50 protein-coding genes (2 of these 50 cut by a window edge) are annotated in these 57,671 nt (G+C 49.7%); 27 read left to right on the forward strand and 23 right to left on the reverse strand.

The genetic code is table 11. From position 1 onward, the window contains the following. Positions 1-798 carry the beginning of a TRAP transporter permease gene (locus AB8881_05865; GenBank protein XDZ64406.1) on the reverse strand. 1,089 nt of this gene lie to the left of the window's left edge, so only the first 798 of its 1,887 coding nucleotides appear in the window; it begins with the start codon at positions 796-798; the stop codon falls past the left edge of the window. A 2-nt stretch (positions 799-800) separates the two neighbouring features. After that, the gene (locus AB8881_05870; protein ID XDZ64407.1) at positions 801-2,045 is read right to left on the reverse strand and encodes an ROK family protein; all 1,245 of its coding nucleotides are present in this window, start codon (positions 2,043-2,045) and stop codon (positions 801-803) included. Between the two features lie 82 nt (positions 2,046-2,127). Between AB8881_05870 and AB8881_05875 the strand changes: the two genes are divergently transcribed. Further along, entirely contained in the window at positions 2,128-3,627 is a 1,500-nt protein-coding gene (locus AB8881_05875) for a sulfatase (GenBank protein XDZ64408.1), read from the forward strand. A gap of 22 nt (positions 3,628-3,649) precedes the next feature. Then, positions 3,650-5,209, forward strand: a complete 1,560-nt coding sequence (gene betC / locus AB8881_05880; GenBank protein XDZ64409.1) for a choline-sulfatase — start codon at positions 3,650-3,652, stop codon at positions 5,207-5,209. A gap of 346 nt (positions 5,210-5,555) precedes the next feature. Here betC (AB8881_05880) and AB8881_05885 read toward each other — a convergent pair whose 3' ends face one another. Then, positions 5,556-6,404 (reverse strand): TauD/TfdA dioxygenase family protein, encoded by an 849-nt coding sequence (locus AB8881_05885; GenBank protein ID XDZ64410.1) that lies wholly within the window; start codon positions 6,402-6,404, stop codon positions 5,556-5,558. A gap of 98 nt (positions 6,405-6,502) precedes the next feature. Further along, the gene (betC, locus tag AB8881_05890) at positions 6,503-8,125 is read right to left on the reverse strand and encodes a choline-sulfatase (protein ID XDZ64411.1); all 1,623 of its coding nucleotides are present in this window, start codon (positions 8,123-8,125) and stop codon (positions 6,503-6,505) included. Between the two features lie 129 nt (positions 8,126-8,254). On the opposite strand from betC (AB8881_05890), the gene AB8881_05895 reads away from it, so the two are divergent. From AB8881_05895 to AB8881_05955, 13 genes are all read left to right on the forward strand, one after another. Beyond that, a complete protein-coding gene (locus AB8881_05895; protein ID XDZ64412.1) occupies positions 8,255-9,193 on the forward strand; it encodes an NAD(P)H-dependent flavin oxidoreductase in 939 nt (312 codons plus the stop codon). Between the two features lie 10 nt (positions 9,194-9,203). Then, the gene (locus tag AB8881_05900) at positions 9,204-10,412 is read left to right on the forward strand and encodes an acetyl-CoA C-acyltransferase (GenBank protein XDZ64413.1); all 1,209 of its coding nucleotides are present in this window, start codon (positions 9,204-9,206) and stop codon (positions 10,410-10,412) included. Further along, complete coding sequence (locus tag AB8881_05905) at positions 10,409-12,532, forward strand: acetate--CoA ligase family protein (protein ID XDZ64414.1); 2,124 nt, start codon at positions 10,409-10,411, stop codon at positions 12,530-12,532. Before AB8881_05900 ends, AB8881_05905 begins: the two co-directional genes overlap by 4 nt. Beyond that, positions 12,533-13,615 carry an NAD(P)H-dependent flavin oxidoreductase gene (locus tag AB8881_05910; protein XDZ64415.1) on the forward strand — a complete coding sequence of 361 codons (1,083 nt, stop codon included), beginning with the start codon at positions 12,533-12,535 and terminating at the stop codon, positions 13,613-13,615. Positions 13,616-13,634: 19 nt separating this feature from the next. Continuing rightward, positions 13,635-14,825, forward strand: coding sequence for an acyl-CoA dehydrogenase family protein (locus tag AB8881_05915; protein ID XDZ64416.1), 1,191 nt, complete (start codon positions 13,635-13,637; stop codon positions 14,823-14,825). 9 nt (positions 14,826-14,834) lie between these two features. Then, entirely contained in the window at positions 14,835-15,959 is a 1,125-nt protein-coding gene (locus tag AB8881_05920) for an acyl-CoA dehydrogenase family protein (GenBank protein ID XDZ64417.1), read from the forward strand. After that, the gene (locus tag AB8881_05925; protein ID XDZ64418.1) at positions 15,956-16,747 is read left to right on the forward strand and encodes an enoyl-CoA hydratase/isomerase family protein; all 792 of its coding nucleotides are present in this window, start codon (positions 15,956-15,958) and stop codon (positions 16,745-16,747) included. The genes AB8881_05920 and AB8881_05925 overlap by 4 nt, the downstream gene beginning before the upstream one ends. Continuing rightward, the gene (locus AB8881_05930; GenBank protein XDZ64419.1) at positions 16,747-18,819 is read left to right on the forward strand and encodes a 3-hydroxyacyl-CoA dehydrogenase NAD-binding domain-containing protein; all 2,073 of its coding nucleotides are present in this window, start codon (positions 16,747-16,749) and stop codon (positions 18,817-18,819) included. The genes AB8881_05925 and AB8881_05930 overlap by 1 nt, the downstream gene beginning before the upstream one ends. A 74-nt stretch (positions 18,820-18,893) precedes the next feature. Beyond that, on the forward strand, positions 18,894-19,937 hold the full coding sequence (locus AB8881_05935; GenBank protein ID XDZ64420.1) for a TAXI family TRAP transporter solute-binding subunit: 1,044 nt from the start codon (positions 18,894-18,896) through the stop codon (positions 19,935-19,937). Positions 19,938-19,974: 37 nt separating this feature from the next. Beyond that, positions 19,975-21,903 (forward strand): TRAP transporter permease, encoded by a 1,929-nt coding sequence (locus AB8881_05940; GenBank protein XDZ64421.1) that lies wholly within the window; start codon positions 19,975-19,977, stop codon positions 21,901-21,903. Further along, positions 21,900-23,150 (forward strand): acyl-CoA dehydrogenase family protein, encoded by a 1,251-nt coding sequence (locus AB8881_05945; GenBank protein ID XDZ64422.1) that lies wholly within the window; start codon positions 21,900-21,902, stop codon positions 23,148-23,150. The genes AB8881_05940 and AB8881_05945 overlap by 4 nt, the downstream gene beginning before the upstream one ends. Before the next feature lie 49 nt (positions 23,151-23,199). After that, a complete protein-coding gene (locus AB8881_05950) occupies positions 23,200-23,958 on the forward strand; it encodes a GntR family transcriptional regulator (GenBank protein XDZ64423.1) in 759 nt (252 codons plus the stop codon). Between the two features lie 380 nt (positions 23,959-24,338). Beyond that, positions 24,339-25,514 carry an acyl-CoA dehydrogenase family protein gene (locus tag AB8881_05955; GenBank protein ID XDZ64424.1) on the forward strand — a complete coding sequence of 392 codons (1,176 nt, stop codon included), beginning with the start codon at positions 24,339-24,341 and terminating at the stop codon, positions 25,512-25,514. Positions 25,515-25,772: 258 nt separating this feature from the next. Here the strand turns inward: AB8881_05955 and AB8881_05960 are convergent, their stop codons facing one another. Continuing rightward, on the reverse strand, positions 25,773-26,159 hold the full coding sequence (locus AB8881_05960; protein ID XDZ64425.1) for a nitroreductase family protein: 387 nt from the start codon (positions 26,157-26,159) through the stop codon (positions 25,773-25,775). 147 nt (positions 26,160-26,306) lie between these two features. On the opposite strand from AB8881_05960, the gene AB8881_05965 reads away from it, so the two are divergent. From AB8881_05965 to AB8881_05995, 7 genes are all read left to right on the forward strand, one after another. Further along, positions 26,307-27,287 carry an oxaloacetate decarboxylase gene (locus tag AB8881_05965; GenBank protein ID XDZ64426.1) on the forward strand — a complete coding sequence of 327 codons (981 nt, stop codon included), beginning with the start codon at positions 26,307-26,309 and terminating at the stop codon, positions 27,285-27,287. Positions 27,288-27,344: 57 nt separating this feature from the next. Next, entirely contained in the window at positions 27,345-28,340 is a 996-nt protein-coding gene (locus AB8881_05970; protein ID XDZ64427.1) for a Bug family tripartite tricarboxylate transporter substrate binding protein, read from the forward strand. A gap of 58 nt (positions 28,341-28,398) precedes the next feature. Further along, entirely contained in the window at positions 28,399-28,866 is a 468-nt protein-coding gene (locus AB8881_05975) for a tripartite tricarboxylate transporter TctB family protein (GenBank protein XDZ64428.1), read from the forward strand. A 3-nt stretch (positions 28,867-28,869) separates the two neighbouring features. Then, positions 28,870-30,369 carry a tripartite tricarboxylate transporter permease gene (locus AB8881_05980; protein XDZ64429.1) on the forward strand — a complete coding sequence of 500 codons (1,500 nt, stop codon included), beginning with the start codon at positions 28,870-28,872 and terminating at the stop codon, positions 30,367-30,369. Between the two features lie 22 nt (positions 30,370-30,391). Further along, positions 30,392-31,789, forward strand: coding sequence for a 3-isopropylmalate dehydratase large subunit (leuC, locus tag AB8881_05985; protein XDZ64430.1), 1,398 nt, complete (start codon positions 30,392-30,394; stop codon positions 31,787-31,789). Positions 31,790-31,807: 18 nt separating this feature from the next. After that, entirely contained in the window at positions 31,808-32,419 is a 612-nt protein-coding gene (gene leuD / locus AB8881_05990) for a 3-isopropylmalate dehydratase small subunit (protein XDZ64431.1), read from the forward strand. Positions 32,420-32,522: 103 nt separating this feature from the next. After that, positions 32,523-33,569: a TauD/TfdA family dioxygenase gene (locus AB8881_05995; GenBank protein XDZ64522.1), complete on the forward strand. Its 1,047-nt coding sequence runs from the start codon at positions 32,523-32,525 to the stop codon at positions 33,567-33,569. 439 nt (positions 33,570-34,008) lie between these two features. Here the strand turns inward: AB8881_05995 and AB8881_06000 are convergent, their stop codons facing one another. The 8 genes from AB8881_06000 to AB8881_06035 all read right to left on the reverse strand — a co-directional run bounded on the left by AB8881_06000 (position 34,009) and on the right by AB8881_06035 (position 39,618). Continuing rightward, positions 34,009-34,365 carry a hypothetical protein gene (locus AB8881_06000; GenBank protein ID XDZ64432.1) on the reverse strand — a complete coding sequence of 119 codons (357 nt, stop codon included), beginning with the start codon at positions 34,363-34,365 and terminating at the stop codon, positions 34,009-34,011. Beyond that, positions 34,358-34,501, reverse strand: a complete 144-nt coding sequence (locus AB8881_06005) for a hypothetical protein (protein XDZ64433.1) — start codon at positions 34,499-34,501, stop codon at positions 34,358-34,360. The genes AB8881_06000 and AB8881_06005 overlap by 8 nt, the downstream gene beginning before the upstream one ends. A 131-nt stretch (positions 34,502-34,632) precedes the next feature. Beyond that, positions 34,633-34,824, reverse strand: a complete 192-nt coding sequence (locus tag AB8881_06010) for a hypothetical protein (protein ID XDZ64434.1) — start codon at positions 34,822-34,824, stop codon at positions 34,633-34,635. A gap of 31 nt (positions 34,825-34,855) precedes the next feature. After that, positions 34,856-36,127: an FGGY-family carbohydrate kinase gene (locus AB8881_06015; protein ID XDZ64435.1), complete on the reverse strand. Its 1,272-nt coding sequence runs from the start codon at positions 36,125-36,127 to the stop codon at positions 34,856-34,858. Between the two features lie 3 nt (positions 36,128-36,130). Further along, complete coding sequence (locus AB8881_06020; GenBank protein XDZ64436.1) at positions 36,131-37,096, reverse strand: class II aldolase/adducin family protein; 966 nt, start codon at positions 37,094-37,096, stop codon at positions 36,131-36,133. Beyond that, positions 37,096-37,941 carry a TIGR01459 family HAD-type hydrolase gene (locus tag AB8881_06025; GenBank protein XDZ64437.1) on the reverse strand — a complete coding sequence of 282 codons (846 nt, stop codon included), beginning with the start codon at positions 37,939-37,941 and terminating at the stop codon, positions 37,096-37,098. The genes AB8881_06020 and AB8881_06025 overlap by 1 nt, the downstream gene beginning before the upstream one ends. Positions 37,942-37,946: 5 nt before the next feature. Continuing rightward, the gene (locus tag AB8881_06030; GenBank protein ID XDZ64438.1) at positions 37,947-38,963 is read right to left on the reverse strand and encodes an N-acyl homoserine lactonase family protein; all 1,017 of its coding nucleotides are present in this window, start codon (positions 38,961-38,963) and stop codon (positions 37,947-37,949) included. A gap of 1 nt (position 38,964) precedes the next feature. Then, positions 38,965-39,618, reverse strand: coding sequence for a GntR family transcriptional regulator (locus AB8881_06035; GenBank protein XDZ64439.1), 654 nt, complete (start codon positions 39,616-39,618; stop codon positions 38,965-38,967). Positions 39,619-39,653: 35 nt separating this feature from the next. Between AB8881_06035 and AB8881_06040 the strand changes: the two genes are divergently transcribed. After that, complete coding sequence (locus AB8881_06040) at positions 39,654-40,868, forward strand: Tm-1-like ATP-binding domain-containing protein (GenBank protein ID XDZ64440.1); 1,215 nt, start codon at positions 39,654-39,656, stop codon at positions 40,866-40,868. A gap of 14 nt (positions 40,869-40,882) precedes the next feature. Continuing rightward, complete coding sequence (locus tag AB8881_06045) at positions 40,883-41,557, forward strand: class II aldolase/adducin family protein (protein XDZ64441.1); 675 nt, start codon at positions 40,883-40,885, stop codon at positions 41,555-41,557. A 68-nt stretch (positions 41,558-41,625) separates the two neighbouring features. On the opposite strand, the gene AB8881_06050 is transcribed toward AB8881_06045, so the two are convergent. The 6 genes from AB8881_06050 to AB8881_06075 all read right to left on the reverse strand — a co-directional run bounded on the left by AB8881_06050 (position 41,626) and on the right by AB8881_06075 (position 49,195). Further along, positions 41,626-43,113: a sulfatase-like hydrolase/transferase gene (locus AB8881_06050; GenBank protein ID XDZ64442.1), complete on the reverse strand. Its 1,488-nt coding sequence runs from the start codon at positions 43,111-43,113 to the stop codon at positions 41,626-41,628. Positions 43,114-43,191: 78 nt separating this feature from the next. Next, on the reverse strand, positions 43,192-44,646 hold the full coding sequence (locus AB8881_06055) for a sulfatase-like hydrolase/transferase (GenBank protein XDZ64443.1): 1,455 nt from the start codon (positions 44,644-44,646) through the stop codon (positions 43,192-43,194). After that, complete coding sequence (locus tag AB8881_06060) at positions 44,643-46,145, reverse strand: sulfatase (GenBank protein XDZ64444.1); 1,503 nt, start codon at positions 46,143-46,145, stop codon at positions 44,643-44,645. The genes AB8881_06055 and AB8881_06060 overlap by 4 nt, the downstream gene beginning before the upstream one ends. A 6-nt stretch (positions 46,146-46,151) precedes the next feature. After that, positions 46,152-47,648, reverse strand: a complete 1,497-nt coding sequence (locus AB8881_06065; GenBank protein XDZ64445.1) for a tripartite tricarboxylate transporter permease — start codon at positions 47,646-47,648, stop codon at positions 46,152-46,154. A gap of 4 nt (positions 47,649-47,652) precedes the next feature. Continuing rightward, positions 47,653-48,120 (reverse strand): tripartite tricarboxylate transporter TctB family protein, encoded by a 468-nt coding sequence (locus AB8881_06070; protein ID XDZ64446.1) that lies wholly within the window; start codon positions 48,118-48,120, stop codon positions 47,653-47,655. 124 nt (positions 48,121-48,244) lie between these two features. Further along, the gene (locus AB8881_06075) at positions 48,245-49,195 is read right to left on the reverse strand and encodes a Bug family tripartite tricarboxylate transporter substrate binding protein (GenBank protein XDZ64447.1); all 951 of its coding nucleotides are present in this window, start codon (positions 49,193-49,195) and stop codon (positions 48,245-48,247) included. Positions 49,196-49,417: 222 nt separating this feature from the next. On the opposite strand from AB8881_06075, the gene AB8881_06080 reads away from it, so the two are divergent. Continuing rightward, positions 49,418-50,143 carry a GntR family transcriptional regulator gene (locus AB8881_06080; protein XDZ64448.1) on the forward strand — a complete coding sequence of 242 codons (726 nt, stop codon included), beginning with the start codon at positions 49,418-49,420 and terminating at the stop codon, positions 50,141-50,143. 424 nt (positions 50,144-50,567) lie between these two features. Further along, a complete protein-coding gene (locus tag AB8881_06085) occupies positions 50,568-52,760 on the forward strand; it encodes an esterase-like activity of phytase family protein (protein ID XDZ64449.1) in 2,193 nt (730 codons plus the stop codon). A gap of 160 nt (positions 52,761-52,920) precedes the next feature. On the opposite strand, the gene nrtS is transcribed toward AB8881_06085, so the two are convergent. Next, positions 52,921-53,160, reverse strand: coding sequence for a nitrate/nitrite transporter NrtS (gene nrtS / locus AB8881_06090; GenBank protein XDZ64450.1), 240 nt, complete (start codon positions 53,158-53,160; stop codon positions 52,921-52,923). 29 nt (positions 53,161-53,189) lie between these two features. On the opposite strand from nrtS, the gene AB8881_06095 reads away from it, so the two are divergent. Continuing rightward, positions 53,190-53,486 (forward strand): transcriptional regulator, encoded by a 297-nt coding sequence (locus AB8881_06095; GenBank protein XDZ64451.1) that lies wholly within the window; start codon positions 53,190-53,192, stop codon positions 53,484-53,486. Positions 53,487-53,831: 345 nt separating this feature from the next. Here the strand turns inward: AB8881_06095 and AB8881_06100 are convergent, their stop codons facing one another. The 3 genes in view from AB8881_06100 to AB8881_06110 are tightly spaced (at most 11 nt apart) and all read right to left on the reverse strand, a layout consistent with a single transcriptional unit that may run on beyond the window. After that, a complete protein-coding gene (locus tag AB8881_06100; protein XDZ64452.1) occupies positions 53,832-55,553 on the reverse strand; it encodes a thiamine pyrophosphate-binding protein in 1,722 nt (573 codons plus the stop codon). A gap of 11 nt (positions 55,554-55,564) precedes the next feature. Then, complete coding sequence (locus tag AB8881_06105; GenBank protein ID XDZ64453.1) at positions 55,565-57,127, reverse strand: class I adenylate-forming enzyme family protein; 1,563 nt, start codon at positions 57,125-57,127, stop codon at positions 55,565-55,567. Next, positions 57,124-57,671, reverse strand: the 3' portion of a protein-coding gene (locus tag AB8881_06110; protein ID XDZ64454.1) for a GntR family transcriptional regulator. 235 nt of this gene lie beyond the right edge of the window; the window shows 548 of its 783 coding nt (coding positions 236-783); the start codon falls outside the window, past its right edge — the gene reads right to left on this strand; the stop codon is at positions 57,124-57,126. Before AB8881_06110 ends, AB8881_06105 begins: the two co-directional genes overlap by 4 nt.

Below are 57,671 nucleotides of genomic sequence, written 5' to 3' on the forward strand. Positions count from 1 at the left end.
AGCCCCAGCGACTTCGGGCTTATATCCGTTACGTTTCATCAAGGGAATTGAAATTGTTCCAGTTGTTAGAACATTCGCCACAGCGGTACCTGAAATCATGCCCATCAGACTGCTGCCTACAACAGCAGCCTTTGCTGGGCCACCACGCGATTTGCCAGTGGCGCTGGTTGCGATATCCATCAGCACGTTACCCGCGCCTGAACGCTCAAGCATCGCGCCAAAAATAACTATCATAATGACAAAGGTCGCGCTGACGCCAAGCGGCGTTCCGAAAATACCGCCACCACCTAAATAAAGATGCCCAACGACACGCTCAAGTGAATAGCCACGATGAAAAAACAAACCGGGAAGCATTGGCCCAATAAAGGCATAAAACAGAAACACCAAAGCCAGTATCACGATTGGCCAACCGATAGATCGCCGTGTCGCCTCTAGCAAGGTGATAACACATAAGATGCCAAGCCATAATTCTAAATCGGTCAATTCGCCCCATCGCGATGCAACAGCGTCAAAAAACACCACGTGATAGATCAACACACCAAACCCGACAAACATCAGCGCGCTGTCTACAACCAGTTTTTTCCAATCCGATTTTCGCCAATCAACCATGCTGGCGCTAAAGATCAGCAACACAACCAGCGCCAGATGGAACCCGCGTTGCAGCATGTCCGAAAACACACCGAAAAAGGCTGAATAAATGCTGAATAACGCCAGGATAATTGCCACCACATTGCGGATTGAACCAACCAAATTGGGCGCACCCAAACGAAAACCCTCAAGAACCGAACCTACAGTCATTTTCAGCGCCTCGCTGCTATTGAGTGATTAAGTGATTCATCCATTAATGCATCGACATTCAAACTTGCTGAGAACACCAGATTGGACATTGCCAACCCAACAGATGCAGCTGCGGGCGATAGCACATTTGTATCCTCGCTACAGACAACTTTCCCCTGGTAACCAACCTCGATAAGCTGGCTTCGAAACGCCTCTACATAAATTCGATTTCGGCCTAGTGGCCCGGTTAGAACGCAAAATTCTGTGTCTAAGACTTGCAGCACATTGACCAAATGCGTGCCGAGCAACGCACCCGCATTACGCACCAAATCAGCCGTTTGTGAATCTTCGTCATTACAGTCATTGATTATGTCGCGCAGTAACTTGTCATGCGAACGAAATTGCTTGATGTTCTCATAGCCAGAATCCCCCATGCCCAGCTTGTGGATAATAGACCATCCAGACGCCACAGTATTCAAACATCCGCGTTTGCCGCATGAACACAAAACACCATCGCGCTCGGCAAGAAGATGACCAAGGTCGCCAGCCAAATGCCGATTGCCAGTCAAAAGCTGGCCATCACTGATAATCGCACCACCGATACCCAACGCCGCCCGCACAAGAACCAAATTTTTTGCGCCAATAAAACTGCCTATACGGGTTTCGGCAATGGCAATACAGCGCGTAACATTTTCGATCACCAAAGGACACTTAAAGCGAAGCTGAAACTCCTCACGCAAATCAAATTTAGGCCAACCAAGATAGGGTGCGCTTTGCAAGGATTGTGATGTTTTGTTCAAAAATCCGGCAATCGCGAATCCAACGCCAAGCAACCGCGATCGCTTAACCTTATGCAGCTTGCAAAGCTTCGCAGCATAATATGCGACTTCATCTAGTGTGTTAAATGGGTCAGCTGGCAATTTCGGGTAGAAAGAAACCTCATCAATCACCGTGCCCAATAGATTGGAAAGGGTGACGCTGGCATGGGTTGCCAGCACAGTGACACCAAGAACATAGCCGCCATGTTTATTAATCCACAAGCCAACACGCTTGCGGCCACGATTGACGGAAATAACCGACGACGGACCCTCTTCAACAAGGCGCGAGCGAATCAGCTCATTCACAATATTAGTAATGGCAGCATTGGTAATGCCAATCAAACCCGCGATTTCAGTTCGATCAATACCCGGGCTTTCATGGATCAAGGTTAACACCTTACCACGGTTGATTTGCCGGACGCCCTCAAAGCTCGGGGGGGGTATATACATTCAGAACTCAATTACTCTTTATTTAATTTACATATCGTGATTAAATTATTTAACTTAAAAAAAAATAAGTCAAGGACTGACAATGAGCCCAAAAATAGACCATCAAAAGCCTAATATTGTTCTAATTATGACTGACCAGCAGCGCGCTGACACAATTGCCGAGCTTGGGCATCCTTGGATGCAAACACCAAATCTGGACAGGCTAGTCAAACAGGGCACGTCCTTTACCAATTGTTTTGTGACCTCGCCGGTCTGTGTTTCATCACGGGCCAGTGTTTTCCTTGGTGCTTATCCGCATACCACCAATGTCTATACAAATTTTGAAACATGGCAGCCGAACTGGGTTAGCTGGCTTGCACAGGCAGGCTATCACTGTGTCAATATTGGCAAGATGCACATCAACCCCTACGATGCCAAAGGCGGTTTTCACCAACGGTTTTTTGTTGAAAACAAGGATCGGCCGCTATTTCTGGAAGACCATGAACGCGCGCTTTACGACGAATGGGATAAGGCGTTGAAGGCGCATGGGCTGGAAAAACCATCCCGTTATACGCGGGTAAGAGACGATCGCGATGCTTTTTTGCAGAATCTTGGCTGTTTTACCTGGGAAACTGATGATGATATGCATCCAGATAATTTTGTTGGCGACACGGCGATCTGGTGGCTCGAAGATCGCAAGGCTGACAGCCCGTTCTTTTTGCAAATCGGCTTTCCTGGCCCACACCCACCATATGACCCGACAGATGATTTTCTGGCGCTATATAAGGATACCAAGTTTCCCCATCGCGCCGCATCTCAGCAGGAGGTAGCCGAGCAGCCAAAGATGCACCAGCAGCTTCGTCAGAGTATGGTTGATTTCAACATAGACAGTGTTGCGTGGCGTGAAAATCTGACGGATGAGGATATCCAGCGGCTACACCGATATTATTCGGCGAACGTATCGATGATTGATCAGAAGGTCGGGCAGATCATGGACAGTCTCGACAAGCAGGGATATTTAGATAACACCATCATTATTTTCTGCTCTGACCATGCCGATGCTTTAGGCGAACATGGGCATATTCAGAAATGGACAATGTATGATTGCGTGACCCGGGTACCGCTGGTTTTTTGGGCCCCTAACTGGATTAAACAGCAGCAGCAATGCGGCGATCTCGTTCAGCTAATGGATATCGCGCCAACAATCTTAAATTTCGCTGGTATTAAAACGCCTGAAAATTGGGAAGCGCTTGCCCTAAATAAAATCCTAACTGATGGTGTTTGGGACGACACAGATCCAGAAACAACATTGCGCCAATATGTCTATGCAGAGCTTGGTCGTGATCACATACAATCTGGAGCAGAGTATGTTATTATGAGACGAGACAAACACTGGAAATATGTGATTTATCCAGGTTCTGAGGAGGGTGAGTTATATAACTTAACTGAAGACCCTCAGGAATTAAAAAACTTGTGGAATGAACCAGATCTTCGCGAGCGGCGTAAAGACGCAGCAATTGAAATATTGTCATGGTCCAGCTTGGGAAATTTCCGTGGACACCGCCCTCCACCAAAAAAACCTCAAGCGCCTATGAAAATATAGCATCAAGTAGGGACTAAAAAAGATGGTTAAAAAGCCCAATATTCTTGTTGTGCAGGCGGATCAACTTACAGCGTTATGTCTGAACGCTTATGGCAAGCCTTTAGCAAAGACGCCCAACATAGACAAAATAGCCGCACACGGCACTGTTTTCCTAAACACCTATTGTAATAGCCCTGTTTGTGGACCCTCTCGGGCAGGTATGATGACAGGGCGAATTCCATCAGAGGTTGGTGTTTATGACAACGCTGGAGAATTTCTCTCATCCGAACCGACATTTGCGCATTATTTAAGAGCGCTTGGTTATCAAACAACTCTATGCGGCAAGATGCACTTTGTTGGCCCCGATCAACTTCATGGTTTTGAGCGGCGCCTAACGACGGATATTTATCCATCAGATTACGGCTGGACAGCTGATTGGTCACAAATAGAAGAGGAGTATTCTCCATCAAGGATGAGCCTTCACAGTGTCGTGGAGGCGGGTATCTGCGAGCGCAGCCTTCAAATTGATTACGATGAACATGTTTTTAATGCGGCTCGTCAGGAAATTTTTGATCTCGCCAGGTCACCTGATGATCGGCCTTTTATGCTGCATGTATCTTTTACTCACCCTCATAATCCCTTCGTTACCACACAGGAATTCTGGGATCTTTATGATCATAATAAAATTCCCCTGCCAGAAGTTTCTTATATTCCATATGAACAACGAGACCCTTGGGCCCAACGATATTATATGACCATTAGGCAAGACGAGTTTAATATAACCAATGATCAGTTGCTAAATGCTCGCCATGCGTATTTTGCCATGACTAGCTATTTTGATCATCTTATAGGAGGTTTGGTCTCTGCCCTCAAATCGACCGGCCAATATGACAACACCTACATTTTTGTCATTTCAGATCATGGTGATATGATAGGCGAGCGCGGCATGTGGTATAAATTCAATCCATTTGAAGGATCTGTTCGCGTGCCTATGATCGCGGCGGGGCCGAAATTCAAAGCCGGACATGTGGAAACAGCATTAACAACATTAGCTGATTTGTTGCCCACTTTTGCTGATATCGCATCTGGTTCGTCATTTAAAAATTATGCAAGCCCTGTCGATGGGCGTAGCCTTTTCGCACTGCCCACACCCGGTTCAGGTCATAATACAGTCTATTTTGAGTATTGCGGTGAAGGCGTTCACGCCCCAGCCCTCATGTGTCGTCATAACGCTATCAAATATATACGGTGTGGAGATGACCCAGAAATGATGTTTGATTTAGCCAGCGACCCAAATGAACAAAACAACTTAGCTATCGACCCCAAATTTGCCAGCACTTTATCAGAGATAAGGTCATTGGTCGCTGAACGTTGGGATGAACAAAATTTGGCAGCTCGCGTAGAGACTTCGCAGCGTAACAGACTTTTTGTCCAAGAAGCTATGAAAGAGGGCCTTTTCCCATCATGGGATTATACGCCGCCATTTGACGCATCTCGAGCCTATGTTCGTGGCGCAATAGACCCAAATACCACGGCAACAAAGGCTCGAAAAAGGTTTCCTTTTGTGCCAACAACACCGCCTGAAAAGCCAAGGCTTAGTTAAGCTTGGGGAAAACGTAAAGCGTAAAAACGAAGACCTCCAAGCCGAAATCAAAGGGGCAAATAAAGATGGTTGCGGGGGCAGGATTTGCTCAGGCCGATACAGTGACCACACAAATATAGATTGATGTTTTTGAAGACTTTGAAGGACAAGCCCAGGTGTCCACATGACCCGTGTCCATGCGACAGATATTATCACACTAGAATCTCCAATATTGGGCTGGTAAGAATGCTACCCTGATGGCTGTCAAAGATGGACTGTTCGCTAGGATGTGGTTTGATCAAATCAAAAAATACATGCTTAACACGGCGAAAAAAGCAAACCTAAGCTGGCTTTTGAGCTTTACGGACTAGAAGCGCGTATCAGCGATGGTTGTGCGATGGAGGAGCCTGTCATAACCGTCATAGCCGCCCGTTGCCGCATGCAGCAGCGAACGGTTATCCCAGATGACGAGCATGTCGGCGGACCATTTGTGGGAATAGAGGATTTGCTTAGCGCTTTGGTATTCATAAAACATATCTAGCAGCTCCTGACTTTCCTGCCGGTCAAAACCAACAAAGCCCTGGATATATGCGGCCGATGAAAACAATGCCTTTTGCCCCGTCTCGTGATGCGTTCTCACAAATGGATGCTCTGTTTGCCTTCTTGCTGAATCATTAGTGATGATCTTCATCGACCGTCCTTTGGCCTGATCGGAGGCGCCAAATTTGCCATCAGGCGCATAGCCTTTTTCAGCTGAATGGATTGCAACCAGAGAATCCGCCTTATCGCGCAGGTTGTCCGGTAAATTTTCATAGGCAGCCACCTGGTCAGCGAACACAGTGTTACCGCCCATAGGTGGTATCGTGATACCAAAAAGGCATGTCCCCGCAGGTGGCACATCCAGAAAACTCCAGTCAGAATGCAGGTTCTCTGCAAAAATGGGTGTCGTTTCATCCGCGTTCCGCTGAATGGCAGCAATGTTTTGATGGCCATCAATATGTCCAAGAAAGGGATCCTCCCCAAACTCCCCAAAATATAGAGAAAACCGTTCCAGATCGTAGTCGTTCATCTGCTGTTCGGGAAAGACAAGCACTTTATGCTTAAGCCAAAGACTGCGCAGCTCTGCTACAAGATCAGACGATAGTTCTCTGGTCAAATCAACGCCGGTAACAAAAGCGCCAAACGATGCTTCGGTGTTTTTAACATGCAGTCCCATACTATACTCCCTGTAAAAAGTTTGGGATATTCCAATTCCTCAAAACGCGTTTAACGGGCCCAATTATAATCTGATCAGCAGCTGTTAAAAATCAGACACTATTGCTCGAATCGGGGCGGCGGGATGATCGAAGCGTCAAGTTCGGCAGTCTGAGTCGGTGTAGCAGGGGCTTTTGGTGGAAGCTGATAGCGTGCCTTGGTAGCGTGGGCTCCCTTCTTCAGACCACCTCCACGGACAAATCGATCGGCATCTCCGGGTTGCACGACGAAGGCCCAGTTGGGATCGCTTTCCGATTCCTCGGAGAGACCACGCAGGAAAATACGCTCCCTTTGGCTTTGCCTGATCCGTGCATCATAGTCCCTGGGATCATAATTCTTTAATGCAATAGCCTGCAGCTGCGCCAGCGTCTTGGCATGTGCTGGATCCTTGGCCAGACTCTTCAGCTCATCCGGATCCTCCTCCAGGTTGAACAGCAGTGGCTCATAGCCATGAGTTAGGATAAGCTTATATGGCCCTTTTTTCACCATACGAACTGGCCCCGGAGTGCCACCTGCGGAAAAGTCTGAAACAACAGCAGCATCACCGCCACCGAAAACACGGCTACCAGACTGGTCACCGGTAATCACCTGCTTTAACGACCGGCCAGCGAGTTTTACTGGCATATTCTCAACCTTGCCACCAGCTAATTCAATTAGGGTCGGCACGATATCGATGATCGACGTGTTGTTCGCGTCGCGTCCCTGGGTGATGCCAGTGCCGGAGAAGATCATTGGAATCCGAACCGAATGTTCAAACATCGACATTTTGTACCACATGCCACGTTCACCCAACGTTTCTCCATGATCTGATACAAAGACCACGACGGTGTTGTCATCCAGTTCGGTTTCCACAAGCGTGTCAATCAGCCGGCCTATCAGGGCATCGGTGTAAGAGATCATCGCGTAATATGCGTGTCGCGCGTTCCGGATATCTTCCTCGCTTATAGGATAGGTGTTGTACTGATGTGAAAAATACAAATATTGGCTACCTGCATCCTTTTTCATGAGCGGGATTTCCTCAATCTTTGGCAGGTCAATCTCATCATGATCATACATATCCCAATATTTTTGATGAATTGTAAATGGAGGATGTGGGTGCGTGAAAGAGGACACTACAAAGAAGGGCTTGTCACTTTTACCCTTGCGCGCCAAGTCGTAGAACTTCTGAACAGACTTGTTTGCCACGTCGTCATCATAATCCATCTGCATCGAGCGTATACATGGTCCAGCTTCAAGAACTGGCCTGACTGTCGCACCTGCAGGACTGGGCTCAGTAACGTCGGCGCTCCAATTTGCCGTCCATGAAAAATTTGCGGGATAAATGTCAGTTGTCAAACGCTCTTCAAAACCATGAAGCTGATCAGGTCCAATAAAGTGCATCTTGCCGATGAGAGATGTCTGGTAGCCAAGGGACCGAAGAAAATGCGCAATCGTTGGAACCGAGGCGGGCAATTCAGCGCCATTGTCATAGGCGTTGATATCGGGGCAGAGCCTGCCTGTCATAAACGATGCTCTGGCCGGAGCACATAGAGGAGAACTCGTGTAAGCATTGTCAAACACCGTACCACTTGCAGCGAGCCTAGAGATATTAGGCGTCTTCACGACGCGATGGCCATAATCAGGCATGAACTGCGGTGCGAGTTCATCGACCATAATCACAAGAATGTTCGGCTGCTTGTCCATGTTATCCTCGTTATTGGCCTCATAAGAACCAAACCTTATTTCATTTTTTATTTGTTTGTACAGTGGTTAGTAATATGGCAGACTATTATTGTAAACAGTTAACAGTTTACCTAATATGGAGATAATGGCGTGAAACCTCAGCCGCTTAAAAACCTCAGACTGCCAGTTATCGTCGCACCAATGTTCCTGAATTCATCGCCGGACCTAGTGGTGTCAGCAGCCAAGGCTGGTATTCTCGCAACCTTTCCTTCGCTCAACCCACGGGCGCCCGAAGAGCTAACAGATTGGCTGGACGAAATCGAATCCCGCTGCAATGAAGAGAATCAATCTCGTCATCGATACGGCGTCAATCTAATCGTTCATAAGACAAACGAGAAACTCGAAACCCACAAGAAAACAGTAGTAGATAAAAGGGTTCCGGTAGTCGTCACATCCCTTGGGGCCGCGAATGACGTTATCAGCGACATCCAATCCTACGGTGGGATCGTGTTGCATGACGTGATCAACCGCCGCCACGCTGAAAAAGCTATCGAAGCCGGTGTCGATGGTCTGGTTTTAGTATCTGCAGGGGCTGGAGGGCATGGCGGAACGCTAAATCCGCTGTCCTTCATTGCAGAAATTCGCGAAATTTTCGATGGGATCATCGTTTTGGCGGGTGGGATCAGTTGTGGGCGCGGTGTTGCCGCGGCGCGCGCAGCAGGGGCCGACTTCGCTTATATGGGAACGCGATTCATTGCGACGAACGAGGCAACCGCTGAAGCAGAGTACAAGCAGATGCTGATCGATAGTCGCGCAGCGGACGTCATCTACACCAACAGCGTTTCAGGTGTGAACGGCAATTTTCTGCGCCAGAGCATTGAGGCAAACAACATCGATCTAACCATAGCGCCGGATTACAAACCAGGCGCAATGCGCCAAAAAGACAAAAAATCCGCGGCGTGGAAGCGGGTCTGGAGCGGCGGCCATGGCGTTGGAACAATCCACAATGTCGTGTCGGTTGCGGATCTGGTGGATCAGTTGGAACATGAATTCGACGAGGCAATCGCAGACCTCTTAGTTAAAAAATAAGGTGTGTGGAATGAGCAAGTCCCAGAGCGTTGTTATTATTTCTGCGGCACGAACACCAATTGGGCGTTCATTTTCTGGCACTTTCAACAACACAGCTGGACCGACGCTTGCTGCGCTTAGCATTAGCGAGGCGGTAAAACGATCTGGTGTGGCGCTAGAAGACGTGGAGGATGTGGTTCTGGGCTGCGGCAACCCGATCAACACTTGTGGTCGTACGCTGGGGCGTACTGCTGCTTTGCGGGCCGGATTACCGGACTCGGTTCCCGGGCTGACAGTCAGCCGGGCCTGCGCGTCGGGGCTTCAAGCCATCGCGACCGGAGCCCATATGATTGCTCATGAAGGCGCAAGAGTGTTGGTTTGTGGCGGCATTGAAACAATAAGCCTGAATGCGAGTGCACGGGACAATCCAGATAGTTATGATCCCTGGCTGTACGAGAACCGGCCCGATCTGTATTCAACAATGTTGCAGACCGCCGAAAACGTTGCTGCACGGTATGGTATCGATCGTGAGGCCATGGATGCCTACGCGCTGCAGAGCGAAATCCGTGTAAAAGCGGCAAAAACCGCGGGTCATTTTGACAAGGAAATCGTGCCGGTAACTGTGTCCAAGCTGGTCAAGAACGAGAGCGGTGGCGAAGATCCGATTACGGTCACCATACACCAAGATGAATGTAACCGCCCGCAGACAACCGCCAAAGGATTGGCTGGGCTCGTGCCAGTGCTAGGTCCAGATACCCGGATAACCGCCGGCAATTCTTGCAATCTTGCTGATGGCTCAGCAGCACTTGTGTTGATGAGCAGTGCTGCCGCTCAGCAGCATGGTCTGCGACCTTTAGCGGCGTTTCGGGGCTATGCGGTCGCAGGTTGCGCACCCGACGAAATGGGTATCGGCCCAATTTTCGCGGTTCCCAAACTGCTGGAACGGCATGGACTCTCTGTGAGTGATATTGATTTATGGGAACTGAACGAGGCCTTTGCCAGTCAGGTTCTTTATTGTCGCGACAGGTTGGAGATCGACAATGAAAAGCTGAATGTGAACGGCGGCTCAATTGCGCTTGGTCATCCGTTTGGCATGACCGGAGCCCGCCTGGTTTCACATCTCCTCTATGAAGGCCAACGACGCGGTGCCCGATTGGGCGTGGTCACTATGTGCATTGGTGGAGGCATGGGCGCGGCCGGGCTGTTTGAGATATTCGCAGGAGTCGAGTCTGTACAATGAGCAATCGAGATAATCACATAACCGGCGTTACCGAGATGTTTGGGGCCCGAAACATAGCAGTCATTGGTGCTTCGGATGATATCAGCAAAATTGCAGGGCGACCCTACCATTTCCTGAAAACCCGAGGTTTCAACGGCAATTTATACGCTGTGAACCCGCGCCGGGAGACCGTTCAGGGCGATATCTCCTACCCCAGCCTTGCCGCGGTCGGGCAGCCGATCGACCTGGCTATTGTAGCAGTGCCGGCGTCATTTGTGCTGCAGGCCGTCACCGATTGTGTTGCTCAAGGTGTGCGGTCCGCGGTGATATTTGCTGGCGGAATGGCGGAAGCCGGTGCCAAGGGGCGTGAGGTTGAGGATGAAATCCGTCGCACCGCCAAAGCTGGGGGCCTGCGTCTTCTGGGCCCTAACTGCATGGGCCTGATGAATTTGCGTGACAACCTTTACGCGAGTTTCAGCAACACGATTCCAGATATTCCACCTTTGCAGGAGGACGGTGGGCTTGCGGTCGTATCGCAGAGCGGGGCCCTGGGAAATTTCATGCTAACCCGGGCGATAGACGCCGGAATCCAGGTGGAGAAGTGGATTGCAACCGGCAACGAATCCGATGTCGAATTTGCCGAAGCCATCGAAGCTGTGGCTACCGACCCGCGCGTGCGCGGCATCCTGGCCTATTTGGAGGGCGCACGCAACGGTGAACGGTTGATATCCGCATTTAAAACCGCCCGTGACAACAAGGTCCCAGTCGCGCTGATAAAGGTCGGGGCGACCGAAGAGGGTGCCAAAGCGGTCAAGTCCCATACTGATGCCATTGTTGGTGATGACGGGCTCTATGATGCACTGTTCCGGCGATACGGGGTGCAGCGCGTGCACACCATCGACGATCTGCTGGAGCTTGGCCGGATCTTCTCCAGCGGTGTGCGCGCCAGCGGCGACAGGCTGTTGCTGACCTCGATTTCGGGCGGTGTTGGGATTATCATGGCTGAGGCAGCGGTCAAAGCCGGACTCACCCTGCCGAGTCTCAGCGATGAGGCAAAGGCGAGTTTGAAGGAAAAGCTGCCATTCATGTCGGCTAACAATCCCCTTGACGTCACTGGTCAGGCCTCTCAGGATTTTCAGTTGTTGACTGATGCCATCGAAATTGGCGCCGCTGACGTCAAAGCAGACGTTGTCATCAATTTCCTTGGCCGCATGGCTCGGAACGAAACAGTGATCGATGGCTATCTTTCCACACTTGACGAACTTATGACCCGATTTCCCGAATCACGGTTTCTGACCGTGGGCATGTTTGGCAAAGATGCCAAAACTCAGTTCCGCAATCGGGGCTATCTTGCGTTCACCGATCCGACCCGCGCAGTTGAGAGTGCTCAGACATTAGTGAAACTGCACCGATCATTCTCCGCGCCTCGACCCGCTCCGATTGATTTGGAGAAGTTTCGTAGTCCGCGCCCCGAGGCAACACCAGATGAGCAGGAATGCTATGCTTTGCTCAACAAGATCGGCATTTCTGTGCCGAAGCACCTGGCAGTCAAAGACCAGAACAAGGCTGAAACAGCACTTGGAGTGTTGAAAGCGCCGTTGGTGATGAAGGTACTTTCTCGAGATATCGCCCACAAATCTGAGGTTGGCGGTGTCCGTCTGGGGCTGGAGAGTGCCAAAGAAACGGGATCAGCAATGCAGTCCATGCTGGCTGATGTATCTGGCGCAATGCCAGAGGCAGATATCCGCGGAGTTTTGTTGATGGAAACTGAGCGCGACTTCACCGAAGTCGTGATCGGTGCCAAGGTCGATCCGCAGCTTGGCACATCGATCATGGTCGGGCTGGGGGGCATATTTGTTGAGATTCTTGCGGATGTGTCCGTTAGCACTGCGCCGGTAACGGCCTCAGAGGTCCACGAGATGCTGAAGGAACTGCGGGGCTATCCGTTGCTTTTGGGTGCGCGGGGACAACCCCCTCGCGACATCAACGCAGTCGCCGAGGCAGCAGCCCGTTTGTCCTGCTTTGCCGCTGCAAACATTGACTGGCTTGCATCGATCGAAATCAACCCATTTGCTGTCGGTGTCCAGGGCCATGGCGGCAAGGCGCTGGACTGCTTCATTTGCATGAAGGAGGGTAAGTAGATGGTTAAAAGATACCAGGATTTCTGCGCAGAATTCGGCATTGATGTGCCGATATTCGGCTTCAGCCATTCGGTTGAAACCGTTGCGGCAATCACCAATGCCGGTGGATTTGGAGTCTATGGCGCGACGCGGCGGTTTGATCATGAAATCACTTCCGAACTTGCGCAGATACGCGATATGACGGGCGACAGGCCTTACGGTGTCGATCTGGTGATCCCGGCGCGCATCCCAGCCGAAAACAACCGCGCCGCAATGGAAAAAGACGTGCCACAAGAGCATCGTGACTTCATCAACGGTATGATCAGCAAATATGATGTACCGGAACCCTCAGGCCCGGGAAAACGCACCCGGTTCATCCGATCGCAGGAAATTATCAGCGCTCAGGTCGCGGCTGTCGAAAACTCCGACGTAAGCATTGTGGCGCTTGGCATCGGGTCGCCACCTGATGTGGTGGCGCGGATGAAAGGTGCAGGCAAGGTGACCGCCGCCCTGATTGGTCAAGAGCGTCATGCCGAAAAGGCACTAGCAGCTGGGGCCGACCTTCTCATTGCTCAGGGCTACGACGCTGGCGGCCATACTGGCGTGGTCGGCACCTTCAGTCTGGTTCCCCGCATTGTCGACATGGCGGGCGACATCCCAGTTCTTGCGGCCGGCGGGGTCGCGACTGGTCGCCATATCGCCGCGTCGATGGCGATGGGCGCAGTTGGAGTCTGGCTCGGCACCGCGTTTCTGCTGACCGAAGAAAATGCTCCGCATATGTCAGAAAACCAGGCTCAAAGTCTGATTGATGCCGGCGCGATAGATACAGTGGTGACCCGTGCGGAAAGCGGCAAACCATTTCGCCAGACCCGATCGGCCTGGTCGGACGAATGGGCCGCGCCCAGTGCACCCAGACCACTGGATCACCCTTTACATGATGTGCTGGTCGGCGATGTTCTTGGAGCCATTCAGGAACATAACAACAAACCGCTTGCCCATTCCGGTGCCGGTCAAGGAGTTGGCTGGTTTGACCGGATCAGACCGACCGCCGATGTGATCAGCCAGCTTTGGGACGAAGCCAAAACGGTTATGGCGCAACTTTAACACTATGAAGGGCCAAGAGATGACCGAATTTACCAAAGAGGCCGAGGCATGGTTTCGCAAGGAAATTGCCGATTTTGTGGATCGGTCGCTGGACGAAGAAGGGCGTCGACAGGTTGAGCTTGGAAAATCCCTCAGCCGGAACGAATTTGTTGAATGGCAACGCAAGCTTGTAGCAATGGGTTGGGGGGCGCCGCATTGGCCCAAAGAATGGGGTGGTACAGACTGGTCACTGCGCCAAAGGTTTGTGTTTGACGAGGAAATGGCTTTGCAGGGTGCGCCGCACATGGTCGGTTTCAACACCCGTATGCTTGGGCCAATCCTGCTTACCTACGGGACCGATGCCCAAAAAGAACGGTTCCTGCCGCGGGCTTTAACATTCAAGGATTGGTGGTGTCAGGGTTATTCCGAGCCTTCATCGGGGTCGGACCTTGCATCGCTGCAAACCCGTGCGGTACGGGAGGGAAACTCATATGTGGTCAATGGCTCGAAAATCTGGACGACTTATGGGCACTACGCCAACTGGATGTTCTGTTTGGTGCGTACCGACCCCAATGTCAAGAAACAGGAAGGAATATCCTTTCTACTGATCGACATGAACTCACCGGGGCTGTTGGTTCAGCCAGTCAAGCACTTTTATGGTCAGCATGTCTTTAATCAGATATTTTTTGATGACGTGCGTGTGCCCGCTGAAAACCTTGTCGGAAAGGAGAACGAAGGCTGGACCATTGCGAAAGCGCTGCTGGAGCATGAACGTCTCGCAACCTCGCGCCACTCTGAAGCCCGGCGCAAGCTGGGTCGCCTGATCCGGATGGCGAAGCAGACCCGCTATGATGACAAGACCATGCTCGAAGACAGTTATTTTCGCCAGCGTATTGCGCAATTGGCGATCAATGTTCGCGCTGTTGAATACTCAACAATGCGGGCACTGGAAAAATATATAGACGATGGCGAGGTCGGTTTTTTCGCCTCTTCACTGAAATTGTGCGGGGTTGCGGTGAACCAGTCGATTGACGAGGCGATCCTGGACCTCCTTGGGCCTGGTTCATTGCCAGCCGACAGCGCCTACAACGGCGACATACCTGTCACTGGTCTGGTTGCGGATGCACAATTCGCCACTGAGGCCCGTTATTACATGCGTGGTCCGGCAATTGCCGGCGGTTCCAACGAAGTGCAGCGCGCAATCATTTCCAAGCAAGTCCTGAAATTGTGAGGTCCACTCATGCTTTTTGCTGCAACTGAAGAACAAAGACTAATCGAAGATTCTCTTGAACGGATTATGAGCGATCAGTGGGATCGTTGCCAATCCGGAAAGATCACTTCAACCGAATTGGTGGAGCTTCCAGTCTGGAAATCACTCAAAGAGCTTGGCCTGATCTCTGCATGGCTGCCAGAGGATGCCGGGGGTGCTGGTAGTGGTGTGCGCGCTCTTCTGGTACTGGCCCGCGTGATTGGCCGTCACCTATTGCCCGCACCCTATCTGAGCAGCGCTGTTCTGTGTAGCGCGATCCTTTCGCGCCTGCCCGATGCTGAAATCCGCGAACTCCTCGAGAAAGTGGCCGCGGGCGACGCACGGTTGGCACTGGCCATCTATGAAGCCGGCCAACGCTATGACTTTCACGAACCGAAGACCGTGGCGCAGCACAATGATGGTGGCATTACCCTGTCCGGGTGCAAGACGTGGGTGCTGGAGGCTGCGCAGGCCGACATGCTGATCGTCTCGGCCAAGGGCCCTTACGGCACCAGTTTGTATCTGGTGCCAACCGACACCTCCGGCGTCACGCTTCAAGAATACGCAGCGGTAGATGGAACGCCAATGGCCAGCGTAGTTCTGGATAATGTCGCGATTTCATCTGAAGGGCAGATCGCCGACGCAACTCAATCCGACGCAGTTCTCGATTATGGGATAACGATGGTGGCGTTTGCAATATCCTCCGAGGTTCTGGGAGCTTGCGAGGCTGTGCACGAACAAACCCTGGACTACATGCGTATTCGAGAACAATTTGGTCGCCCGATCGCCAAATTTCAGGCGCTGCAATTTCGTATGGCAGATCTTCATGTCGAGATTGAGATGCTGCGCTCGCTTGTTCTTGGCGCGATGAATAGGCTAGAGGAGGGTAAAGGGTCTCAGGCTGGTGCCGATGTTGCCGCCGCTGCTGCGATGGCTGCGCGGGTCGGGGATCTTGTCGGGCGCGAAGCGATCCAGATGCACGGGGCAATAGGCATGACGGAGAGCCTCGGCATCGGTCGCTACCTCATGCGTATCAACACGATCTGCCGACTGTTTGGCGATCAACCCCACTTCCAGTCCCGTTATCTGGAGCTGACCGAAGGAGTGCTAAAATGACAGGTGTAGTGGAAGAACCAGTTCGACTGACGCGGGACGGCGCAGTTGCCATTACCACGATAGACGCATTGCACATGCGCAATGCGCTAGGAGCACCAGGAGTGCGCGAAGGGCTGAATACCGCTATTTCTAGCTTTGAAGCAGACCCGGGTCTGCGGGTGATGATACTCTATGGTGCCGGTGGCGTGTTTTCTGCCGGCGGCAACCTGAACGCCCTTAGAGAGCTACGCGACATTGATCAGATCCGAGCACGCCTGGTGACTGGCAGCAAGACAACGGGTTCTATCCTGACTTCGAGAAAGATTTACCTGGCGGCAGTCGAAGGGCCGGCATTCGGGGCTGGTATGGGCCTGGCCTTGTCCTGCGATCTAGTCATTGCATCGCAAACTGCCCGGTTTTGTGCCGCCCAGATCAAGGTTGGGGCATCGCCTGATGGATCCTTATTCTGGTCTTTGCCACGCCGGACCGGAAACGCTGTGGCCAAACGCATATTGCTGAGCGGAGACGAAATTTTAATGCCCGAAGCGCTTGAACTTGGGATCGCCGATTATGACGCTCCATCCAGCGAAGCACTTGAGAGGGCCCTTGTGGTTGCCCGCAAGTTGGCGCGGGGAGCGCCTCTGGCCCAGAGCACGGTCAAAGCTTTTTTTGCCGACAACATGGCAGGGCGCGACAGCATCCTCGACTGGGAACGGGAGTCTGCAGCGCAGAATTTTGTAACCAAGGATTTCCTAGAAGGCGCAAATGCGTTCCTGGAAAAACGCAAACCTCAATTTAAGGGAAAGTAATGTCTGGTCGCGTGCATATAACCAATGAAAAAGGCCTCAGGATCCTCTGGCTTGATCATCCTCCAGTCAACGCACTCTCCAGCGATCTGCGCTTGGGACTTCTTACAGCGATCACTGACGCTGCGAGCGATGACAGCGTAAAGGCGTTGGCCCTGATCGGGAAATCGGACAAGTTTTGTGCTGGGGCTGATATCAAGGCGTTTGGTGGTGGCCCACAACACCCACGCATTCCCGAACTCGCCGAAGCATTGGAAGGAATGGGCAAGCCCTCGGTCGCGCTCATTGATGGCTTCGCATTAGGCGGTGGATTAGAACTAGCGCTTGGCTGCACTGCAAGAATCGCAACACACCGAGCACGCATCGGGCTACCAGAAATCGAGATTGGCATCTTCCCCTCGGGCGGTGGGTTGCAACGCCTCCCGCGCCTGATCGAGTTTAACGCCGCCTTGGACCTTATCATCTCAGGCCGAAAAATCGGAGCAGCTGAGGCTGCGGAATTGGGAATTGTAGACCTTTGTGTAAAACCGGAAAACCTAATTACGACCGTTCATAAGGTTTTGGCCCGTGATGACATCACGTGCAGGCTTCCGGTAACCAGCACGTCAATTGCCGATACACCTTCCAACCGCGACGCTCTGGAAAATGCGCGCAAACGGTTTACCCGTAGCGGCCGAATTCTATCGTCGCAGCAGACCATCCTTGACCGCTTGGAGCAAAGCCTCGGTCAACCTTACGCGGTTGAAATCAAAGTGGATGCAGAGGTGTCCAGAGCGTTACTTCAATCTCCACAAAGCAAGGCCCTGCGTCATTTGTTTTCGGCTGAACGAAAGGCGGGACGATCGGCTGAAGATCTTCCTGCCGTTGATGTGCCACGCACAGTCGGAATTGCAGGCGGCGGAACTATGGGGGGCGGGATCGCTCTTGCAACCGCCCAAGCCGGGATCAGAGTGGCGCTGTTTGACCCAGACGAAGGCGCCAGGCAGCGATTGAAAAAAAGGATCTCTGCCTTCCGGGATGGTCAGTTGGCGAAAGGTCGCATAAGCGCAACCGAGGGCGACGCCTTTGTCAACCGGATTGCCATTGTGGATACTCTGGAGGGTCTGTGCGATGCTGAGCTGGTGATCGAAGCCGTTATCGAAGATCTGAGCGTAAAACAGGCTCTGTTTACCAGGCTGCAAGACATATGTGCGTTAGAATGCGTGTTTGCGTCAAATACCTCTTACCTGGATCTTGACGCGATGGCCGCTACCTTGTCCCGCCCGGAACGCCTAATTGGGCTGCATTTCTTCAGTCCGGCTGAGGTCATGCCGTTGCTGGAGATCGTGAAAGGTGGGCTATCGTCAGACTGGGCATTCGCGACAGGGGCTGCGTATTCGCGCAAACTTGGCAAACGTGGCGTGCTCATGTCCGCATGTCCCGGCTTTGCCGCAAACCGCAGCCGATTTCCGATGATGAACGAGGCGCGCCTGCTGCTGGAAGACGGCGCCAGCCCGGTGCAGGTTGACCGTGTTTTTCGTACATTCGGGTTTCCGATGGGGCCGTTTGAAACCAACGATCTCACTGGTCTTGATATTTTGGTTAAAGGGCATGCGTTCATTCCAGCTGAGCTTCGACCGGGCCGGCAGTCCGAGTTGCCGTTTGCGATGGTTGATGCCGGTCGGATAGGGCAAAAGGCCAACAAGGGATGGTACCGGTATGAAGAGGGTAACCGCAAGCCCATCGCAGACCCGGATCTGGAACAGCTTTTGAATGCGTTTCGTGAAGAGAAACGCATAATTCCCCGGAAATTCTCAGATGAAGAAGTCTTGCAGCGCTGTCTTTATGCCGCCGTCAATGAGGCTGGGCGCGTTGTGCTGGAGGGTGTCGTCACCCGTCCCGGAGATATGGATGTGATTTGGGTCAATGGCTTTGGTTTCCCAAGGGAAAAAGGTGGTATCCTGCATTGGTCTTACGGCATTGGCTTTGCGGAGATCGCAGAAATAATTGACCGCGACTTCAGGCCAGAAGATCCTGCCCGCTGGCCAGTCTGCGACTTCTCTTCTTTAGGGGAAATCATAGGGATTGTAAAATAAACTGTAAATTGTTAACGGTTTATGACTGGAAATTAGTGATAACTGTCAAATCAAAAACTGAGGAGGAACATAAAATGAAATTTACTAATCTTCTTAAGAGGCTTGGAATTGTCCTGGGCCTTGGCATTGGCACTACCTTATCACTGGGAAGTATTGCCAGTGCGGATACTTTCAGATCAGAAACGAATGTGGCCGGCTCCGGCGCTTATCTTGGCATGGTTGGGTTTGCAAGTGTCGTATCTAAATACGCTGGCCATAACCTGGAAGTCAAAGCGGATATTCCTGTTTCAAAATCTATGGTGGCTCTGGGTCGGGCCAAGGCTGACATAACGAATGTCGTGCTACCATTGGTGGGCGCGATGAAGAATGGTAAAGGCCCATACAAAAAATTGTCGAATTCTGCCGAAGTTGCTGAAGGTATTCGGATGATCCTAACCCACCCCTCCGGCACTTATCACATCGTCACATTCGACGGTAACGGCATTGAGTCCATGCAGGATATAAAAGGCAAAAAAGTTTATACCGGCCCCAAAAACGCGGCAATGTACCAGACTGGGCTAACGCTTATCAACGGTGAAACAGGATATAAACCAGGTGTCGATTTCGAGGTGCTTGATCTTGACATGAAGGGTGGAGAACAGGCGTTTCTGGATGGTCACGTTGATGTCTGGATCCGGCCAGCACCCCTAGGTGGCGCGTTGATTGAACAAGTAGGGGTTAGCCGAGGCGTCCGGTTCCTCGGGCTGACAGAAAAAGGTATGAAATCAGAAGGCGTATTAAATTTCACGAACGGGCCCGGTCGCACGGCCGATTTGATCCCAGTTGGAACATACACTGGTCAAGCCAACAAAGAACCGGTCAAAACCGTCGGCTTCTGGCTTGGGATAGGCGCCAACAAGAACGTGGATGCGGATGCAGTTTATGAAATGACCAAGGCGGTCTGGAACAATCTGGACGAGTACAAATCCGTCGCGAAAGCGTTTTTTGCTCCGATGACACAGAAAGGTCTTATTGATCATATGACCGCTCCTCTGCATCTGGGCGCCTACAGGTTCTACAAAGAGATGGGGCTAGATATCCCCGAGCGTCTTATTCCTCCCGAAGCCGCCACTAATTAAGCCGCGATAAGTTTGACGTCTTGGGGAGAATCTAGCGGTGACTGAGCAAAACGAATCAGAGAACAAAAACAACTGGTTAAACCAAACCATTGGGCTTCTCGGGGCGGCGGTCGCCGTTGCAGTGTCGTTGTCAGCCATCTACACTGCGGGTTTCGGCGCTTTGCCGCCCGATATTCATAGGACGGCCGCGGTTCTGATCTGCGCATTCGTGCTGGTCGCATCAAAGTATGGCTTGGCCCACATTCTAAAACCCCAAAGCCACGGGGGATTGTGGGCCTGCTGGATGACAGATGCTGTTATGATTGGCGCACTGGGGTTAGCCAGTTTCTGGTTCCACCGGGTCTTCCCGTTGATAGAAAACGAGTTCTATTCACCTCAGACGTTGGACATCCTCATAGGGTTTGCTGGTATCACTGCATTGCTGGAGGTTGGACGACGCGTGTGGGGATTGCCTTTGCTGATCGTGACCCTGGTGTTCATGTGCTACCTTCTGTTTGGCCACCTTTTGCCAACTTCTATTGGGCATTTTCAATTTTCGGGACAGCAGATCGTGGAAACGCTCTGGTTCGGATACGCTGGCATTTTCAGCACTATCATGGGAATTGTTTTAAACCTTGTCTTTGTCTTCGTGATCTTTGGCGTGCTGCTGGAGGCAACTGGAGCTGGGGATTCTCTTTTGAAAATCGCGCTTGCCGCCACCGGCAGGACCCGGGGCGGACCAGCGCATGGCGCCATTGTCGCAAGCGGCTTTTTCGGTATGATGTCCGGCAGCACTGTTGCCAATGTTGTCGGCACTGGCACATTTACCATCCCGATGATGAAAAAGCGCGGATTCAAGCCGGAATTCGCCGGTGGGATCGAAGCGACCGCCTCGTCAGGCGGCCAAATCGTGCCACCAATCATGGGGGCCGCAGCATTCGTGATGGCGGATCTGGTGGGGGTTCCCTACCTGATGATCGCGACAGCTGCGTTAGTACCGGCATTCCTATACTATTTCAATCTGTTCATGAGCGTGACTATCGAAGCACGAAAACAGGGCATCGAACCGCTTCCAAAAAGTGAACTGCCAACACTCACGAGGGTGGACTTTTACAAATCGTTCTCGTTCCTGCTGCCAATCTTTGCGGTCGTGTTGGTACTGCTCAGCGGTCGATCCCCCTCTTTTGCCGGGTTTTCCGCGGTTATAACTGTGCTGGTCACCGGATTGTTCAATCCAGAATTGCGGCGAGACCCAATGCGCCTAGTGCGAGGGTTGGTCAATGGCGGTATCAATGCAGCAAGCGTTCTGATCGCCATTGCAATGATCGGCATAATTATTGCGACCATGAACAGCACTGGAGCCGGGCTTAAATTCGCAAGCTACATCGAGTACCTGGGACAGGGGAAATTGTTTTTATCGCTGTTACTGGCCATGGTCGGTGCGCTTTTGCTGGGCATGGGCATGCCGACACTGCCGGCCTATTTGGTGATCATCCTGGTTCTGGGGCCAGCCATCGAACGCATGGGACTCTCAGCGCTGACGATCCATATGTTCGTGTTCTATTATGGCGTCGCCTCATCTATTACCCCACCTGTTGCGCTGGCGGCCTATGCTGCAGCGCCGATCGCAAAATCCGATCCGCTTCGGACGGGCATCATGGCGGTCCGACTAGGGGCTGCAAAATTCATAGTTCCCTTTATCTTTGCCTATAACCCGACAATACTCATGATTGAGGTCTTCGACCCACTCGAGTTCGCGGTAGTCATGCTGCGGACGCTGCTTGCGTTTTGGTTGTTTGCAACCGTGATGGCGGGCTTCCACCGGGCTCTACTGACGCGAGGTGAGGTAGCCGTCAGGACCGGTATCGCAATACTGCTATTGCTCAGCTACGCTTGGGCTCAGGTTGGGGGTTTGTTGTTGGCCGCAGTGGTCTTGGGCTTGCATTATTATCGGACGCAAAACCAAAAAGAGGGCAGTAAGGAATGACGACAACTCCAACGGTAGCAGACCGGCTTGTTGCTTTCATGGCGGATGAAATTTTCCCTCGCCATTTGGAAATGCAGGCCTTTATCGAGAACAACAAACCCGGCACACGGCCTAAATTCCTGGCGACACTTCAGGAAAAAGCGAGGCAACAGGGTCTCTGGAACTTGGGGCTGCCAGAACTGCCTGACAACGCCCCAGGTACGCGTCTGACCAATACGGAATTCGCCCCTATAGCGGAAACCCTCGGCCAGATCCACTGGGCGGCAGAGGTGTTCAACTGCCAGGCCCCGGATCTGCCGAATATGGAAATGCTGGTGAAAGTTGGAACAGCGGCGCAGAAGGAACGCTGGCTGTATCCAATGCTCGACGGCAAGATCAAATCTGGCTTCGCAATGACTGAGCCGAATGTTGCCTCATCGGACGCTTTGAACATCGCATGTAAGATCACAGAGGACGGTGACGATTTCGTGCTCAATGGACACAAATGGTTTGCTGGTAATGTTGGGCTGGATTGTTGGCAATTTATTATTGTCATCGGAAATAGCGATCCGCAGGCCGAACCCCATGCCCGACATTCTGCAATTATTGTCCCAGTCGCATCCAACGGCTTGGAGGTGGTCCGGCATGTGCCTGTTCTGGGCTTCCAACATCGGGCCAAACCCCATGGGGAGATCCGGCTGAACAATGTCAGAGTCCCCAGGGAAAACCTGCTGGGGGAACGTGGGAGAGGTTTTGCCGCAGCCCAAGTCCGGCTGGCCACCGCACGAATCCACCATTGCATGCGGTCGATTGGTGGTGCAGAACTGATGATTTCATTAATGGTTGAGCGCGCCAGAGCACGAAAAGCTTTTGGCAAGAAACTGTCAGAGCACGACAAGATAAGGGAGTTTATCGCGCTTTCCCGTGTGGAGGTCGATCAGGCCCGCCTTTTGACGCTGGCCGCAGCAGAGGCACTAGATGCTAAAGGTAGTAAGGGCGCACGTCGTGAGATATCAATGATCAAACTGGCGGTGGCCTCTGCCTGCTACAATGTGGCTGACCGCGCAGTTCAGGTCTTTGGGGCTATGGGATTGACAAACGACTCGCCTGTAGCTGACTATTTCGCGCAGATGCGTGCCCTGAGGATTTACGATGGCCCAGACGAGGTTCATGTCCATTCAATTGCGCGACATGAATTCAAACGCCAGCAAGAGCGCGAGGGCGCACCCCTTCTCAGATTGCTGTGCCGGGACCTTTCACTTCAATAATATAGGAAATGGGTATATTTTCAGACAAGACCCTTAAAAAACGCATCAGATGACACCTTCAGTTCTACAAGAAAAAAGTATTCTTTCGATTGGTTCCTCTACTACAACTGATCCGGCATTTCTGTCGATCTCAGAACAGATTGCAGTCCAATTGGCTAAGGACATATTATCAGGCAAACTGGCTGAAAACGACAAGCTTTCTGAACAAAAGCTTGCAGAGCGCTTTGGCACCAGTCGAGGGCCTATCCGAGACGGGATAAAAATTTTGGAGCAGAATGGTTTTGTAAGGTCCAAGCCCCGTCTCAGTGCACGGGTCAACTCAATCACGCGCCATGAGATCCAGCAGCTGTTTGATGTCCGCGCTCAAATTTTGGGATTGCTTGCTCGTTATGCGGCGCGAAATGCGACGCCAGATGATCTTATGGCACTGCGTAAAAATGTCGAGCACCTGCAGCAGATGAGGCTTGAAACATCTGGTGACGTTGGTGCCTTCTTCGTTCAATCCCACATGTGCTGGTCGTTGCTGCATAAAACCGCCAAGGCCCGCAGGATTTCCGCTATCGGATCTTATGTTATGGGATCAGCGATCTGGCAGTTGGCCTTTCGAGACAGCCTTCTGCAAAAGACCGACGACTACCCGGATGATAAGTTCCTTCATAATTGGTGTGAGTTGCTGACCGCAATCGAAAACGGCGATGAAGACAAGGCTGAAGAAAGCGCGCGTGCACTAGTTGGTGTCACATGGGGCATGATCAAAGACTCGCTGACCTACCGGGTGGTTTTTACGAATTCTGGTCCGGCACCCTAACCAGATTGACTAGAAAGCCCGCTTGTCCACGCACAGTTCGACGTTCGTTTGATTTTGCGCAACTACCAAATGCAGTAAATGGTGATCAACGAAAAAAAATCTGGCTGGGTTAAAGTTGAGATGAGTATTCACATCGGCACCGATGCACTTTCGGAGGCGGGTTCAAAGCATCCATGTGCTGATATTCCGAGTCGACACTTCCTCAGGCGTGCTGTCGGCCGGGGTCACCATCTGAGCCCTCTTTGTAATGTCCAGTATCGTCGCGATGGCAGTTTTTGACTTTGGGATCCTGTTGCCAAACTTTGCGCGAAACCGGCGGTTGGAAATTTAATAAACCTAAAAATGAAGCGATGGGCATAAGGTTGCCGGAGGAGAAAAAAATGATCGAACAAGACACTCAATTCAATCAATATCTGTCTGAACTGCGTCAGTGGGTCCGAGAGGTCGCAATTCCCGCCGAAGAACAGGTTGAAGCTGAAAATTGCGTGCCAGAGAAGATCGTTGAAGACATGCGGGCGCGGGGATATTTCGGCTGGAGCATTCCCGTCGAATTCGGCGGCGCCGGTTTTACGATGGAGCAACTGGCGCTGGCTGGGATAGAAATTGCGCAATGCTCGACTGCGTTCCGCGCCCGCTCGGGGACTAACACAGGTATCGGCTCGGAAGGGCTGGTTCAGGACGGGACCGACGCGCAGAAGAAAAAATATCTGCCAAAACTGGCCAGCGGTGCTCTAACTGGCTGTTTTGCGCTGAGCGAGCCTGACGCCGGTTCAGATGCGACAGCAGTTGCAACGACCGCACATCGTGATGGGGACCATTATGTTCTGAACGGAACCAAGGTGTTTATCACCAATGCACCAATAGCGGATTTGTTCACTGTCATTGCCAGGACTGATCCCAGCCAACCCGGCTCGCGCGGTCTAAGCGCTTTTCTGGTTGAACGCGGCTCAGTTGGCCTGATGGCTGGTGAGCCCTATCAAAAAATGGGACAGGCTGGGTCCCCGGTATCCGAAGTTTACATGAGCGACTGCCGCGTGCCGGCTGAAAACCTGATTGGAGGGGTAGAAGGTCAGGGGTTTGCTACGATGATGAAAACGCTGAACAAGCAACGCATCAATCTTGCGTCACTGTGCACTGGCTCGGCTATCCGGATGTTAGATGAGGCAGTTGCCCACAGCCTTTCGCGACATCAGTTTGGTAAACCAATTGGGGATTTCCAGCTTGTGCAAGCGATGATCGCAGATTGTCAGACGGAAATCCACGCCGCGCGGGCGCTTATCCTCGAAACCGCGCGAAAACGCGACGCAGGCGCTGATGTCACAATGCAGGCTTCGATTTGCAAATATTTTGCGTCCGAGGCCTGCGGGCGCGTTGCCGATAGGGCTGTGCAGATATTCGGTGGCTCTGGCTATGTTGCGGGTTATAGTTGTATCGAAAGACTTTATCGGGATGCACGCTTGTTCCGCCTCTACGAGGGTACCAGCCAGATGCACCAAATAACCATCGCAAAACGCACATTACGCGCAGCGACTGAAGCAAACGCTAAATCAAAGTGAATGTTATTTGCAGTGATTCAGGTGTGGTTGAACTATGCTGGGAAAACATAGCCTCTCAACCGCTAACGCATATGATACTGAACCACTAGAAGATGCTTTGGAAGGCGCTTGCAGTGGCAATATCAAAATCACTCAACGCCTTGAACTAAGGCGGCTAACAACATCTCTCTGGTATGATACGGAGATGAATAAACAGGGTACAATTCAGCAAAATCACAATGAGCCACTCAAAGCATTAACAAACATCAAAGCCAATCTTCAGCGCCGTAAAAAGACTTCAGATATAATGACTAGCTCGAGGTTGATGGAAGTGCCCGAACCTGCCCGTACGATCCCAAGAACGCGGTAAATATCCTCGCTAATTGCAAAGCGCCGCGCATCAAATTCGGTTTTAAGCGGTTTTGGATAGACCAAATATTCAGGCGTCGACAGTGGCTGATTTTGGTCAATAGCCTCACGGGTATTGGCCTTCAGGCTAGCCAGCGCGTCCCCCTTCAATACAAATAGCTGCCACGGCTGCAAATTACCATTTGACGGTGCGCGGGACGCCTGTTGAATAATGCTCCGCAACAATTGAATATCAACTGGTCGGTCCAGGAAAGAGCGGCAGGATTTGCGGTGCTGTAAGGCGTGTTCGACCGTCATTTTTAACCCCACTCTTCCTTTCTGTTTGGCCTTATCATCAAACAACCGCGCTGCTTGTCAACATGCCATATTATGATCATCTTGGTGTCAATCAATCGTCCCAAGCGCGGTAGCAATATTATGCAGAAAACTGACGGCTAAAATTGTTTGCTTGCAACAAGTTTAAAATTAGATACCATTTTGAAGCTTAATTTAATTAAAACAAATTTTGATTTTAGAGAAAGCAACGGGGGAGTGACTTTGAGACTTACAACAAAGCTCAAAAATCGGCTTCAGCAGCCCAGCTTAATTATGGCGCCCGGTGTTGTAGATGCAATGAATGCGCGATTAGTTGCGGAAGCTGGTTTTGAAGCTATTTACATGACAGGGGCCGGCACAACCGCTGCCAGGCTTGGCATGCCCGACGTTGGGCTCTTGAGTGTTGTTGAAATGGCTGACAATGCTGGTCGAATTGCAGATGCGTCAGGGTTGCCTCTTATTTCAGATGCTGATACCGGCTATGGCAGTCCCGTAAATGTATTTAGAACAGTATCTTTGTTTGAAAAAGCCGGCGTTGCCGGTATTCACATTGAAGACCAAAATTGGCCCAAGCGGTGCGGACACCTTGCTGGCAAAACACTCATCCCCGCAAATGAAATGGCTGCAAAAATCAATGCTGCTTGCGACGCGAGAAAAGATAGCGATTTCACTATCATCGCGAGAACTGATGCATTGGCTTTACATGGATTAAATGCTGCATTGGACCGTGCAAAGCTTTACGAGGAGGCGGGTGCTGACGTGATATTTGTTGAGTCCCCTCAAACAGAAGAGGAAATATCCACAATTCCAAAAAGTTTATCGGCCCCCACACTTTTTAATATGGCATCTAGCGGAAAAACCCCCTTTCTATCACGAGATGAAATACAGAATTACGGCTATAAACTTGCAATTTATCCGAACTTTGCAATGCTTGCCGCAATTCCAGCCGTTAGAAATTATCTATCACAGCTGCGTGAAACGGGCACTGTTTCGCACATGGTAGAAAACATGGCCTCTTTCCAAGACTTATTTAACCTGCTCGGAATGGAGGATGTCAAAGCCATGGAGGAGCGATATTCAGTTGATGATAAAGCGCGAGTTGGGTTTTAGGTTACGGTCTTATTTCCACCCAACCAAAAGCTCAAAGTCTAAAAATAGGAGGATAAAGTGAATAAATTGAAGCTCTTTGCTGTAAGCCTACTAAGTTTTTTACTGGCATGGGGGCCTGCTATTGCTGACAGCTGGCCGTCCAAAAATGACAAAATAACGATTGTTGTTCCATTTAAGGCCGGAGGAAGCACGGATAGGCTCGGCCGCAGCATCGCTCAACACCTATCCAAACACATGAATGACGCAGCAGTAACGGTTGTTAACAAACCAGGAGCCTCAGGTGCTGTTGGCGCCGCTTGGTTTTTGCAGCAACCAGCTGACGGCTCAACATTCCTTGTAACGCATGCTGTTCCATACCTAGCAAACAACGTTATGCTCTCGAACCTTTCATTAGAGTGGTCAGACTTTAATTTTATAAACGTCCAATGGCCGCAAACCTCACTTCTTTTCGTGAACAAAAATGAGCCTTACAAAACTGCGAAAGAACTATTTGAAACCATTCGCAACGAACCTGGAAAAATTTCAGCCTCCATTCTTCAAGGAAGTGGAGCGCACCTGCAGTTGCTGTTAATTCTAGACGCTCTTAACATTCCTCGCTCCAACATCCGTTGGGTCACATATGAAGGTGGTGGGCCTCAGCGCTCTGCAGTAGCGGGCGGCAATGTCACATTCACACTCACGGCAGCTCGAGGATCAAAGGGAATCGCTGATAAAATTACCCCTTTAGCAATTAATTCTTCAGAGGGTCATAGCGCATTCCCTGGAGTGCCACACCTTAACACCGTGTTAAAAACTGAATACGGTGTAACTGTTCCGCCTGTAGCCAATACATATGCCACTTTTATCACCAGTGCTAAATTCGCTAAAGAATTTCCCAATCGGTACAAAACTGTCGTGAATGCGTATCAACAAATGGTTCAATCGGCAGAATACAAAGAGGCAGTTAAAAAAGGTTCTTTAGGAGCAGTATGGACAGGTCCGGAGCGTTCAAAGGAAATACTGGACGAGGGGTTTGCAACCATGTCGAAATACAAAGACACATTCGACAAATAAGCAGAGACAAGGCTCAGCATCATGCTGAGCCTTATGCCTTCAACTTGTGGACCAGAGGATGATTAAGAATTATCTGAAAAGGGTTGACACTGGTCACGCTTTGTTCGTGTCTTGTTTGATGGGATTCCATATATGGTTTTTGCTCGACGTAGTGTTTACCGCCTCCCGTATCGAGCACATCATGTTTGTCCTGCCACTTGTTGCAGCCGCGTGTGGTATTGGGATTTATATTTTAATCACAATAAATCGTGAAAAAGCGTCTACTGATCGGCGCGAAAATCATAAAAAAATTGATAGTCGCGTCCCTTTGATCATGATTGCATTATGCACCTACCTCTTGGGAATGGTGACTGTAGGGTTTGATCTTTCGACGTTTCTATTTCTGTCATGTTCTCTGTGGCTGATGGGGGAGCGAAGGGCATGGGTCATCTTTTCATACTCATTTGTACTAACTATCTTTTGCGTTTTTGGTTTGCGTGAAATGGTCTCACTACCCGTTCCAACCTTCTTTTTTTCGGACTTTTGATAAATGATCGATGGACCCGCATTTCACGAGGCTATTGCTTTATTGTCTGACGGCACAGACGCTTGGGCAGTTGTCCCACCAGGGATATTAATTGGGCTGATATTTGGGACGATACCAGGTCTATCAATATCAATTGGAATGGCAATATTTTTGCCTCTCACTCTACACATGGATTTTTTGCCGGCAATTTTGTTTTTAACAGCAATATTTACCGGCGGTGGATTTGGATGTGCAATTCCAGCCATCCTTATGAACATTCCAGGAACATCTGCATCAGTTGCAACTACCTTTGATGGATACCCAATGGCACGACGCGGGGAACATAATCACGCTCTTGGAATTGCTTTGGTTGCTTCGGTCGTTGGAGCCGGCTTAAGCTATCTGACATTGCTATTATTTATAGGGCCTATAGCTAACCTTGTGTTAAAACTTGGACCCTCCGAAATGTTCCTTGTTTCATTATGGGGCATGTCTTTGATTGCCGTTCTACAGGAAGGCTTTTTCAGCAGAGGTCTGCTTGCTGGTGTGTTTGGGCTAACATTAGGCCTGATTGGAGTTAGCGACCTTGGAGTTTTTAGGGGGACTTTTGGAAGCGCTTATCTTTTTGATGGCATTCCAGCTATTCCAGCGCTAATTGGCATGTTTGCAGCCTCCGAGCTTTTCAATCTTATCAGAGATGACTATTTGATCGTTGATGAAGAAAAAAGAAGAATGAATCTGATTGAGATTCTATCTGGAATGAAACGAGCATTGAGCTATCCACTCGTAATTATACGAGGTGGTGCTATTGGAACCATAATCGGAGCCATACCGGGGGTTGGCTCGTCCGTCGCTAACTTAGTATCATATGCATCAACAAAGCGGCAATACGACAAAGACAAGACCTTTGGCAAGGGTGATGACCGGGGCGTGATAGCATCTGAGTCCGCAAATAGTAGTTCTGAGGGTGGCTCCATGGCGACACTTTTAGCTCTAGGCATCCCCGGAGGGGGAGGCACAGCGATAATGCTCGCTGCTTTTTCTGCGCATGATGTTACAGGAGGGCCCCGGTTTTTATCGCAGAATACAGATATTGTTTACGCCATTATACTTGGCAATCTTGCCCAAGTGGGCCTCTTGGCGTTGATGGGCTTGGCTTTTATTTTCCTTGCTAGTTCTATTGTAAAAGTTCCCTTGCGCTTTCTTATACCAACAGTTTTAGTGATGGCATTGCTTGGATCATATGCTCACACAGGAAACATGACAGGGCCAGTGACTGTTGCCACTTTTGCAATTATTGGCTGGGTCATGAGGCGCTATAATTATCCAGTGGCCGCCACCGTAATTGGCATTCTGCTAGCAACCATGGTAGAAGGCGAGCTTTTACGGAGCTATCAACTTACAAGTGGAAGACTCTTTTCTTATATTTTTGACCGGCCGATAACACTATTGTTGTTAGCACTTTTTATAACATCCCTATGTTTCCCATTGATTCAAAAAAATCTAATGGCAAGAAAGAGATAGTCAATTTAGGAAGGGCAATAATTTGGCTGAGCAAACCATTGTAGATAAAATTTGGCAATCGCATGAAATCTTTTTAGACCCCGGGAGTGGCGAGTCACTCCTATATGTCGACAATCTTTTTCTGACTGACTCATCATCATTTCACGCTTTTGATTTGATTGAGAAGGAAAAACTACCTGTTCGAAACCCTAAACAGATATTTGGCGTTCCTGATCACTTCGCATCGAGCAAAAGCAAAAAACTTTCAGATATTGCTGACCCTGATCGAGTGGCCCGCATCAATGATTTGGCATCAAATTGTGAAAGATGGGGGATACATCATTTTGGGCTCGACGACCCTCGAATGGGCATCACACATGTCGTCGGCCCTGAGCAAGGAATAACTCAGCCTGGAAAGATTGTGCTTTGCGGTGATAGCCATACATCTACTCATGGAGGCCTGGGAGCACTTGCGTTTGGAATTGGAGGGCAATCTGGTCACGTTCTTGCCACACAATGCCTTTGGCAAAAAAAACTCAAACAAATTCGTGTAACTGTGTCAGGAAAACGGCAAAACATGGTCACCGCAAAGGACCTTGCGTTAAAAATTGTATCAACACTAGGCGCCGGTGGAGCATTTGGCCACACAGTGGAGTATGCGGGGGAGGCTATCAGAGCGCTTTCCATTGAAGAGCGGTTGACTGTCTGTAACATGACCATTGAGTCAGGTGGAAGAGCCGGGATCATTGCCCCTGACCAAATAACATTTGATTATTTATTTGGAAAAGATTTTGCTCCAAGCGGTAGAGATTGGGATAAGGCTGTAGCCTTCTGGAAAGCCTTAAAGTCAGACCCTGACGCCAAGTTTGACAGAGAGGTCTTTATAGACGCCGGAAGCATTGAGCCCATGGTGAGTTGGGGCAACACAGCTGAGGAAACCCTGCCAATAACTGCACATATACCTGATCCATTTAGCATCGAAGATCCTGATCGACGCGAAAGCTTGTCAAATGCGCTTGAATACATGGGATTAACTCCAGGCACAAAAATGACAGATATAAAGATAGATCAGGTCTTCATAGGATCATGCACAAATGGGCGCATTGAAGACCTCAGAGCTGCAGCCAACGTGTTAAAAAATCACACCATAAAGGTACCAGCACTTATCACTCCTGGGTCCAACCTCGTGCGTAAAGCTGCTGAGGCAGAGGGCTTAGATCAGATCTTTATAAAAGCAGGCTGCACTTGGGGAGAGGCTGGGTGTTCCATGTGTGTTGGCATGAACGGAGATATCGTCGCGCCACAAAAACGTTGCGCATCAACCTCTAACAGGAATTTTGTGGGCCGCCAGGGCTCAGGCAGTAGAACTCACCTTATGAGCCCAGCAATGGCTGCTGCGGCAGCCATAAATGGCCGATTAACCGATGTAAGAGAACTTTAAAGACAGGAGCAGCTTTTCATGGAACCTTTTGTATTTCACAGAGGTCTAGCGGCCCCAATTGATGCCATTAATCTGGACACTGACCAGATTTTACCAGCTAGATTTTTACGAAAGCGTAGAAGCGACCCTGAATATAACACATTTTTATTCCATGATCTTCGATTTGACCCAGTGGGAAATGAAAACCAAAACTTTAAGTTAAATCAAGAAGCTTTTAGGGGCGCCACAATAATTGTGGGTAACTCTAATTTTGGAGGCGGATCATCCCGTGAGGCGGCTGTCTTTGCGCTGGAGGCTTACGGTATACGCAGTGTAATAGCTCCAAATTTTGGTGACATTTTTTATAACAATTGTCTCAAAAATGGCTTGCTGCCAATAGTTTTAACAAAAGCGCAAACAGATCAACTCAGAAAAACGTTACATCAAAACCCTGGTTCCAGAATAGACATCGACTTGAACGAACAGAGAGTTTCCACTGACAATGGAATTACCTACGCTTTTGAGATCAACGATACAGCTAAAAACAACCTAATGTTAGGTTTGGGTCAAATTGGTTTAACAATGATGCACGCAAAGCGAATTAGTGAGTTCGAAGCGCGTTACAATGCACAATTATACAGCGAATGTTAGCAGCAAACACCAAAGCAAATTTGGAAACCTCAAACGCCATTTGCAAATAAGTATACAGTAACTTTGTTTCACGCTGGTAACGTTGGTCCAATGGAGGAAGATGATGGACGCGCCAAAGTTTATAGACATCCCTGCAGCTTGGTATGGCGATGAAATGATGGCCAATAAAGATTTATGGATTTATAGTTTAACAGAAATCGATATTGCTGAACTAGAGCATGCTGCCGATAGCTTCAACAATCTAGGTTTGCCTCTTGGGAAAATCTCAAAAGAAAATTTTCCTCTGCCAAAGTTTGCTGATTTTCTTCAAAAAACTCAAAATGAGTTGAGAAAAGGAATAGGTTTTAAACTTATACGTGGCTTACCAGTTTCAAGATATGAACCAAAAACATATTCAACAATTTTCTGCGGCATTGGCAGCCATCTTGGTTCAGCTAGATCACAAAATGCTGCGGGCCATCTTCTGGGGCATGTTCGTGATATTGGCTCTGACGTGAACAACCCAAATTCACGCATTTACCAAACCACTGCGCGGCAGAGCTTTCATACTGATAGTTGTGACGTTGTCGGCCTATTATGCCTCAAAGAGGCAATGAAAGGTGGCGACTCAATGTTGGCTTCTAGCGTCACAACGTACAATGAAATCGCAAAAAGGCGTCCAGATCTGGTACAGTATCTATTTGAAGATGTGGCCACTGACCGACGCGGTGAGGTGCCAGAAGGTCAACGACCTTTTTTTACCATACCAGTATTTAATTGGTACAAAGATTACCTTACGTGCATTTACCAGCGCAATTATATAGAGTCAGCTCAACGATTTGAAAGCGCTCCAAAGCTAAGTTTCCAGCAAAAAGAGGCTCTAGACCTATTAGATAGTATTGTAAATGAGCCGAATATACATCTTGAGATGCGCTTGAAGCCTGGTGACCTACAATTTGTTTACAATCACAGTCTTTTGCATGACAGAACGAGTTTTGTCGACTGGCCAGATCCAGGCCAAAAACGCCACCTTTTACGCTTGTGGCTTGCGCTGCCAGAAGACCGTCCTTTGCCCCCTTATTTCAGTCAACGGTATGGGCAAGTCGACATCGGCAATCGAGGCGGTGTAGTTACAAAAGAAACCATCCTGCACGCGCCATTTGATGCATGATCAAAAATGTACCTTGAATATGAGCAACGCGAATCTTCCTCGGACGGAGCACGCACGACCATTCGTGAGTTGATCAAACGGGTGCATTTTATCCTGGAAAATAAAAAACAGAGAATTGGTTGTATAACTAACTATCAGCCATGTTAACGCCAAACAAAAAGAAAAGCCCCTAGCCAAAAGCTAGGGGCCAATTAACGATGGTTGCGGGGGCACGCAACCGCCGTTACTTGCACCTTGATTTTGTAATCATAAAGTCTCTTTTAACTCACTCCGCTCGCTATAATCAGCCAGTCAAAAACAGCCTTAAAGCCTTATTCTTAGCATCCACCACTTTGGCATGCATATAGTAGCCATAGTCATCAAGCCAGATTTCAGGGAGATATTACCTGTAAAAAGAGTTGACTTCAGGCGTCACGAGCTGTTCCCAAGGTGCGTTCATTTAGCCGATGCGCTTGATTGATTTTTCAAAATAAGGCACCGGAGAAATTTTTGCTCTGATACCAACGGGATCATGTGCCTCTACCGTGCGGCGCTTAGAGTTTGGCTCTCCCCAAAGCAGGGTCACTTCGCGTCCCATAACTGCTTCTTCGGAATCAATCAGGGCCGTGGACAGGGCCGCACCCGCATTGGAAGAATAACAACTCCATTGCGAGAGACCAATCAATTTGTCCCATGCCAGAACCTGATCATTTTCAAAGGTGGCATACATCGGGATAGGGAGCGAGATAAATTTTGTCCGCGGCTGCTGCGCGCTGACAGACCGGCGCATCACATCAAACACATCCTCATTATTCAAATACTCCTCTTTTCTTATTTTTGACGCAACGGCCTGGGGCCAGACCCGCCATAAGGGATATGTCCTGCCCCATCAACACTTCAACTTGCCGTAACGTCGAGACAATCTCTTCCAGCTTCGGTCGCTTGTTTGACATTCTCAATCCTCCAGTCACTATCCATAATACTGGGCCAGTTAAATTGGCGAGGATCAATACCTGACGAACTGTTTATCCTGATAATCCTGTCATCACCAGGAAGGATTTAATGCTAATAGACGTTGATATTCTTATTTCATAAGACCACATATCAATTCAATTTTATCCATGTAATTGATATCATTCCTGTAAACCATACTTATTTGCCGCTGAGCCTCATCATGTTCAATCTTTGCCAGTCCAATGTCATCACCCCATATGGCCTCACTAAGGGCATAAATATCAGGTAATACAGCGATGACTGCCCCCTTGGCTGACATCATGCGCACAGCATCAAGACTTGTCCCTGTATCTTCAGATTTCGCGAAGTGCCAGCAGTGCTGCGCCTATGCTGGCCTGATCCTGAGCTGCGGTTTCAACAGGCACACCTATCTCGCGTTCTCTTATCAGCCGCCAGGTTTCATTGCCTGCACCCCCTCCAACTGTGAGTATCCGCTGAACAGCTCCACCTCCCATAGTTTCCAGCGCCGCATAGCCTTTACTCTCGATGCGGGCTATCCCTTCCAACAATCCATGCAGGAAATGAACATCATCTTTGGGCCGGGGTGTAAGTCGCGGAAACATATCCGGGTCATTTATCGGAAACCTCTCGCCTGGGTGCAGCAGCGGATAATAATCAAGACCAGTTTCAATCGAAGGGTCAATAAGAGCGCTCAACTCCCGCAGTTGATCCTCATCAAAGAAGCTAAGAAGCACTCCGCCCCCTGTATTCGAAGCGCCGCCCGCTATCCAGGCATTCCCAATTTTGTGACTGTAAAGTCCCATTGAGAGATCTTCGATCCGGGCCGGACTCAGCATCTTTATAGCCAGAGTCGTGCCAAGAGAGGTTACGGCGGTACCCATCCCGGAGGCGCCGGTTGCCAGATAGGCAGCAATGCTGTCAGTCGTACCAGCCTTGATGACAAGATCGCGTCCAAAGCCAAATTCATCTGCAATCTTGGGTTCAATCTGCCGGACGGCCCGCCCGGGAGGTAAAACACATGGCAAGAGGTCTATTCGAACACCAGCAGCCTCAAGCCAGTCAGGCCAAGTTTCACTTTGTGGGTTATAGCCCGTCTTGAGCGCATTATTCTGGTCTGAATACCCCGCAACTCCCGTCAGGCGTGCCATAATAAAATCAGCCTGGTGACAGAGAAAGCTGGCTGAACCCGACCGGTCATAGGACTGCAGCCGGATAAGGCGAGCCAAAGCGGAACTTGAACCCTGACCAATGTGGTGCGTCGGCCCATGGCGTCTGATCATCTCCGCTTCTGCGTCAAAGCCCGAGGAATTATACATCAGCGCTGGTGTCACAGGACAGATATCGGCATCCACCAAAACCATGCTGCCCGAGGTTCCATCTACTGCCAAAACCCCGATATCGCGCGGGTCCAGCTTCGCTTCGCGCAACGCTTTGACAGTGACGGCCAAACAAGCCCGGACCGATGACCACCAATCTTCGGCCTGAATATCACCTGCTTCCCGAAAAAGATGTGGAGAACGCGAAGCGGACAGGAGATTGCCACCTTCATCCAGCACGGCACTCCTGACGCCGGAGGTGCCTATGTCAATCCCAAGTGCCAGCATCTATCAACCGGGCCGGGCAAGTGACATACGGTATTTTTCTGCGTCCCAGTTCAAAAGTTCCTCTTCTGCCTGACGCCCGATTGGCTCGGCTTGCCAATTTTCGGGCAGGCGTAACAGGACTGCCCCAAGACAGTCCAACATTGATATCTGAACTGGCGTCGCATCTGTTTTTACCAACACCCCTTTTCTCTCAACCAGCATTGCGGGGCGGTCTTCAAATTTTGTGGCCAGTGGAAGTGCGGGGCCAAGAAACACAACATGATCAGGATAATAGGATCCTGCACGCGCCAGATCAAACAAGCGCGGATCTGTCCCCAGCCTTGTTACATTAGCTGCCCATCTTGTCCCCTCCGGCGGAGTCTCGCACGGCGCCGCTACCATGTCTGCAACGCCAAGAGCAAGCCGTCCCTCGACTGCCGCAATGAGTTCAGCGACTTCCTGAACATTTTGTCCGCAACAAATTAACCCATGATTTTGAAGCATAATGACTTGGGTTTCTGAATTGATAGATGCAATGATTTCTGCGGTAAGTGGCAGCCCCGGCTTTCGATAGGGCACAAATGCAAAAGCAAGCCCCGACAGCTTTTCAGCAGCCGCAGCCCGGCCTTGGGGAGAAATGGCATGGACGATAGCAGCTACGGAATGGGTATGGACCACCACCGGCCATGGAAGTATGGCATGGAAAGTTGTCTCAATAGAGGGTCTTAGCTTCTGTTCGGGGTCGATCACAGCGGCCTGGCAATTGCCATCACCCTTGCCAATTATCTCCGCTCGGGCTGCATCAAGGTCAACTGCCACAAATATATTCTTGGTTTCTGCATCAGCCAACTCTTTGCCAGAGGCCTTGATCCACATGACCTCCTCACCTTTGATTGAAGTATTGCCTCCCGGCCCCTGAACCTGCAACGGATCCCGGCCCAACTGGGCAGAAAGCGAACAAAAATCCTTTGTAAGCAGTTCGTGATACATCACTTGGCTTCCCTGATGGCAAAAGTTGGGGGCTTGATTCCATGCGCGATTGCAAGATTTTCAATGCTGCCGGGAACATCATTCTCGTCAATCCCGGATTTGTGAAGGCCACCCAAGACAAACACGCTGTCCCAGCCGGCAGTGCTTGCCCCGGCAATATCATGCTCCAGGCTATCCCCAATCATGAGAAACCGGCCCCCGATCATATCAACAGCGCGCTCAAGCCCTGAAAACACAGGCAGATGGGGCTTTCCATAAAAGGAAACCGGGCCACCCCTATCCTTGTAGGCGTAAGCCAGAGAACCCGGCTGCAAGGCCAGCTTTCCACCTGGTCGTGGAGAAAACCGGTCAGGATTGGCACAGTAAAAAGGCAGACCGAGCGCGGCGGCCTCATTCAGGCTATCTTCCCATTCTTCAATAGCGCTTTCATCGGGCACACCAAGAAGAAGAACCGCCTCGGCTTCTTGTATTTGGGAAACAAACTCGACTTTCAGACCTCTGGCAAATTGTTCAGCATCGCCGGGTTTTCGCTCAACCTTGAAAAAGATTTGTTCAGCAATCCGGCCTGCTGACATATCCTGCCAAAGCGCTTCACCCGAAGACATCACACGGCCAAAGAGTCCGCGCGGAAAGCCTATTTGTTCAATCAACTCCTCATTGGGTCTCGCGCGCCTGCCTGAATTTGAGAGCACAGCCATGAAATGTCCGCGGCGGCGCAGTTCGATCAGGATATCGACGGCTTGAGGATAGGGATCTGTGCCATTGTGCAGGACGCCCCATTGATCAAAAACAAGGGCGTCATATTCATCGGCAATGTCCAACAGGCTTTCCAGAATAAATGTCATAGTTCTCAGTATTCGGCCATATCCTTCGGATCGACAAGGCTCGAAATGAAAAGCTCGGCCTCTTCAGCGGACATGGCAGGGGAAATCTTGTCAGCGGAATTTGCAGGCATGTCCCCAAAGTAAAATTGGAAGCCGGGTATTGATTGCCGACGCTTGCGAATTGGCATTCCCTCATAAGGGAAGACAGGTGAGCGCGCATTTGCGGCTTCATCGTGGCAAGGAAGAACATAGTCTGCACGCTTGTCAATTTCTTCCACAGATTTCCAGCCCTCAAAAGAATTAACGAAACGCGCAGGCACCCAATAGCGCCATTTCTCTGCAGGGTTGGGTTCAAGGTTGCGTTCAACAAATATCGCATCTCCGGCGATCACAATATCGCCAGCCTGCGTTGCAACCGTGACTGCCATATGTCCCACAGAATGGCCGGGTGTGTGGAACATGGTAATGCCAGGGAAGATTTCACATTCGTCTTCAACAGCCTCGAATACACAGCCGGCATAGGCAGGCTCAATCCCAAGAATGCCACATTCATAGGTCCGATAGTAAAGCGGCAGTGGATTGTAGGCCATCTCGATCTCAGCCTTGGGCGCTATATAACGCGCATTCTTGAAACGCTTCATATTTTGGACATGATCCCAATGCAGATGGGTAAAGATAACCGCATCAATTTCGTCACAACTGACGCCAAGCTTCTGTTCGAGATGATCATGCACTTCCAGACAGCCGCGCTTCTCACATTTGTGGTGATAAAGCGTCGCTCTCTGCTCGTCACACAGACCTGTATCAATCAGGATTTTATGCTCGCCTGTATCAACATAGTGGCAGTAGACAGGGTTCCAGTATTTTTTCCCAGCCGGACCTTTCCAAAAAATATATGTGCCGAGATCTGCCTCCAACCATCCTGTATTGATCGGGTAAATCTTAGTTTCCGCGACGCCCAATTGTTTTCTCCCTTGGTAAATATTTCTTCGAGTATACAAAAGCATATTTTTGCATACTTTACTATCATCTTTTGTTGTCAAATCAATTTGCCGCGAGAGCCTTGCCAAGGCTCTCGGTCATGTAGGACATCATGCCGTTTGACGCTGTGGCCGAATCCTTGCTGAAAATATCACGCATAAGACGCTCATGAGCTTCTGCCGCAGCAATCAGGTCCTGCTTCTCAACAAATTTCTTGGCCCGAAACGGGCCAGTTTGGCGCCGAAAGTCAGAGGCGAGCTCAGCAATGAAGGGATTTCCGGTAGCGCGATATATCGTCTGGTGAAAAGCCTCATTGGCGCGCAGAAATCGCGTTCGATCGCCAGCTTCAGCTGCCGCTGTACATTCTGCCTGAGCCACTTCGATTTCATGTCTAGACAACAGCGTAAGACGCGATGCTGCAATCCGGGCACAGGCGATTTCAATCTCATGCATTGCCTCAAATATCTGACTTAGTTCCAAACGCGTGTATTCAGCAACACGCATACCTCGCCGGTTGCCTTCAACCAGAATACCTTGGGCAGCCAACCTGAGGAGAGCTTCACGAACCGGGGTACGGGAGGCGCCAAAGCGCTGTGCAAGACTGGATTCATCAAGCCTGCAGCCTGGTTCAAGCAGCCCGCTGGAAATATCTTCAACAAGCTGCAGCTCTATGGCCCGGGCAAGAGGTAGATTTTGATTCTGCACACTATCAGCCATTTTTTATGACATCCTCATTCAATTAATTTCGTAGTATGGACAGCCTCAGTTTTGAATTGCATTCAATTGGCCCTCTTTGTATGCATAAATGTGAGAAGCCAGTCAACAATATGCAAGGTGGCACTATGAGAAGACCCGTTCTGTTGGTTGTCGCAGTTGAAACCAAAAGGCAGGCAGTATCTTATATCAAGGAAGCGTTGCTGGCGCATGAGCTGGCGGTGACCATAATCGATATCTCGCTGGGTTCGAACGGGCAAGTCTGGGATGGCGAGCGCAAGCTGTCGGCCATGGACCAGTCTGTTGCCGATGCGCTCAGTCAAATTGGTGAATTTACAGAAGGCCATGAACCAGTTGTTCTGGGCGTCGGTGGTGGAACAGGAAGCGACATGATTATAAGGGTAATGAAAGCCCTGCCAAACAAGGTTTCAAGAGTGCTGGTGACAACCCTGCCTTTTGACCCTCGGGCAGCAGTGGCCGAAGATTCCATCATCCTTGTTCCCAGTATCGTTGATATTGAAGGTCTGAATCCCTCCTTAAGGAATGTTTTTGACAAGACTGCAAGTCTGGTCGCGGGATTGGCCCATCTTGCCCAATCTTCCAATCCCAGACCGTCGGTCGGATTGACAACGCTCGGCATAACAAGCAAGGCCGGGATTGAAATCAGCAAAAAGTTGAATGATGCGGGTCATGAGGTTACAGCTTTTCATGCAAATGGTTTCGGCGGGGCTGCCTTTGCCAAATACGCTCGAGAGGGTGCTTTTGTTGCGGCAATCGATATGACAGTCCACGAGATCACCAGAATGGTTGTCGCTGGCACTTGCATCGAGATGCCAGACAGATTCAGTGCGACCGGAGAGATTCCGCGTATCATTCTTCCCGGCGGCATGAATGTCATCGGCCTTGGCAGCATAGACAGCATCGCGCCTCACTTTCTGGACAGACCTTACTATCGGCATTCGGCGCATTTCACCCATGTAAAGATGAGTGCTGAAGAGATGCACAATGCGGCCAGCCAATTGGCGGCCGCGTTGAATTCGGGCCAAGCGCCGACAAAAGTTCTGTTGCCAATGGGCGGTTTTTCCAGTGAGGATCGGCCAGATGGTGCTATTGAGGATGCCGACCTTCGGGAAGTCGCCGCGCAGTCCCTAGAAGCCAGCGCGCAAAGATATGAAGTAGTCAGAACTTCAGCCCATATCTTTGCGCCGGAGACAGCCAACAAGGCTGTTCATCTTTTGTTGGAGATACTGTAAAGGAAGCTCATGTAATGTTGGATCAAGATGAGATTTTTGAAAAAAAGAGTGATTTGATAGCCACCGCCAGACGATGTTTCCAGCAGGGGCTTCAAACCAATGCTGGCGGCAATCTGTCGGTCCGGATTGAGAGTACAGAGGCAATCGTAATCAAGCCCTCGGGTGTCGGGTTTAATGAATGCACCCATGAAAATCTGCAAATCGTTAATCTTGACGGAACGATCGAGGCATCGGATTACAAACCATCCAAGGACCTTGGCTTCCATCTCGACCTTTATCGTATACGCGACGATATTAATGCTGTTGTGCATTGTCACAGCCCATGGGCAACGGGTTATGCGAGCGCTGGTTTGGAAATTCCGTGTTTGACGGTGCAAACCATCGAAAAGATCGGTCGAATGCCACTGATTCCACTTTCTGATAAGGGAGGGCCACAGACTGAAATTGAGATCAGCCCGGTATTCCGCGACAAGAATATTGTGGCTGCCGTTCTGGCCAATCACGGCACGATTGGCGTCGGCTCAACATTGATGAAAGCCCAGTATCTGGCAGAAATTATTGAGGAAACCGCCCATATTGCTTTCGTAAGGGACACTCTATTGGCTGCTTTTGATGCACCAAGACCGGCCACACCAAAATTCGGCACCGCGCTGGAGGCAGAGGCAGGCAAAACAGACCAGGGCTGTTGAAATTCACAGATCGATTTGCAGAAAACATCTAATCGCACAAGCAGATGATCCGGCAGTAACAAGGCCGTCTATTCTGGAAATCCAACTTCGTCTGGCACAGATCCTGCCGGTGGCTGCGGATAATGCAGTCCGCGTTGCGCCGAAAAGCTTCGATCGACCTTCGGGGCGTATGGTCCGGGATCATATCCTATAAGCTGGCCATTTTGCACCCATTTCTCTTCGACATCCTTGCCATAGCAGGACCCAGATAATGCTTTTTCCAAACGATCCCTCACAGGCTTCATTTCATCCAAATCAGCAATATCTCTTGTTTCCCTTGGATCCGACTCAAGGTCAAACAGCTGCACAATATTGCCCGCCGGATACCATATCAGCTTATAACGGCCATCATGCATCATCCGGGAGGCACTGTTGTTCTCCAGCACATCGCCATAAAGCATTTCCCGACGCTTTTCTCCGACCATGGATAGTCCATCACAGCTTTCCGGCACATCAATACCGGCAAGACTCAGCAGGGTCGGCATAACATCTTGCAACCCTACCAGCCTGTCATCACATGTGCCGGGTTGAATGCGCTCATCATTCGGCAGTCCCATCAGCATCATCGGGATGCCGGCCGAGCCCTCGTAGAAGGTGCGCTTTGCAAATAATCCAAAATCGCCCAGCATCTCTCCATGGTCACTGCAGAAAAGGATGATTGTGTTGTCGAGTTCCCGTTCCTCACGCAGGGTGCCAAGCACGACACGAAGTTGATGGTCCAGATGTGTGCAAAGCGCATAGTAGGCCCGCTTCAGTTCCTGCAGCGCAGTACTATCAAAACTGGGATAATAGTTGAGCAGTGCCTGAAGTGCATGAGGCAGCTTTTCCCGATCATCAATCCAAGACGCCTCCAAAGGCGGTTCCATTTCAAATTGACGATAATATTCCATATAGACAGCCAATGGGGCAAGTGGCGGATGTGGCGCCTCGTATGAGAGGGTCCAAAAGGCGGGACGGGTTGGATCACGCCTCTTGATCACGCGGCACATGGCCTGTGTTGCCCAATTCGTGGCATGACAATGTTCAGGAAGATGCCACGGGCGATGAATATAGCTGTTATTTGGCAGGCCATGCACAAAGGCCGAGCCAGTAAACCCATGATCTGAAAGATAAAGTGAATAATCGTCTATGGCCAGATGTGGCCGCCCTTCTTCTGACAAAAGCACATCATTGAAACCAATTCGGTCACGCTCTGGAAATACATGAAGTTTTCCGACACAAAATGCTTGATAGCCCGCATCGCTGAAACAGCCTGCCAAGGTAGGAAGGTTTGGCATTGGCTGTGATTTCCGAAACACGCGGTCTCCGTGAGTTCGGGTTGTCGTCCCGGTCATCAGCGTCCTGCGGGCCGGTATACAAATTGGGCATTCGCTGTAAGCGCGCGTGAATCTGATACCATTGCGGGCAATCTGATCCAGGGTTGGCGTTTGTACCGTCGGATGACCTGCGCATCCAAATCGACTGGCCGACCATTGATCGGCAATCACGAGCAGTATGTTCGGTTGGCGGCCATCCATATTCCCTGTTCTCCCCTGTGTGATATTCTTAAATTTGCCCTTGAACCATGCCCGGAAGAAGGCTTTTTCTTGAATGTCTCAGATGCGCTGACCATCCTCTCCGGGGGGAGGCGTATGTGTGACACCACCCGACGCGACAATCGAGGCCATGCCTCCAAGCTCTTCAAGCCGCTGACGCTGATCAAATTTTGCCCGTTTGTCTGTTTCCTCAGGGTCTACAAGGGCGCGGAGATCCCGTTCGAACTGCTTGAGAATATCAGCAAATGCAGGATCATCAGCCAAGTCATTCAATTCCTGAGGATCGGCTTCCAGATCGAACAGTTCGGAGCCAAAACCTGTGTAGTGAATGAACTTGAAGCGCCCCTTCCGAAGCATCATCAGTCCGGTCCTTGCACAAGATGCGTGATATTCGGAGAAGACTTGGCGCTCGCTGTCGTAAGGATCGCCTGCAATCTCAAGCAATGATCGACCCGGCAAGGCTTTGTCCTCATCAGTCAAATCAACCCCAACTATGTCAAGCACGGTCTGATATGCGTCTATGAGACCAACGGGGGTATTGCAATCCACACCCTGTGCAATTTGCGGCCCGGCAAGAATCAGGGGAACCCGGACAGATTCCTCATACATGGTGGATTTGCCCCAAAGACCCCTGGATCCCATGTTGTCTCCGTGATCTGACAGGAACAGCACAACCGTATCGTTAGCTTGCCCGCTCGCCTCCAATGCCGTCAATACACGACCAACATTTTCATCAGCAAAACTCGACAAAGCGTAATAATGCAACAGAGCCAGACGACGATGATCGTCATTCTCAAAAAAATCATCGAAGTTATATCCGAACCTGAGCAACTCCCACCAGGGCGCTATCGATGGTTTTTTGGTAAGTGGTTTTGAAGCCAGCGTGACGTCTGAAAAATTGTAGAGATCAATATATTCTTGCGGCACAGTGAAAGGAAAATGAGGAGCAATGAAGGATGTAAAACAGACCCATGGCTTGTCGCCCTGATCCGCAACCCTTGAACCGAACCATTCTTCGGTCAGAGCACATATTTTCTTGTCATAGCGTGTGTATTGGCTATCGCCCACAGCAACCTCGGCCGCGACAGAGGCGCTCTGTGGTCGCGCAGGGGGTGTTTCGCGCTCAAGACCAAATACATCACCCCCACCATATATATGCATTGGCAGAATTTGCTCATCGATGCCTGTATCACAAACATCGTCCTTATAGTGAAGCTTTCCTATTGTTGTAAAGCGATTTCCCTCTTCCTGCAGCCGGTGTCCCCAACCTCGCACACGACCATCATAGGCAAACACATTGTCCCAATATCCGGTCTGATGCGGATATTGCCCCGTGGCAAATGCGGCCCGCGCAGGCACACAGATTGGCGAGCTGGCATAGGCATTCGTAAAACGCAAACCTCTGGCGGCAAGACGATCAATGTTGGGCGTCTTTACAATCCGGTTTCCATAGGCACCCACTGCCTGAGCTGCCATTTCATCAACCATGATTATCAGCAAATTATGACCAGTCATCTACGAACCCTCTCTGCAGGTGTATCAAAGCCAAGTCGTGCGTAGGCTTCCGGCGGCGCCTCTGTCTGCTGCATGATTTTAATCATTTCTGCTATGAGCCTCTCTTCGGTGACGGGATCGTTGATTGGATTTTGCTGGTCGGGGTCGCTTTCCAGATCATAAAGAACGGTGACAGTATCCTCAATTTGGGCCCCTTGACCTTTGACAAGCGCGCGCCCTGCTGGCAGTCGCATAACTGGAAAATTGCCGAGGAAGGCGAAAGGTTTGACCAGCGTGGCACCCTCAAATTCGATATCGGCAAACAGCCCCTTTTGATGTGTTGGCATCAGTGTATATTCCCAAAGATTCTGGTTTTCCATGTCCTCTGGATATCGGAAATAGGTGTATCGCCCGTCAGTGATATTTGTCGCGGCGGCGAACCGTCCAAAGATTCCGGCTTCGCGTATCTTTTGATCGCCACCAAGCAGCGGCAGCAGCGACACACCTTGGACTGTCTCAGGCAGAAGACACCCGTGAATTTCGAGAAAGGTTGGCATCAGATCAATCGTCTGGGTCAGGGCGCTTCGTCGCTCACCTGCGTGATCCACAAAATCCGGATGATATATAATCAGAGGAATATGGCTCACTTCTTCAAAGAACGGCATTCGGCTCTTAGCCCACCAATCATGCTCTCCAAGCAGAAAGCCATGATCCGTTGTGACAATCAGGCTTGTATCCTTCCAGAGATCATGTTCGTCGAAATAGTCGAGCAATTTGCCTAAATACCAGTCGCACATTGTCAGCAATGCAGCGTAGTTTGCCCTGAGTTCGTTGATTTCCTGAGGGCTTTCATCAACCCTCTTGTAAAGGGGCCAATCCAGAATTGGGCCATCATAGTCAGAAGGGTAAAGAGATTTGAACCTGTCCGGCGCCATGAATGGTTCATGCGGGTCAAAGCATTCAAGCTGTATGAACCAATTATCAGATTGCCGGTTATTGTCTAGAAAGTGGAAAGCCCGTTCAAAGCATTTAACAAGGGAATAATCCGTCTCTGAATTGACAAACTCACGATTGACCATCCCTTGATGTCTTTGTTGCTGCATCGGATGATAGCGTGCAGCCATTCCAACAGGTGGCTCAACCAGCGCAGAAAATGGATCCCAGGCCTGTCCGCGCAAAAACTCCCAGCTTGAAAACCGGCTATGGTAGGTGGCCCCGCCATCACTCCAGTAGTGATAATGATCTGAAATTAAATGGGTGTAGGTTCCGTTTTTCTGCAACTTCTCAACAAAGGATACATCAAATGGTTCAAGTGGACCCCAGGAGCGATGCAGGAAATTGTGTCTGCCGGTGTTAATTTCACGGCGGGCCGGCATACAAGGCAGACTCCCAACATAATGGGTATCAAAGGTTACGCCATGTCTGGCCAGACGCGCAAAATTGGGCGTGACGTTCATGCCACCATAACATTCCAACGCCAGCCGATTGAGCGAATCAAATAAAACAAATACCGTCCGCATTGAAATTTATCCTGTTTTTGTCCGGCCCCGGAAAATCTTCACCAAAGGCAATACAAGCACAATCAGAGTCAGTCCAAGAAGGACAGCACTGATCGGGCGTTCCAGAAAAATCATCGGGTCGCCACGTGACAAGAGCATCGCCCGCTTCAAATTGTCCTCCATCATCACGCCAAGCACGATCCCCAGCAACATTGGTGCGGGGGACATTTTCGTCATCGACATGGCAAAGCCCAGAAGTGTGAAGACAAAAACAATCATCAGATCAAAGGCACTGTTGTTGACACTGTATACACCAACGCTGACCAACATCAGGATGCAGGGGAAGAGGTGACGATAGGGTATCTTCAATATCCGGACCCAGATTCCAATCATCGGAATGTTCATTATAAGAAGCAAAAGGTTTCCGACCCAGAAGCTTGCCAGCAAGCCCCAGAAGATTTCCGGATTTTCAGTGATGAGCTGTGGCCCTGGCTTGACACCATGGATGAGAAGGGCGCCCAGCATCAAGGCCATCACACCATCACCCGGGATGCCAAGCGACAAGGTCGGTATGAACGATCCTTGGGCAGCGGCGTTGTTGGCTGTTTCGGGTGCTGCAATCCCTTCGATCGCGCCCTTGCCGAACCGGCTGCGATCTTTTGCGATGCGTCTTTCAACCCCATAGGCGATAAACGATGATATCGTAGCCCCAGCGCCAGGCAAGACCCCCAGAAATGTTCCGATAGGTGCGCCGCGAAACATGGGCTTTATCGCCTGTCGCATATCGTCGCCGGTTGGTAGAAGCTCACGAATGCTCACATTCTGGGCTTTGGCACGCAGATGTTTTGGACGGCTGAGATTGGTGATGACTTCGGTCGCCCCGAAGACCCCCATCGCAACTGCCACAAGTGTGACACCATCTGTCAATTCAATGAAACCGAATGTAAAGCGGAAGGTCGCTGTCGTGATATCTGTTCCCACCAGCCCCAATACAAGCCCCAAAAGCACCATCGCAATTCCCTTGAGCTGTGATCCTGGAGACACAACAGATGCGGTAATGAGTCCAAAAACCATCAGCGAGAAATACTCAATGGAGCCGAAGTTCAGAGCAAGTTTGGCAATTGCCGGCGTAAATAGAGCAAGGCAAAGAATGGCAAAACAGCTCCCAAAAAAAGAGGCGACAGTTGTGATGAAGATTGCTGGCCCCGCCTTTCCCTGCTTGCATAGCGGATAACCGTCCAATGCGGTTACAGCCGATGAGGGCGTTCCTGGAACATTCAAAAGAATTGAAGTAATGGAATTGCCGTATTGGGCACCATAATAAATGCCTGCCAACATGATCAATGCTTGGCTTGGCTCAAGATAGAAAGTCAGCGGCATCAGCATGGATATTGCAGCCATGGAACCGATGCCAGGTAACACCCCGATAAGCATGCCCACGGTCACGCCAAACAGGCAAAGACAGAGAGTCTCTATTGTCAGCAACACTTGAAAGCCAAGCATGAGATTTGAAATTGTATCCATCTGCCTAGCCGCCAATCATATCAAATGGAATTGACAAAAACCGGACAAAGATAATGTATACAGTCCCAAGCAGGAAAATATAAATCGCCAAAAGGCTGCGCCATGTATGCTCTGGATCAGCAATGCCGGATATAAAAACCAACGCCCCCGTTGCAACGATGAGTCCGGCCGACTCAATCAGGAGCGCGAAAGCAAGGAGTGCGCTCAGGACCAAAACAACAGGCCTCCATTTGGTGGCTGGAGCCGGTTCTTCGCCATCTGGGCTAAAGATGCCTATAAACAGCCCGACAAGAATGATGAGGATTCCCAGAATAAAGGGCAATGCCCCTGCACCAAGACGCGACAATTCACCCAGACCATATCCAAAGGCCTTGTATGTCACATAAGCGCCAATAAAAACAAGAACCAACGCGACGCCCTTGTTCCTGGCCTTCAAATTTGGGGATACGCTGTCTTCAGGCTTGCTGTCCATACAATCCTCAAATCCAGATCAGACCGCCCACAAAAAAGACTGGCGCGACAATGGTTAAATTCTGCTTGTCTAAAAATCAAGGAAGTGGCCGGGCGACCTCAGGCAACCCGGCCACCAAAAGTCACTAGAAGGTCAAGCCAGCAGCTTCAATAACACTCCGCCAACGCTTGATTTCACTATGCCCAAATTTGGTTTGCTCATCAGGCCCTTTTATCCAGGGGGTTGCCCCTACATTCAGGAAAAGCCGAGCTGTCTCTGGCATTTTCAGCACCTCTGAGAGAGCATCTGAAAGTATTTTGACGATGTCATCTGGCGTATCCGAACGAACATAAAGCGCATGCCAATTATCCGCAGTCAACCCTTCATAGCCAAGCTCAATCATAGTGGGGACATCTGGCACTGCCGGTGAACGCTCTGGCGTCGAGATGCCAAGTGCAGTTAACGCCCCAGACTTTGCGTGAGGAAGTGCAGGTGGAATACCAGCGAAGAATAGCTGCACCTCATTTGAAATCACAGCCTTCGTAGCGTTCCCGCCACCACGATAGGGAACAACCGTCATCTTGATTCCGGCTCGTTTAGAAAATTCTTCAGTGGCAAGATGTTGGATTCCACCGATACCGGGGACGGAATAGAAAATATCACCCGCCTTCGCCCGCTGGACAAAGGATTGCATGTCCGCGGTGCCAAGATCATTGTTGACAACAAAAAGCAGAGGCACAGAAGCCATCATGCCAACGCCTCGGAAATCCTTCTCAAAATCATATTTGAGATCATTGCGCGTTGTCGGCGTGATCGAATGCACTGCTGTCATTAGCATCAAAGTGTAACCGTCCGGGTCTGCCTGGGCAACCTTTGTTGCAGCGATAGAGCCGTTTGCACCTTGCTTGTTTTCAACTACGACCGGTTGGCCAAGAACATTTGCCATTCGCTCAGCAACAATGCGACCCAATGTATCGGGCGCCGACCCTGGGGTTGACCCGAGCACCATAGTAATTGGTTTTTCCGGAAATGCAGCCATTACCGGATTCATTACAGCCACCGCATTTATAATGATTGCGACAGCAACTGTGGCCAAGGTCCTGCCCCAAATAGTTAACAACCTCATGAGCTTTCTCCCAACGCATAATGTCAGTTGATGTGTATTTTGCATACATATCTTACTTTTGGTATGCCATATTAATGCTTGGGGTGCAATGATCTGATGATATGTAATCTATGTGTTCTGGTATGGTATTTATGGGAGTGAAAATTTGCACTTATATAATAGCCAGAATAAAGAGGAGGATGACAGCTGAATATGGGGGAAAAAACCATCGCTTCTTTAAGAAAAACACCGCGGGTTGGTTCTGGAGACACGCTGGCTAATGCACTGCGTCGGCAACTGGCAGATGATATTCTCGATGGGAGGCGAGAGCCTGGGTCTCGCCTTGAGGAGCGATCGCTTGCCGAGCAATATGGGGTATCGCGCACCCCAGTCCGAGAAGCACTGCAGCAGCTTGTCTCGGCTGGACTGGCAATCAGAAGGCCCCGCTCAGGCGCAGTTGTTCAGCGGGTGGAAGCGGGCCGCGTATCTTCGCTATGTGAAACATCTATTTTGCTTGAGACACTCTGTGCACGGCTGGCCGCAGTGAGAATAACCACCATTGAGCTTGGGCGTTTGAGGCTTGTTCTCAACGCCTGTGACGCCTGCCATCAAAAAGGAGATGTTGAAGGCTTTGCCCTTGAAAACAGGAACTTTCACAGTGCGGTAATTGCTGCAACGCAAAATCAGGATCTGGCTGACACAGTTGAATTCTGCCGTCTTCGAATAGCCCCCTACCATCGCGCACCCTTCAAATCGGCAGCGCGCCGGGTTAGTGCTCAGGCCGAACTGGAAAAAATTGTATCGGCTCTCGAAAGCGGTAATCCGGACCAGGCAGCGCATGCAATGACAGAGCACCTCAAAGCCGCAGCGATCGCCATCGACAACCAGCTGAGAAGGCCTTGGACAAATGCTAGAGATTCTGCCCGGCCAATTGTCTAGCCGCGATACAGTCCAGAACCTCACTGCCTATTTGGCCCTTGCCGAATCTCTTTTCGCCCGTCGCAAAATTCATGGACTCCAAAAAAACGAACACCCCCTGGCAAATGCCGAGGGAGTGCATACAAGATTGGTTGCGGGGGCGCGCAACCGCCGTTACTTGCACCTCGATTTTATAAGTCTGTAGGGTCTTGTTGATTGCAGGGGCAGGATTTGGACCCGCGAGCTTCAGTTTATGAACCTAGCAGAGATGACGGATTTCCGAGGGTCATGTCGCTTGGTAGATGACTTTTAGGCAGTTCTCAAGCCACTTTAAGGATGGCGAACAGATGGTGGACAGTGTTTGTCACGTTATTTTCATAATTTTGTAATGCCCATGTAAAAAAAGATGCCTATGGGAGTGGTATAGCCTCTTGAATAGGAATCCATGATGAAAAACCCCAAAATAATTCTGTCACTGGCACTTTCGGTGTCCGCAGCGCTGGTGCTTACAGTATCCCTAGATGCATCTGCTGCAAGTGCAGAGCATAATTTTAATCGCATAGCGTCTTTTCCAACCTATCAAAACATGCCAGCTGGCGGAGATAGAAACAAAGAGACATCAGCTGAGATAATCGATGTTACAGCAGATGGCATGACCCTAATTTATACTGATAGCCCACAAAAAGCAGTGGGTTTGATCGGTATCAAAAACCCAAATAATCCAACTCCTTTGGGAAATATTAAAGTTGATGGCGAGCCAACATCTGTTGTTGTAATTGGCAGAACAGCATATGTTAGCGTCAACACGTCTACATCTTACAAAAACCCATCAGGCAAACTTGTCGTGATCGATATTGATAGCAAGTCAATAAAATTGACCTGCGATATTGGTGGGCAGCCTGACGCTCTAGCTGCGGCAAGGGACGGAAGTTTCATTTCAATCGCTGTTGAAAATGAGCGTGATGAAGATTTGAATAATGGCGAAATTCCTCAACTGCCTGCCGGCAATCTTGTAATGTTTGATGTCAGAAACGATGCGGCAGACTGCTTATCAAAAAAAGAGGTTAGCTTAGTCGGGCTTGCCGCGATTGGCAGCACGGATCCAGAGCCTGAATTTGTGGATATAAACAGTCGAGGTGAGACTGTTGTCACCATGCAGGAGAATAACCACATCGCTATCGTTGATCGGAAAGGTAAGGTTATATCTCATTTCTCAGCAGGAGCAGTAGATCTGTACAACATAGACGCAACTGATGAACGTGGTGCATTGATCTTTAATGAAACGCAAAAGGGCCGTCTTCGGGAGCCTGACGCGGTCAAATGGGTGGACGACGATCATATCGCGATTGCGAATGAAGGTGACTATAATGGCGGTTCAAGGGGCTGGACTATCTTTGATAAATCTGGTCGAGTAGTTTACGAAAGCAACAATAGCTTTGAACAAGAGATCATCAAAATTGGTCACTACCCTGATAAAAGATCTGATGCAAAAGGCGTCGAACCTGAATCAGTTACGACCGGCGTTTTCAATAACACACCATTTGTTTTCATCGGTGCTGAGAGAGCGTCAGTCGTTGGCGTTTATGATGTTAGCAACCTTAAGCAGCCCATTCTAAAACAACTTCTTCCCTCCGGTGTTGGCCCAGAGGGCTATGTAACCATCCCGCAAAGAAATCTTTTAGTCTCAGCGAATGAGAACGATTTAATTGATGATGGCGGAGCGAGATCACATGTAATGATCTTTGAATATCAAAACAAACCCGCTGTTTACCCACACCTAACCTCAGCTGGCATGAAAAATTTAACCGGTTGGGGTGCCATCTCTGGAATGGTTGCTGATGAAGATGGTATGATTTACGCAGTGAATGACAGTTTTTACGGTTACCAGCCCAGCATTTTCAAGATTGACCCAAAAACCAAACCCGCCCGTATTGTTGACGTGATTCGAGTGACGCGCCAAGGCCGGCCAGCCCAAAAACTAGATATGGAGGGAATTACGTTAGACGGTAAAGGTGGATTTTGGATAGCCTCCGAAGGGCGGACTGACCGTCTCGTTCCTCACGCCCTTTACAACGTCAACGCCAAAGGGGAAATCAAAAAAGAGATCGCTTTTCCAGCTGAACTCCTCTCCGTTGAAAAGCGGTTTGGCTCAGAAGGTGTGACACGAATTGGCGACGTTCTTTGGATTGCTATACAGCGTGAGTGGAAGGATGATCCCAAAAATCATGTAAAGCTTGTTGCCTACAATACTAAAGATAAAACTTGGGGCGCTGTTCATTATCCTAAAGCTGAACCTAAAAAAGGGTGGGTTGGATTATCAGAGATCACCGCTCATGATAATCACGTGTATATTATAGAGCGCGACAATCAGATTGGTGAAGCCGCTCTAACTAAGAAGGTATACCGAGTATCCGTGGATCAACTAAAGCCAGCAAAGCTTGGAGAGAAAGTGCCTGTAGTGAAGAAGGAACTTGTAAGGGATTTAATACCCGACCTTAAATCAACCGGCGGATATGTTCTCGATAAAGTTGAAGGCTTTGCGGTTACAAAAGATGGGACCGCTTATGTATCCACGGACAATGATGGCGTAGATGACCATTCAGGTGAAACGATGTTCTTCAGTATCGGGAAGCTGTAAACACAATCAACCAGACAGACAAGAAAGTCGGCACTTAAAAATGCCGGCTTTTTTGTTGGAATAGTCGGTTGGGGTGGCGCTATGGCCGATTTACTTTGCAACGCGTAGCCATAGTGTCAGTTAAAAGACTTCAACATATGCCAAAATGCCCTAAACAATTTTACACTGGCTCTATTTTTTCCATTTGCGCTCTAGTTGCGGTCCAAGAAGCGACTGAATAAGGCACGAGACAAGTGAGACTCATTTTGATCCAACATTCGGCCGTCAACGCACCACTTAATATCAAATCACCATGATTGATGAATGCTAAAATTGTTCCCACAACCAATGCAGTCTTGACCGAACGATAAAGAATCTTCTTGCTCAACCAAATTTCCAATGCGATTTTGAGATTAGTCATCTGTCTCCTCAATTGCGAAGTAGGTTTTTATGTTCACAAAAATTTTTATCAGGACATTTCCGTCAACAGAAGAATGTGAACTTTTTGAATCAATATTGCAAACCCGCTGGCCTGAACTAATTGGCAAAGCTGATGGGGTAAGGTTCACCGCATGGCGAAATTCACAAACTCCTCACATTTCGACCGTTATTTGGGAATTTCCTACCTTAGAGGCCCAAAAAACTATCGAAAGGTTAATTGAAGAGCATATTGCGAAATTCACCAAAACACTCTCACCTAAAACAATCACTTTTTCAGGTGAGAAAAAAATGGAACTAAAGTCCTAGCTCATTCCGAGCCCATGAGGTTTCCGACGTTGGCCAGCGATTTGCGCATATTTACTATTACGCAAGCATAAAAGCGCATTAAATGCGCATAAATACGAATGAGCCTGAGGGCTTGGCGCTATGGGTTGCGCTATGGGGTAGGCCTAAAACGCAGAAAAGCCTCGCAAACCCGTAGGCTTGCGAGGCTAGAAACTGCTGATTTTATTATGTTTTTGGTTGCGGGGGCACGCAACCGCCGTTACCTGCACCTTGATTATGCAATCGTTTGATACGGCGATAGCCAAAATAAGTTGGTTGACTTCAAAACTGATGGTGAGGATTTAGACTTAGCTACGTTGATTTGTATTATCGCCTTCGAACCTGCTCTGCGTCATCCCAAGCAGTCAATGCTTGATAGTCTGGAACAAAACCAAGACCTTTTTTTGCATCAGAAGACACAACCTGCTGAGACGTAACAACATCAACTACTGCGGGCGCGTTTTTAATGGCGCGCGAGATAGCTGAGTTCAAATTACTTATATCTTCCACTCGCTCACCATGCGCTCCTAACGCAATGGCCATCGCCGCATAATCTGAGTGGCGCAGGGTTGTACCAATAACGCGTCCACCATAATTAGCTTCCTGATCAAACCGTTCAATATTCCAAGCTGCGTTGTTTGAGATAATAAAGACAACCTTAGCTCCATGACGAACGGCTGTGTCGATTTCCATGGCATTTATGCCATAGGCACCATCACCATTAACAGAAATGACCATTCTCTCGGGATAGGCCAAAGAAGCGGCTATGGCGAAAGGAACCCCCACTCCTAGACAACCAAATGCACCAGCATCCATATAAGTATCAGCTTCCAGCCCAATACGTGCGAAACTTAACAAGTCCCCACCATCTGCAACCGCGATGTAGTCGTCGGTGGCGGCTTGAGCTATCGCATAAAAAATTGCCATAGGATGGATTTTGCCATCAGGGCCAACATTATCATTCACCCGGGAAGCACCCTTCTGAATTCGCTTCAAATGCTTTTCACGAAGGTCATCTAACCAACGACTGTCACGATTACCTGCATTCATTTTTAGGGCGTCACTCAGCGCGTCAAGGCTTGTTTTCACATCAGCAAGTACCTCAACATCACCACGACGATTGTCGATTAATTCACCAGTCGTGTCAGCGAGACGAAGAAATTTAGCTTCAGGAAAGACTGCTGGTGATCCAAAGCCCATTTGATAGTCAAGCTTTCTGCCAACCGTAATGACAAGATCGGCACCATTCATTGCCGCCGCCCTCATTGCACCAACAAACGCTTTGTTGTTGCGGTCAATTAAGCCGCGGCTCTCTTGTGTGTCCAGATACACAGCATCGATAGTGTCAAGGAAGCGGGTCAACTCATGCCTAGCATTTTTACCACCGCGACCCGTAATTACTAATGGGCGCTTGGATTGACGAACCAGATGAGCGGCTTGTTCAATCAGCTCAGGATCAGGACATAACTTACGCATCGGCTTTGGGATCATCCAATCATTTGGGATTAAACTTTTCTTAACTGAAGTTCGGAGAATGTCAGTGGGAATTTCTATATAGACCGGACCAGGTTCACCAAGATCACCAAATGCACGCGCAATAGCTTCATCAAACTCTCGAATAACTTGTTCAGCGACGCGCGCAGTTCTTGCATAACGGCATATCGGAGCTAATATCTCCGTGTGGGGTATATCTTGAAGTGGACCCATGTTCGCTTGAGGCCTTGAAGTACAGCCTCCGATGAGCAGAACCGGCATGCGAGCCAAAGCAGCATTAGCCATTGCCGTGACACAATTAGTTACGCCAGGACCTGCAGTGACCATCGCAACCCCCAGTTGACCAGTTAATTCTGAATGTGCATGAGCCATATGTACGGCTGCACCCTCGTCACGCACATCAATGATGCGAGTGCCTTGCTTGCCAAGGCAGTCCCAAATTGGCTGGATATGACCTCCCTGAAGACCAAATATCCGGTCTATTCCTCTTTGCTTCAACAAGGACGCAATCCATGCAGCGACACTATTTGCGTCTTGATTCAGATCCTGAGACATTTAGCTCTCCATTAGTTTTGGACGCCTTCAGCGAGCATATCACGAAGAATACGGTGCATAATTTTCCCGGTAGTATTTCGAGGCATTTCATCGGAAGTTATAAAAACAATTCGGCGTGGCCTTTTGAAACCAGCAATTTTATTTTTGGTCCACTCAATCAATTCAGCTTCACTTAAACTAGTGCCAGCTTTCAAAACCACCGCCGCGGTAACAACATCGCCCCACTTGGAATCTGGACAACCAACGACCGCCACGTCCTTCACCGCTGGATGAGCACCAACTACAGCTTCGACTTCGGTTGGGTAAACATTCTCACCGCCAGTGATGATCATATTCTTCTTACGGTCTATCAGTTTGATGAACCCGTCAGAATTTCGAACTGCAATGTCACCAACCGTCAAATAATGCCCATGAAACGCTTCAGCTGTTTTTTCGGGCAAATTCCAATAGCCACTGAAATTATAGGGAGAGACGGAATATAACTCCCCAGGCTCGCCGTCTGGCACTTCATTTCCCTGTTCATCAAGAAGCTTTATAGGGCCCGCACCAACAACCTCCCGGCCAACCGTACCTAATTGATTGAGTTGCTCATCAGGGTGAAGCATTGTCACCCAAGCAGCCTCGGTTGATCCATAGAGTTCAAAAAGACCGGCATTTGGAAAAATATCCATGATTGCTCTTTTCGTTTCGACCCTTGCGGTAGCAGATGAAATCATCAATTTGCTGACAGTTAATAAATTTTTTCTATTTCTAGTTTCAGACGGAACATCAAGTAACATGATGTAATGGGTGGGCGTAAGCGAGGTAAAACTCGTTTTATATTTTTCCATCGCATCCAAACATTCCCCAGCATTGAAACTTCTGGCAGAGAATATTGTAGTTGTGGCGCCAACGCTAAGAAGACTAATAAAAAAGTAAAGTGAATTTGCATGGCACATAGGCATAACCAAAAGCCCTTTGTCACGCTGAGAGAATCCAAGCTCTACACAAGTCATCATAGCAATAAGGGACGCAGACTCGTGATTACGGATTGCACCCTTTGGGTTTCCTGTAGTGCCAGAGGTGTACATCAAACACCATTTGTCAGATCCTTCCATCTCGTTCAATGACGGCGCAAAAGATGTGGCCTCTATTAGAGCTTCATAGCTTTGCCAACACTCTGGCCCCGACACCCCCATATATAAAGCTAGTTTTAAATGAGGTTGGATATCAGGCTTTACTGTCTCAACTAAATCTATGAAATCGGTTTCAGCAATTATCGCTGCAACTCCACAATCCGAAAAAATATAGCTAATTTCGGGCGCGCTTAACCGGAAATTAACTGGTACAGCTATCAAGCCAGTCTGCGCCACAGCCACATAGATTTCAGCCCACTCGAGGCGGTTATAAGCCAGTATTGCAACCCTGTCGCCCTTGGATAGTCCAGCTTTCAAAAGACCCGCTGCTAGCCGAGTAGACCGATCATACCAACTTTGGAAGGTTAATTCTTTGGTAAGGTCCCGCACGCCTAACGCATGAGGCCTGACGCGGGCCTGAGCGGCGAGCATTTGATCGATGTGCAGCAGTCTGCTCATCTTTTGCCCGCTACCTTTTCATTAGGCAAAACTGTGCCTTCGTAAGTTTCAAACAACCGCTTCGAAGCGCTACTTGCATGATCAAGGGCGAGCCTCTCCGCGGTTGCTGAATTTCCTGCAACAACTGCAGATAATATGGCTTCATGTTGTTGCCATATGTTTTGAGGCGACTCAACGTGCCTCAGCACCTCTCCCATCGCTCGGCGAAGATATTGCCAATGGATACGTGCGCTTGTTGCTAAAAGTGGGTTATCTGCAACATCATAAATCAAATGGTGGAAAGCCTCATCAAAAGTAATCTGTGCGACGATATTACTTTGGGAAATGGCTGCTCGGCCTTTTGCTAAAATATCCTCACCAAGCTTTTCTATTCGGCTCACTAAAACAGTATCAAAGCTCAGTTTTTGGGCAGCTTGTCGGGCGGCCAGGCCGTCTAGGGCACTTCGGATATCATAATGCTTCTGCATTAATTCAGGGTCAAATGGAGCAACATAGAGGCCGCGTTTATCACTTTTGGTAACCAGCCCGTCTAAGGATAGCATTA

Source organism: Alphaproteobacteria bacterium LSUCC0396, assembly GCA_041228345.1.
Lineage (GTDB): Bacteria > Pseudomonadota > Alphaproteobacteria > Puniceispirillales > Puniceispirillaceae > UBA3439.

Excerpts from the sequence above, each read along its gene's own strand:
- AB8881_06065 (XDZ64445.1), bottom strand. The coding sequence starts at position 47,648 with ATGGATACAATTTCAAATCTCATGCTTGGCTTTCAAGTGTTGCTGACA.
- AB8881_06060 (XDZ64444.1), bottom strand. The coding sequence starts at position 46,145 with ATGCGGACGGTATTTGTTTTATTTGATTCGCTCAATCGGCTGGCGTTG.
- AB8881_06010 (XDZ64434.1), bottom strand. The coding sequence starts at position 34,824 with ATGATGTCAGCCAAGGGGGCAGTCATCGCTGTATTACCTGATATTTAT.
- AB8881_06085 (XDZ64449.1), top strand. The coding sequence starts at position 50,568 with ATGATGAAAAACCCCAAAATAATTCTGTCACTGGCACTTTCGGTGTCC.
- AB8881_05920 (XDZ64417.1), top strand. The coding sequence starts at position 14,835 with ATGCTTTTTGCTGCAACTGAAGAACAAAGACTAATCGAAGATTCTCTT.
- AB8881_05930 (XDZ64419.1), top strand. The coding sequence starts at position 16,747 with ATGTCTGGTCGCGTGCATATAACCAATGAAAAAGGCCTCAGGATCCTC.
- AB8881_06080 (XDZ64448.1), top strand. The coding sequence starts at position 49,418 with ATGGGGGAAAAAACCATCGCTTCTTTAAGAAAAACACCGCGGGTTGGT.
- AB8881_05945 (XDZ64422.1), top strand. The coding sequence starts at position 21,900 with ATGACGACAACTCCAACGGTAGCAGACCGGCTTGTTGCTTTCATGGCG.
- AB8881_06100 (XDZ64452.1), bottom strand. The coding sequence starts at position 55,553 with ATGTCTCAGGATCTGAATCAAGACGCAAATAGTGTCGCTGCATGGATT.
- AB8881_05995 (XDZ64522.1), top strand. The coding sequence starts at position 32,523 with ATGGACGCGCCAAAGTTTATAGACATCCCTGCAGCTTGGTATGGCGAT.
- AB8881_06040 (XDZ64440.1), top strand. The coding sequence starts at position 39,654 with ATGGACAGCCTCAGTTTTGAATTGCATTCAATTGGCCCTCTTTGTATG.
- AB8881_06020 (XDZ64436.1), bottom strand. The coding sequence starts at position 37,096 with ATGTATCACGAACTGCTTACAAAGGATTTTTGTTCGCTTTCTGCCCAG.
- AB8881_06035 (XDZ64439.1), bottom strand. The coding sequence starts at position 39,618 with ATGGCTGATAGTGTGCAGAATCAAAATCTACCTCTTGCCCGGGCCATA.
- AB8881_06070 (XDZ64446.1), bottom strand. The coding sequence starts at position 48,120 with ATGGACAGCAAGCCTGAAGACAGCGTATCCCCAAATTTGAAGGCCAGG.
- AB8881_05980 (XDZ64429.1), top strand. The coding sequence starts at position 28,870 with ATGATCGATGGACCCGCATTTCACGAGGCTATTGCTTTATTGTCTGAC.
- AB8881_05870 (XDZ64407.1), bottom strand. The coding sequence starts at position 2,045 with ATGTATATACCCCCCCCGAGCTTTGAGGGCGTCCGGCAAATCAACCGT.
- nrtS (XDZ64450.1), bottom strand. The coding sequence starts at position 53,160 with ATGACTAATCTCAAAATCGCATTGGAAATTTGGTTGAGCAAGAAGATT.
- leuD (XDZ64431.1), top strand. The coding sequence starts at position 31,808 with ATGGAACCTTTTGTATTTCACAGAGGTCTAGCGGCCCCAATTGATGCC.
- AB8881_05925 (XDZ64418.1), top strand. The coding sequence starts at position 15,956 with ATGACAGGTGTAGTGGAAGAACCAGTTCGACTGACGCGGGACGGCGCA.
- AB8881_06050 (XDZ64442.1), bottom strand. The coding sequence starts at position 43,113 with ATGGATGGCCGCCAACCGAACATACTGCTCGTGATTGCCGATCAATGG.
- AB8881_05955 (XDZ64424.1), top strand. The coding sequence starts at position 24,339 with ATGATCGAACAAGACACTCAATTCAATCAATATCTGTCTGAACTGCGT.
- AB8881_06025 (XDZ64437.1), bottom strand. The coding sequence starts at position 37,941 with ATGACATTTATTCTGGAAAGCCTGTTGGACATTGCCGATGAATATGAC.
- AB8881_05900 (XDZ64413.1), top strand. The coding sequence starts at position 9,204 with ATGAGCAAGTCCCAGAGCGTTGTTATTATTTCTGCGGCACGAACACCA.
- AB8881_05960 (XDZ64425.1), bottom strand. The coding sequence starts at position 26,159 with ATGACGGTCGAACACGCCTTACAGCACCGCAAATCCTGCCGCTCTTTC.
- AB8881_06095 (XDZ64451.1), top strand. The coding sequence starts at position 53,190 with ATGTTCACAAAAATTTTTATCAGGACATTTCCGTCAACAGAAGAATGT.
- AB8881_06055 (XDZ64443.1), bottom strand. The coding sequence starts at position 44,646 with ATGACTGGTCATAATTTGCTGATAATCATGGTTGATGAAATGGCAGCT.
- AB8881_05905 (XDZ64414.1), top strand. The coding sequence starts at position 10,409 with ATGAGCAATCGAGATAATCACATAACCGGCGTTACCGAGATGTTTGGG.
- betC (XDZ64411.1), bottom strand. The coding sequence starts at position 8,125 with ATGGACAAGCAGCCGAACATTCTTGTGATTATGGTCGATGAACTCGCA.
- AB8881_06045 (XDZ64441.1), top strand. The coding sequence starts at position 40,883 with ATGTTGGATCAAGATGAGATTTTTGAAAAAAAGAGTGATTTGATAGCC.
- AB8881_05885 (XDZ64410.1), bottom strand. The coding sequence starts at position 6,404 with ATGGGACTGCATGTTAAAAACACCGAAGCATCGTTTGGCGCTTTTGTT.
- AB8881_05975 (XDZ64428.1), top strand. The coding sequence starts at position 28,399 with ATGATTAAGAATTATCTGAAAAGGGTTGACACTGGTCACGCTTTGTTC.
- AB8881_05910 (XDZ64415.1), top strand. The coding sequence starts at position 12,533 with ATGGTTAAAAGATACCAGGATTTCTGCGCAGAATTCGGCATTGATGTG.
- AB8881_06015 (XDZ64435.1), bottom strand. The coding sequence starts at position 36,127 with ATGCTGGCACTTGGGATTGACATAGGCACCTCCGGCGTCAGGAGTGCC.
- AB8881_06005 (XDZ64433.1), bottom strand. The coding sequence starts at position 34,501 with ATGTCAAACAAGCGACCGAAGCTGGAAGAGATTGTCTCGACGTTACGG.
- AB8881_05950 (XDZ64423.1), top strand. The coding sequence starts at position 23,200 with ATGACACCTTCAGTTCTACAAGAAAAAAGTATTCTTTCGATTGGTTCC.
- AB8881_06105 (XDZ64453.1), bottom strand. The coding sequence starts at position 57,127 with ATGAGCAGACTGCTGCACATCGATCAAATGCTCGCCGCTCAGGCCCGC.
- AB8881_05875 (XDZ64408.1), top strand. The coding sequence starts at position 2,128 with ATGAGCCCAAAAATAGACCATCAAAAGCCTAATATTGTTCTAATTATG.
- betC (XDZ64409.1), top strand. The coding sequence starts at position 3,650 with ATGGTTAAAAAGCCCAATATTCTTGTTGTGCAGGCGGATCAACTTACA.
- AB8881_05915 (XDZ64416.1), top strand. The coding sequence starts at position 13,635 with ATGACCGAATTTACCAAAGAGGCCGAGGCATGGTTTCGCAAGGAAATT.
- AB8881_05935 (XDZ64420.1), top strand. The coding sequence starts at position 18,894 with ATGAAATTTACTAATCTTCTTAAGAGGCTTGGAATTGTCCTGGGCCTT.